This window comes from Bacteroides caecigallinarum (assembly GCF_016902295.1).
GTDB classification, from domain to species: domain Bacteria; phylum Bacteroidota; class Bacteroidia; order Bacteroidales; family Bacteroidaceae; genus Phocaeicola; species Phocaeicola caecigallinarum_A.
In genome coordinates this window covers 1-57671 of record NZ_JACJLQ010000023.1, presented here as the reverse complement: position 1 = coordinate 57671, position 57671 = coordinate 1, and the positions used below count along the sequence as shown (strand labels likewise).

Here is a 57671-nt window from a genome sequence, read left to right as displayed (position 1 = left end):
GCGATGGCAAAGTCATTACATAAACATCGTTCAGTCTTCCGAAATCTGTAAACAAACGCACTCCAAGTGTGAACGACATCTCGTCGTCACTTTCATCTCTTGATGACACGGTTCCCACAGGTATGCCTTCAATAAATACAGTACTATGTCCGCTTGTCACGACAGTATCACCTATTTCATATTCGGCATGTCTCGGAACATCCGTCATATATGCAGTCAGAGGGTCTCCACCCTCCCATTTCAGGAAACCGAAATAATCTGTACGGGCTATTTTACAGCTAATACTGCTACCAGAATTAATAACCGGCAGCACGAGAGAATAATTATCAGAAGTACGGCAAACGATACCAACCACTCCTACACCACTTATAACCCCCATACCGGTTTTCACCCCATCATGCTCGCCTTTGTCAATAGCGATGTAATTATCATGCCGTCTAACACTGATATTCACGACTCTTGCAGGACATACCACAAAAGACTTATCCATTTTTACTGGCGGGTTCTTAAGGACAACCACAGAAGAATCGGTCCTTACAATTTCCTGCATACCCTGAATAAGTATCATACTATCATCATTCTTAGCGGTATCACCAACCAAAGACTTATAATATTCAAGCTCCTGCATCAGTTGTACATTACGTTCCGTCAGGTCACGATTCATCTTTTCAAGGCCGAAATATCGCGTCACTTCCGATGCGACCTTCGTTACTGAAGCCGTCACTTCGGAAGCAGACGTAAACCATACACTTCCCTGAAAACTATTGAACCTGAACAGTAGAATCGCCGCAATCAACTGAAGCAACACAAACAGAGCCCAATGTGAATATTTTAGTATGAATTCAAGTATATTACGCACGAATGCTATTGATAAAAGTTGAGACTATGCAATAGAGTAATACTTTAACGCATCAGGAACGAGAAACGGTCAACGTTTTTCAATGCGATACCAGTACCCTTTGCCACACTCAGCAACGGATCTTCAGCTACGTGGAACTGAATATTAATCTTGTCAGTAAGACGTTTTGACAATCCTCTAAGCAATGCACCACCACCAGCCAAATAAATACCGTTGTTTACGATATCCGCATAAAGTTCAGGAGGAGTATTTTCGAGAGCGCTCAATATAGCTGTTTCAATCTTAGCAATACTCTTTTCCAGACAGTGAGCTATTTCCTGATAGCATACAGGAACCTCCATTGGAAGAGCTGTAATACGGTTAGGGCCACGGACTATATAATCTTCAGGAGCCTCATCTCCAAGATCTGTCAATGCCGCACCTACATGAATCTTAATACGTTCAGCCATACGTTCGCTGACTTTTACGTTATGCTGACGGCTCATGTATTCCTGAATATCAGCAGTAAGGTCATCACCCGCGATACGGATAGAGTTGTTAGAAACGATACCTCCAAGAGAAATGACAGCAATTTCCGTAGAACCACCACCTATATCCACAATCATGTTTCCTTCAGGAGCTTCCACGTCAAGGCCGATACCTATTGCTGCAGCCATAGGTTCAAACAACAGATATACGTCACGACCACCGGCATGTTCGGCACTGTCGCGTACAGCACGAAGTTCAACTTCTGTAGAACCAGAAGGCACACCAATAACCATTCTCAGAGAAGGGGTGAAAAGTCTTTTTCCAGGATTTACCTTCTTTATAAGTCCGCGCATCATTTGTTCGCACGCATTAAAGTCAGCAATCACACCATCACGCAAAGGACGTACAGTACGGATATTTGGATTTTCCTTTTCGTACATCAGCTTGGCGCGTTCACCCACAGCTATCATTTTCTCGGTACGTCTGTCGAGAGCCACCACAGAAGGTTCATCAACAACGATTTTGTTATTACTTATTATGATGGTATTGGCTGTGCCAAGGTCCATCGCAATTTCTTGTGTAAAAGAGAATAAACCCATCTTTTAGGTCTTTGTTTATTAATACGGCATAAGGATTAGCACGTCATAGACACGACATGCTAACCCTCGCACTATAAATTTATATGTAAAATTATTTAGTATTTTCAGCGAAATAAGCGTGTATAGCTGTATCATAATGAGATGAAACGCCGAAAGCTTCACGGGCAAGAGCCTTTCTTTCATCCAAAGTAGTAACAGCACCCTTCTCGTTAAGTATGTTCTGCAGTGTAGGATACTGCTCCTTGCTTGCCACAATCACAACATCGTTAAAGTTTTTGGCAGCTGCACGAATCAGCGAAATACCACCTATATCTATTTTTTCGATAATGTCCTGTTCTGAAGCGCCAGAAGCTACAGTAGCTTCGAATGGATAAAGATCTACGATAACAAGATCTATTTCAGGAATCTCATATTGTTCCACCTGCTTGCGGTCGTCTTCCAATCCTCTACGGCAAAGAATACCTCCAAAGATTTTCGGATGAAGAGTCTTTACTCTACCTCCCAATATTGAAGGATAAGTAGTAATGTCTTCTACTGCCATACATGGATAACCCAATGATTCTATGAAATGACGAGTTCCACCAGTACTCAAGAACTGTACACCTTCTTCATGAAGTTTGGCTATGATTGCGTCCAAACCATCTTTGTGATAAACCGAAATAAGAGCGGTCTTAATTTTCTTTGACTCTGACATTGCTTTTGTAATTTTAGAATTCGGCTACAAATTTACTAATTTAGAGTTATAATCATAGGATAATAAATACTAAATATTGATTTTTTAGCATATAAATTATTATTGCACTTATAATTAGTTCATAATAAATGTTATAAAATATATCTTTTTCATCATCTCCAATTTTGTAACACGTTTGTAACATTCTTGTAATACATATTTATAATCTAAATCCGACCTTTGCAATCGAAAAAATCAAAGCTAAAAATAATTTTATGGAAACTGTTTATTTAGGAATTGTAATATTCCTGTTCATGCTGGCAGTGTTCGACCTTATGGTTGGAGTCAGCAATGATGCCGTGAACTTTATGAACTCCGCCGTAGGAGCCAAAGTAGCAAAATTCAAGACTATAGTTATCGTAGCAGCAATAGGTGTATTTGCAGGAGCTGTATTAAGTAACGGCATGATGGATATAGCCCGTCACGGTATATTCCAGCCTAATAATTTCTCTTTCTACGAGATAATGTGTATCCTGCTGGCGGTAATGGTGACGGACGTAGTATTGCTGGATGTTTTCAATACCCTCGGGCTTCCTACATCAACTACAGTATCAATGGTATTCGAATTATTGGGAGGAACATTCATTCTTGCGATACTTAAACTTATCTCAGACGAAACAGGGCTTACATTAGGAGATTTGCTAAATACTGAAAAAGCTTTATCTGTCATATTGGGTATATTCCTTTCCGTAGCGATAGCTTTCATAGCAGGAACATTGGTACAATATATATCACGTCTTATATTTAGTTTCAACTATAAAAAGAATCTCTCCTGGACCATAGGTATATTCGGAGGTATAGCCGTTACAGCTCTTTCTTACTTTATACTTATAAAAGGACTTAAATCAGCACCGTTCATTACACCTGAGGTGATGGGATGGATAGACGCAAACACCACTATGCTGGTTGCAGGATGTTTTGTATTTTTCACTATACTGATGCAGATACTACACTGGTGCAAGGTTAACGTGCTAAAGATAATAGTGCTTCTTGGTACATTCTCACTGGCCTTGGCATTTGCCGGTAATGACCTTGTAAACTTTATAGGTGTACCTTTGGCAGGTTATTCGGCATATACTGACTTTGTAGCCAACTCAAACGGTGCGGGCGTTGACGGCTTCATGATGGAATCATTGATGTCGTCAGCCAAGACTCCTATCATATTCCTTATCGGATCGGGTATTATCATGGTCTATGCTTTGGCCACATCCAAAAAAGCACAGAACGTAATAAAGACTTCAGTTGACTTGGCACGCCAGGAAGAAGGAGACGAAATGTTCGGTTCGTCAGGCCTTGCCCGCACAATAGTGCGTAGAGCTACCAGCATAAACGAATTCTTGGTAAAGGTTATTCCGGCAAACGTGAGAAACTGGATTAACAGCCGCTTCAACAAGGATGAAGTGATTCTTGAAAACGGTGCCGCTTTCGACCTTATCCGTGCAGCCGTAAACTTAGTCCTTTCCGGTTTGCTTATCATCATAGGTACTACAATGAAACTACCTCTTTCGACTACATACGTTACATTTATTGTAGCCATGGGTACTTCGCTTTCAGACCGTGCATGGGGACGCGAAAGTGCTGTTTACCGTATCACGGGTATGCTTTCAGTCATAGGCGGATGGTTCATCACAGCTTTTGTAGCATTCACTGCTTGCGCCTTGGTAACGGTAATAATGTTCTACACCAACATTGTCGGTATGGTAGCATTCATAGCCTTGGCAATATTCTTGCTTATACGAAGCAATAAGATGTATAGTAAGAAAGAGACAGAGAAACAGGACGACCTGTTCAAGCGTATGATGGCAAGCAAAGACAAAAACGAAACACTATCATTACTTCGTGAACATGTGCAGGAAACTCTCACTCACTACATCGACTTCAGCAAGGATGCATACGTCAAGATGACTGATGGTTTCATAAACGAAGATTTGAGAAAGCTTAAAAAATCACTGAACGAAACAGACGAACAACGTAAACTGTTGAAGAAACGTCGCCGTAAGGAAATTCTCGGTTTGAGACGAGTTCCTATAACGATAGCTATAGAAAAAAATACATGGTTTCACCTTGGAACAAACAGCTGCGAAGAAATGCTGTACTGCTTGAAGCGTATCTGTGAACCATGTAAGGAACATGTTGACAACAACTTCAACCCAGTTCCTAAAGACGATGTAGAAGAATTCATTCCTATAAGAGAAGAATTATGCGGCCTGATGGACCGTACACGTAACGCTATCACAGCGAACGATTATACTGAAGCGGATGATATTCTGAAGAAAGGTGACGAACTCAAGAACAAGATTTCGGCACTGCGTAAGCACCAGATGAACCACATGCAGGAATCAGACAACAGAAGTCTGAAGGCATCAATGGTATATCTGAACATCCTACAGGAAACCCAGGAGTTGGTAAGTGTATGGAGACATCTGCTCCGTGCCAGCCGATTCTTCCAAGGTGACTATGTTCCTCAAGAAATACCTCAAATGGGTATAATGGACAGTAAAGCATAAGCTGATAAACACACACAATTATCGCAAACGGCTGCATCCGGAAGACTCCGGAACAGCCGTTTTTTTTATTTATTTTCCTCTTCTTTACGCTTAAGATAAAGCTGATATGAATTGAACACATTATGCCATACACTGTAGAAACCGGCAGCCACAGCCGTAACGGGAGTAAAGAACGTATATCCCATCCATATGGCAAGCACTGTATTTTTCTGCCCCAATGCCTGTCCGGCACTTATGGTATCGTCATATTTCCGTCCCACTTTCTTTCCTACATAAAACTGAAGGAAACAGGCTACACACGACACCAGGGCCAGTCCTACCTGATACCATACGGATACATCGCTGTGTACAATACTCTTCACGGTTACAGCTATTGCAAGCGTAAGTGCTATAGCCCAGAGATAAAACGACAACCCGTGGTACTTCCCTATAAATGAATGGAGTTTAGGAGATAGATAGCGCAGCAGAACTGCCAAAATGAACGGACACAGCAGAAGCGGAAATACCTTGCCAAGAATCATCAGAAACGAAGAAATAAAACCTACTCCTACTTGCGGATGTATGACAGGGACTACAAGCGGAACCAGAAAAGCAGTTACCAGATTTATAAGAATGGTATACGAAGTGAGGTGCGCAGCACTACCACCCAGCTTCCCTGTCACTACAGCAGCGGCAGTAGCCGTGGGACAGATAAGACACAACATTGCTCCCTCTACCAATATTCTGGAATGCATATCAGGGAATATATACAAAATTCCGGCCAGGAAAATGAACAAAAGGCTTTGTACAAGAAGCAACACTGCATGCCATCTGCAAGGCTTGAGCTCACTCACATCAACCTTACAGAATGTGAGAAAAAGCATCATGAAAATCAGCATTGGCTGGACAACAGCCACGGCATGTTCCACAAATGGTTTTGTAGGTTCCAGAAACGGGATATTCACATAAACAAAATATAGAATCACTCCAAGAGCCATAGCTATCGGAAGTGTCCAATTCTTAATAAATCGAATAAAACTCATGATTTTGTGTAAAAAACACGGATTACACCGGAAAAACATCCGGCATAACCCGTGTTATATTATTTATTGAAAATTTATTTTCTGCGGGCAGTTATCCCATTATTTGCAGTTTCCTGCGCAACGAGGCTTAATCTGCTTGAAGAAATCGTTTCCTTTGTTATCAACGAGGATAAATGCAGGGAAATCTTCAACTTCAATCTTCCAGATAGCTTCCATTCCAAGTTCAGGATATTCTACGCATTCGATGCTCTTGATATTGTTCTGGGCAAGGATAGCTGCAGGACCGCCTATAGAACCGAGATAGAAACCGCCGTGCTTCTTACAAGCGTCTGTAACAGCCTGGCTACGGTTACCTTTGGCAAGCATAATCATACTGCCGCCGTGGCTCTGGAACAAATCAACGTATGGGTCCATACGTCCGGCAGTTGTAGGTCCCATAGAACCACAAGCCATACCAGCCGGAGTCTTGGCTGGACCAGCGTAATAGATAGGATGATCCTTGATATACTGTGGAAGGTCTTCACCGCGGTCAAGACGTTCTTTCAGTTTAGCGTGAGCGATATCACGGCCTACGATGATAGTACCGTTCAAAGAAAGGCGTGTAGCTACAGGATACTTGTCGAGTTCGGCAAGGATTTCCGGCATAGGACGGTTCAAGTCAATCTTAACTGCATTGCCTTCGCCAGCCTGACGCAATTCTTCCGGAATCAGTTCGCCTGGGTTTGAATCAAGTTTTTCAATCCAGATACCATCCTTGTTGATTTTACAGCGGATGTTACGGTCAGCCGAGCAAGATACTCCAAGACCTACAGGGCAAGATGCTCCGTGGCGTGGCAGACGGATGATACGTACGTCGTGTGCATAGTATTTACCTCCGAACTGTGCGCCAAGACCGATACGGTGAGCTTCTTCCAATACCTGTTTTTCAAGTTCCACGTCGCGGAATGCGCGTCCGTATTCGTTACCTGTAGTAGGCAGATTATCGTAGAAACGAGTAGAAGCAAGTTTCACTGTCAGCAAATTCTTTTCAGCAGAAGTACCACCGATTACGAAAGCGATGTGATATGGAGGACAAGCGGCTGTACCCAAAGTCTTCATCTTTTCTACAAGGAAAGGAACAAGAGTAGCAGGGTTAAGGATAGCCTTAGTTTCCTGATAGAGGTAAGTCTTGTTTGCAGAGCCACCACCCTTAGTCACGCAGAGGAATTCATATTCCATACCCTGAGTAGCTTCGATATCGATCTGTGCAGGAAGGTTGCAGCGAGTATTCACTTCTTCGTACATTGTAAGAGGAGCATTCTGAGAGTAACGCAGGTTCTCTTCAGTATATGTCTTGTAAACACCAAGTGAGAGAGCTTCTTCGTCGCAGTATCCTGTCCATACTTGCTGTCCTTTTTCACCGTGGATAATTGCAGTACCTGTATCCTGGCAGAAAGGAAGAACACCCTTAGCAGCAACTTCAGCATTACGCAGGAAAGTCAAAGCTACATACTTGTCGTTGTCGCTGGCTTCAGGGTCAGTAAGAATCTTTGCAACCTGTTCGTTGTGCGAACGGCGAAGCATAAAAGACACATCGCGGAAAGCCGCATTAGCCATAGCAGTCAAACCTTCTTTTTCAATCTTAAGGATAGGTTTGCCTTCAAACTCGCTTACTGATACATAATCTTTAGTAAGCAGATAATACTCTGTATTGTCATGTCCGTGTTCGAACATTGGCTGATACTTAAATTCTGGTGTTGCCATATTCTTTTAAGTTTATGAGTTATTGAGTTTTTTAGTTATTAGTATGCTGTCTTATTCTTCAGCGTCGTACGTCTGATACAGGAAGTCGTTATAAGGATATTTCTGTACATGCAGCTCACGTACTTTCTTGTAGAGCATGTTCTTGAAATCCTCAAGATTCGACTTGTCCTTGGCAGAGATGAAGATGCAGTTGTCGTCCATCTTTGCCATCCATGTATTCATCAGTTCCTCCAGCGTAATGTTTTCCTTCGTCTTCGGAGTCAGGTCATCCTCTGCTTTTTCCACATAGCTGTAGGCATCAATCTTGTTGAATACTATCATACTCTGCTTACCTCCGGCACCTATATCTGATATGGTTTTCTCCACCACCTGTATCTGTTCTTCGAAATCCGGATGCGAGATGTCAACCACGTGTACCAGCAGGTCTGCTTCACGCACCTCGTCCAGTGTTGATTTGAAAGACTCCACAAGGTCGGTAGGCAACTTGCGTATGAAACCTACAGTATCGGAAAGCAGGAACGGAAGGTTCTCTATGATTACTTTTCTTACAGTGGTATCAAGTGTGGCAAACAATTTGTTTTCGGCAAATACCTCACTCTTTGCCAGCAGGTTCATTATGGTGGATTTACCTACATTGGTATATCCCACGAGAGCCACACGAATCATGCGTCCGCGGTTCTTTCTTTGTGTAGATTTCTGAGTATCTATTTCTGCAAGTCGCTGTTTAAGCAGAGCCATACGGTTCAGGATGATACGGCGGTCCATTTCCAGCTGTGTCTCACCCGGACCACGAAGTCCCACCGAACCTTTACCACCTCCGGCTCCGGAACCACCACCCTGACGTTCAAGGTGCGTCCACAGGCGTTGCAGTCTTGGCAACATATATTTATACTGTGCCAGCTCAACCTGGGTTTTCGCATTTGCCGTCTGTGCCCTCATGGCAAAAATGTCTAGAATAAGCGAAGTACGGTCAAGAATCTTCACCTTCAGTTCGTTCTCTATGTTTCTGAGCTGTTTGGCGGAAAGTTCATCATCGAATATCACCATACCAATCTCTGTTTCCTCATCTTCGTTCATCTGGAGAAGATAATCCTTAATTTCCTGAAGTTTACCTTTTCCAACGTATGTGACAGAGTTTGGAGTATCAAGTTTCTGGGTGAAGCGTGTCACCACCTCGGCTCCCGCCGTTTCTGCAAGGAAAGCCAATTCATCAAGATATTCGTTAGTCTTTCTTTCGTTCTGGTTTTGGGTAATCAAACCCACCAATACAGCCTTCTCAGTCTGTGCTTCGGATATTACAAATTCTTTCATCAACGATAAATGTATATTCTGGATGCAAACTTAACTAAAAATCTCCGTTTATTTTCATTATAAAGATAAAATAACGTATCATAATGCTGTTATTTTTTTCATCCTTGCTTTTTATTCTATATCTTTTTTCTTATCTTTATACCACATCAAACGTTTAAGCCTTAAATTATGAACAACATTTCAGACATTACAATCCTTGTGGCCGTTCTTGCTCTTGCATTATGGCCAGCAATAATAGTTTACCTTTCATGGCGAAGGGAAAAGAAAATTATAAGCTGTTTAAAAAACGAAACTCCTGCTACCGAGACACCAAAACTTTCTACAGAAGAACTAATCGTATCGACACTCAAGAAAATGGGATGTAACCCTGAAAAGAACGAAGAGGGCAACATAGGCTTCATGTATCAGGGTGACGATTTCTACCTATCGTTTCAGGAAGATGTTCCATTCGTAATGATATGGTATCCATGGTGGGGAACCATCAATGCCGACAATCCTGTGTTGCCATACCTGAAGGAGGTTATAAACGCTGTAAACATAAGTTCATTTATCACTACCGTATTCATGGCCGAAAATGAGGGCGACAAAGAGATTGGTATACACTCGCACTGCCATACATTCTTTACAGAAAGTGTTCTGGAGCCCGAAGAACATCTGAAACTGATACTCGACAGTTTCTTTGACACGAGAAACGCGATAAAAGAGAACATAGACAAACTAGGTTCAGCCATTTCCGAAGAAGACGAAGGTACGAAGAAGGAAAGGGTAATAGTGAAAGGATTCTCGGCTTACAAGGAAAATTCCAAGCCTATAGAGAATAAGCAAGTGGAAGAAGAGAAAAAGAAATAAAAACAAGTCCGCTTAAATAGCGTTACACGTACGTGTTACACTCGTTGTACGTTCGTGTTACGAGAGTGACACGTTCGTGTTTCATGCGTAACACGTTCGTGTCACGCCAACTTCATCCCGATTTCAAGATTTATTATTCAGAATCCAAAGGTTTACGCATACTGAACTCACATCCGCAATATTGTTGATTATAAAAATTATATTCCTTTATAATCGCTATACGACGTTCGCTCAATCCTCCCTTGCGCCAGTTCTGCTCCCACCATACGACATCAGGGTACGGCTCGACCGCATAATGCCCTGCTTCGTTTATCTGGTCCAAGCTTTTCCAACGCGATGAAGCCAGCGTGGTAGTGATAACAGAAAACCCGTGTTCATGGGCATAACGTGCCGTATCGCGAAGGCGCATCTTGAAACAGCGAAGGCAGCGTCCTCCCCTCTCAGGTTCATTCTCCATTCCTTTAACGCATTCCAGCCACTGTGGATGGTCGTAATCGGCATCAACAATATCAAGTCCTAACGAACGGGCGTAGCGTGTACATTCGTCCTTACGGATATTGTATTCTTCAAGAGGATAAATATTAGGATTACAATAATATATAGTAGGACGTATGCCGTGCTGCATCAGACATTCTATAATTGCCGACGAACATGGTGCGCAACATGTATGAAGCAGAACCTTGTCCGCTCCACCAGGCACTTCTATCTGAAACTTTTTCTTTTTCATAAACTTCTATTTGTTCCTGATATTTCTTTGATAAGCTATTCTCGGTGTCCCGTTTGCCACATAGATTATTCCGCACCTTTCGAATCCGTTCTTTTCCAACAGGTGCTGCATCACCTTATTGTCGTGATGTGTATCGGCACGTAGGCAAGGAGAAATTCTCTGACACCAGTCAATACAAAATCCTGTTATTCCTTTCACACTTCCATCGGACGCCAGACGGTGTATCACGTAATACGGCTCATCATCGGGCCATCCTCCATCTTCTATATAAGAATATGTAGGATCGGGACCTTGAATAAAACAGAATGTGGCTACTATATTCCCACTGTCACTGTTTACACAAACAAAACAATGTCCGGCTGAAATTTCATTTTTTATCAATTCCTCTTGAGGATAGCCGTTAATCCACTGATTAGGATTACCGGAAGATTTCATAAAATCCCTCGCTATGGCAAATATCCGCATCAGTCTGTCAATATCTGCCGGAACGGCCTTTCTTATTATCATACTCATCATATTCTGAACAAATTACAGATGCAAAAGTAGTACTTTAATCAATTAACTATAATAATAGAAATAAAAAAATGAACAGCCTCAACCATTACGCAATGATTAAGACTGTTCATCAGATATATTTCAGTCACCGTTTAAATACCATTTAAACACTGTTTAAACGGTATTTAAATACATTTTTATTTTCCACTCAACTGTTTGTCCATTGCAGCTGCAGCACGACGACCGTCGCCCATAGCAAGGATAACGGTTGCACCACCGCGAACGATGTCACCACCGGCATATATTGTAGGAATAGAAGACTGCATATCATCGTTTACAGCAATTGTTCCCTTACGTCCAAGTTCAAGCCCCGGAATAGAGTTAGGAACAATAGGATTAGGAGACACACCTACACTGACGATAGCCATATCGATGTCTATTGTTTCGATAGCTCCCGGTATGGCAACAGGACTGCGACGGCCAGAAGCGTCCGGTTCGCCAAGTTCCATCTTCTGAAGGACAACCTGTTTCACGCGGCCTTTTTCATCGGCAATGTATTCGATAGGATTATGCAATGTAAGGAATTCAACTCCTTCTTCCTTGGCATGCTTGACTTCTTCAAGACGCGCAGGCATTTCTGCTTCCGAACGGCGATAGATAATCATAGCCTTTTCTGCGCCAAGACGACGTGCTGTACGCACTGAGTCCATAGCAGTGTTACCTCCGCCTATTACAGCTACACGCTTACCGAATGTTACAGGAGTATCAGAATCTTCGCTTGCGGCATCCATCAGATTTACACGAGTAAGATATTCATTAGAAGACATGATATTGATTGAGTTCTCTCCCGGAATATTCATAAAGTTAGGCAGACCGGCACCTGATGCGACAAATACGCCTTTGAATCCTTCTTTTTCAAGGTCTTCCACGCTTACTGTCTTACCGATTATGCAGTCCTTAACGAATTCTACACCCATCTTCGACAAGTTGTCTATTTCCACGTCAACAATCTTGTTAGGCAAACGGAATTCAGGAATACCATATTTCAACACACCGCCAATCTCATGCAAAGCTTCGAACACTGTTACATCGTAACCCATCTTGGCCATATCGCCGGCAAATGAAAGGCCTGCAGGACCTGAACCAACAACAGCCACTTTAATACCTTTCTTTTCAGCTATTTCAGGTACAGAAATCTGTCCGCTTTCGCGTTCATAATCTGCAGCAAAGCGTTCCAGATAACCGATAGCAACAGCTTCGTGTCCCATCTTCAGGTGAATACACTTGGACTCGCACTGCTTTTCCTGTGGACATACACGTCCGCAAACTGCAGGAAGAGCACTTGTCTGTTTCAGTACGCGTGCAGCTTCGAGGAACTCACCACGTTCGATGTTCTTTATAAATGTAGGAATATTGATTCCTACAGGACAGCCTTCCATACATGAAGGATTGGCACAGTCAAGACAACGTTTGGCTTCAGTAAGAGCCTGTTCTTCGTTAAGACCGAGGTTTACTTCTTCCTTACGGCTGTGAGAACGATATTCAGGATCAAGCTCGTTCATGTGTACACGTGGAATGAGGGTACGTTCCTTTGGTTTCATGCTCTTGCGCAATTCTTCGCGCCACTGTGCTGAACGGTCGTCAGCCGGTTTAACAGCTTCACATATATCCGGTTTATGGTCAAGTTTATGGATTTCTTCTACTTCAATTTCCTTGAATGCTCCCATACGTTTCAGCATTTCATCAAAATCAACCTGATGACCGTCAAACTCAGGACCATCTACACAAACGAACTTAGTCTTACCGCCTACAGTGATACGGCACGCTCCGCACATACCTGTACCATCTACCATGATGGTATTCAGTGAAACATCTGTAGGTATTTCGTATTTCTTAGTAAGCAGACAAACGAACTTCATCATTATGGCTGGACCGATAGCAAAACACTTGTCAACTTTTTCGCGTTTGATGACTTCTTCTATACCTTCGGTCACCAGACCTTTCTTTCCGTATGAGCCATCGTCTGTCATAATAATTACTTCATCAGAACTTGCACGCATCTCGTTTTCCAGAATAATAAGTTCTTTTGAGCGTCCTGCAAGTACTGTAATCACCTTGTTTCCGGCAGCTTTCAGAGCCTGAACTATAGGAAGCATAGGAGCAACACCTACTCCACCTCCGGCACAAACCACAGTACCAAAGTTTTCAATATGGGTAGCCTTGCCAAGCGGACCTACCACGTCAGTGATATAATCACCCTCGTTCAACTCACAAAGTCGAGTTGAAGACAATCCAACTTTCTGAACCACCAATGTAATGGTACCCTTAACTGGATCTGCTTCGGCTATGGTAAGAGGCATACGTTCGCCCTTTTCGCCTACACGCACAATTACGAAATGACCTGCTTTACGAGATTTTGCAATCAGAGGAGCTTCAATAACAAGCTTAAAAACCTTCTCTGAAAAATGTTCTTTTGAAATAATTTTGTTCATTTTAAACTCTTAAAGTTAGTTATATTTCTGTTTTTCATTTTTTTTGTTTCAACCCCGCAAAGGTATAACAAATAAAAATACTTACAAAAGAAATATATAAAATAACAACATGACACACTAAAAAAGGACAATTGATGACTATTTATTCTTAAAAAAAAGACTTTGATATTAAATAAAATGTATCTTTGCATGCGTCTTAACATTTTGTATTTTGATGAATAATATACTGGAGAACATAAGAATAATGATTAAAGACGGCCGTATAGCCGAAGCCAAGGAAGCTCTGGACATTATAATAAAGCAGAACACGGAAGACACCGACATGGCTTATTATCTGAAAGGGAATGCATGCAGAAAACTTGGAGACTGGCAAGGCGCGCTAAACAATTATCAGGAAGCTATAAACATCAATCCGGAAAGTCCGGCAAAAGATGCAAGGGCAATGATGATGGACATCCTTAATTTCTATAATAAAGATATGTTTAATCAATAAAACTAAATACGTATATATATGGCTAAAATGAAAGGAGTGGTGGTAGTAAACACCGAGCGATGCAAGGGATGCAACCTTTGTGTGGTAGCTTGCCCGCTTAAAGTATTGGCTCTTACTCCAAAAGTAAATCAAAAAGGATATAATTATGTACAGCAGGTGGTAGAAGACACTTGCAACGGTTGTTCATCATGCGCTATCGTATGTCCTGACGGTTGCCTTACTGTTTACAGGGCTAAATGTGAATAACCCAAGAATTTAAGAACAAACGATTAATAAAGAGAAATATGGCAGAAGAAGTAGTTCTAATGAAAGGTAACGAAGCCATAGCACATGCCGCAATACGCATAGGTGCCGACGGATACTTTGGTTACCCTATCACTCCACAGTCGGAAGTACTTGAGACACTGGCAGAACAGAAACCGTGGGAAACAACAGGAATGGTAGTTCTGCAGGCTGAGAGTGAAGTTGCCGCTATAAACATGGTTTATGGAGGTGCGGGAACAGGAAAAATGGTAATGACATCATCGTCAAGTCCTGGAGTCAGCCTTAAACAGGAAGGTATATCATACATTGCAGGAGCAGAATTGCCTTGCCTCGTAGTAAACGTAATGCGTGGAGGACCAGGATTGGGAACAATCCAGCCAAGCCAGGCAGACTATTTCCAGACCACTAAAGGTGGAGGACACGGTGACTATCACCTCATAGCTCTTGCACCTGCTTCAGTTCAGGAAATGGCAGATTTTGTAAAACTTGGTTTTGACCTTGCTTTCAAATACCGTAATCCGGCAATGATTCTGGCCGATGGTGTAATAGGTCAGATGATGGAAAAAGTTGTATTACCGGAACCAAGACCACGACGTACTGAAGCAGAGATATTGGAACAGTGTCCATGGGCAGCGACAGGATGTAAAGGCCGTAAACCTAATGTCATTACATCACTTGAACTTGATCCTGCCGTAATGGAACAAAGAAACATTCATCTGCAAAATAAATACGCAGAGATTGAGGCAAATGAAAGACGCTACGAGGAAATAGAATGCGAAGACGCAGAATATCTGATTATTGCATTCGGTTCATGTGCTCGTATTGCACAAAAGGCCATGGAACATGCACGCGAAGAAGGCATAAAGGTGGGATTATTCCGCCCTATCACGTTATGGCCGTTCCCTACCCCGGAAATTGCAAACAGAGCAAAACAAGTAAAAGGTATATTGGTAGTTGAGCTCAACAGCGGACAAATGATTGAAGACGTGAAATTAGCTGTAGAATGCAAAGTACCGGTTCACCACTTCGGAAGATTAGGAGGTATCGTTCCTGATCCTGACGAAGTTGTTGATGCCCTTAAAGAAAAACTCATTAAATAACCAAGTAAGAAACAATAATGGACAACGATAAGATAAGAAACATACTGAACATACTGTTTATGATTGGAGCACTCGCTTCAGTCATTATCTATTTTACCTCAGGCGACGACAAGACTGTATTCTTTTATGTATGCGGTGCTTCTCTTTTCCTGAAAATGGTAGAGTTCGTGTTCCGCTTCTTACTATGACAATAACCGGAGGAAAAGAATATGACAAAAGAAGAAATAATGAAGCCGGAAAATCTGGTTTACCAGAAGCCGAAACTTCTCAATGATAACCCTATGCACTACTGCCCTGGATGTAGCCACGGAGTAGTACACAAACTTATAGCCGAAGTGATTGAAGAAATGGGTATGAGCGAAAAGGCTGTGGGCGTAAGCCCTGTCGGTTGTGCTGTCTTCATGTACAACTATCTTGACATTGACTGCCAGGAAGCAGCCCACGGACGTGCGCCTGCCCTTGCGACAGCAATTAAAAGATTATGGCCGGACAGACTGGTATTTACATATCAGGGGGACGGTGACTTGGCATGCATTGGTACAGCAGAAACAATTCATGCGCTGAACAGAGGTGAGAACATCACTATCATCTTTATAAACAATGCCATATACGGTATGACCGGAGGACAGATGGCTCCTACAACACTTGTAGGAATGAAAACTGCGACATGCCCTTACGGACGTGATCCTGAAATACACGGATACCCGCTTAAAATGACAGAAATAGCGGCAACACTTCAAGGTACATGCTACGTTACAAGACAATCCGTACACACAGTAGCCGCTATCCGCAAGGCAAAAAAAGCCATAAGAAAAGCATTTGAGAATTCTATGCAGGGAAAAGGCTCTAACCTGGTGGAGATAGTTTCTACATGTAACTCAGGATGGAAAATGTCACCGGAAAAGGCCAACAAGTGGATGGAAGAGAACATGTTCCCATTCTATCAGCTTGGTGACTTGAAAGACACCACTTTATAATAATTCAATCACCCTATTATTCTTAAGAAAATGAAGCATGAAATAATCATAGCCGGATTTGGAGGACAAGGAGTGTTGTCTATGGGTAAAATTCTTGCTTACTCCGGATTGATGGAAAACAAGGAAGTGACCTGGATGCCGGCATACGGACCTGAACAAAGAGGTGGTACAGCAAACGTAACGGTTATTGTGAGCGATGAAAGAATTTCATCACCCATATTGAGCAAATACGATTGTGCCATAATATTGAACCAACCATCGTTGGCTAAATTCGAAAGCAAGGTAAAACCTGGCGGAATACTCATCTACGACGGATATGGTATCATCAACCCTCCTACAAGAAAAGACATCAAAGTTTATCGTATCGATGCAATGGACGAAGCCAACGAACGAAATATGGCCAAGACATTCAACATGATAGTATTGGGAGGTTTGCTTAAACTTATGCCGGTAGTTTCAATAGAAAGCGTTCTTAAAGCGCTGCGCAAGACTTTGCCTGAGCGCCACCATCATCTTATTCCGATGAACGAAGAAGCAATCCACATTGGTATGGATATAATAAAGGAAGCTTAATTAAGCATCAAATATGCAAAAAGGAGGAGTAATCTATATATGATTATCCTCCTTTTTTCGTTTTTTATTGTATCTTTGCCACGATATGAGAAAGATTATTTTTACAACTATATTAATACTGTTTTGCGTAAATTCATTCGCGCAAAACATGATGCAAAGCCAATACGGTTCTTCTGCTTCAGGATTAAACAGCGACCGTTTTGACAGAAACGGTAACCCGATAGATACTACAGCAGTTAATGACGCAAGTACAATTCCTGTGGGGTTAAGCTCTTGGACTATAGACGAACGTTTCGGAAACAAGACTACCGTACCCGTAGATACACTTCTGTTCGGTTTTCAGAATTCAAACGACAACGGAGGTCCTACAGGCCATTATACATATCTTGGTAACTTAGGTTCGCCACGTATCTCGCATGTATTTTTCGAAAGAGCTGAAACAACTCAGGAGTTTTTCACAGATCCATACGACTTTGCCCTCATAACACCAAGTAAATTAATCTACACAAACACTAAGTCACCCTTTACAAATCTTACATATTACAAGCATGGAGCCGGAAAACGCTCTGAAGAAAGATTTAAGGCATACTTTGCTGTAAATGCCAACAAAAGACTTGGTTTCGGATTCAATATCGACTACATATACGGTAGAGGTAAATACATGAATCAGTCAACCGCACAATTCAACGGTAACCTGTTCGCATATTATCATGGCGACAAGTACGACATGCATTTCAGCTTAATAAACGACAATATCAAAGTAACAGAGAACGGTGGTATTGTAGATGACCGTTATATAACACATCCTTTGGATATGGCAGACGGAGGAAGAGAATATAAATCATACGAAATACAGACAAACCTTCAAGACATCTGGAACAAAAATACCGGATATCACGCATTCCTTACTCACAGATATAACTTAGGCTTCTATAAGGACGAAACGTCAGAGAATGATACCATAGCAAGAGAAGTATTTGTTCCTGTAACAAGCTTCATACACACCGTAAAAGTGGATATGAACAAACGACAATATATCTCTTACGACGATAATCAAAACAGAGAATATTTCGAAAACCATTATCTGGGAACTGATTCAACTGACGTAACAAAATACATGTCTGTAAAAAATACAGTTGGAATATCACTTAGAGAAGGTTTTAACAAATGGGCCAAAGCCGGACTTACAGCATTTTTAAGCTTCGAACACAGAAGATTCTCAATGACAGACAGCATTGAAGGCAGTGCAGGACAATTCATGAGAGACTACAAGGAAAATACTCTGTCCGTAGGAGGACAACTGATTAAGTCGCAAGGAAAGACTTTACACTATGATGTATTAGGAGAAATAGCGATTTTGGGTGAGGACATAGGCCAATTCAATATTGAAGGAAAAGGAGACCTCAATTTCCGTCTGTTCAACGATACTGTGAGACTGGACGTAAACGCTTATGTAAAAAATGTAAATCCAGCATTTTACTACAGACATTTCCACTCCAAACATTACTGGTGGGACAATAATCTGTCAATGATTAACAGAACAAAAATTGAAGGAAAACTCAGTATTGACCACTGGCGTACGCAACTTCAGGCCGGAGTTGAAAATATAACGAACTACACTTATCTGGACAATGTATCAGTAGTATATGCAGACCAGAATAATGAAGATGTAAAGACTTACAAAAACAATGTAGCCGTAAAACAAAACCCTGGAAGCATTCAAGTATTCAGCGCCAAATTAAGACAAGACTTCCAGCTTGGCATTCTGCACCTTGACAATGAAGTGGTATATCAGAAGAGTAGTAACAACAATGTTCTGCCTTTGCCTGAGTTGGTACTTTATCACAATCTGTATTTAAGAGCCAAACTGGCAAAAAAAGTACTTTCTGTAGAATTAGGGGCCGACGTAAGATATTTTACACAGTACTATGCGCCTGACTACGCTCCAGCCATAGGACAATTTTATCTGCAGAATCCTGAGACAAAATATAAACTCGGTGGATATCCACTTGTAAATGCTTATATAAACCTGCATCTCAAACGTACACGTTTCTTCCTGATGATGTATAATTTAGTACAGGGAACCGGTGAAAGAAGTTATTTCTTCGCACCACATTATCCACTAAACCCAAGAGGGCTAAAACTGGGGCTTTCATGGAATTTCTTTGATTAACTATCAATAAAACAGTTTGATTATATGGCAAAAAAACTTCTGAAATATATAATATCCATAATAGTTGTATCGACTGTTATAATACTATTGTTCTCCAGAAAGAATCCGGAAGAAAAGTTCTACCCGAGGGATTATCCCGGGATTATGGAATCAGGAGTTATAAAGGCTGTGACAGAATATAATGCACTGAGTTTTTACATATTTAAAGGAGAGACCTATGGGTTTGATTACGAAATTTTAAGTGCTTTTGCCAAAGAGAAAGGACTGAAACTTGAAATGACGCCAGAAATGAGTTTTGAGAAAAGAATTAAAGGGGTCATTGAAGGAAGATATGACATGATTGCACTTGGAACAGCAACAACCTCGCAACTGAAAGACAGTATTTTATTTACTAATCCTTTTGCCATCGGAAAACAGATTCTTATTCAAAGGAATGATGAAGACAATCGTATTGACAGCCCTCTTGAACTTGCCGGCAAGACCATACATATAATAAAGGATTCACCAGCACTGATGAGAATCAATAATCTGATGGACGAAATAGGCGATTCGATATATATAGAAGAAATAACCGATTATGGTCCTGAACAACTCTTGGCGATGGTGTCGGCCGGAGATATTGATTATGCCGTATGCGATGAAAGAACCGCAAATATGTACATAAGAAGATTCAAGAATCTTAATCTGAATACAAACATAAGCTTTAATCAGTTCTACTCATGGGGAATTAATAGAAATGCCCCAATGCTTCTGGACAGTATAAACTGCTGGCTGGAGAAATATATTAAAACCAAGGAATATAAAGATTTATATAATAAATACTTTAAGCGAAACTATTAGTCTGATATGATGAATTTTGATAAGGTAAATTGGGGTTTCATCGGATGCGGTGAAGTGACAGAAAAGAAAAGTGGTCCAGCATTCAATATGGTGGAAGGTTCAAAAGTGGTAGCCGTCATGAGCCGAGACGAAGAAAAAGTGAAATCATACGCTGAAAGACATAACATTCCAAAATGGTACACAGACGCACAGGAACTTATAGGCGACGAAGAAGTTAACGCAATATATATAGCTACTCCTCCATCTTCACACGCTACATACGCAATAATGGCTATGAAAGCTGGAAAACCTGTATATATTGAAAAACCTATGGCGGCTTCATACGAAGACTGTGCCAGAATAAACAGAATATCGAAAGAAACAGGAATCCCGTGCTTTGTAGCCTACTACAGGCGTTATCTTCCATACTTCCAAAAAGTAAAAGAACTTGTTGCGTCAGGAGAGATTGGAAATGTAATAAACATACAGATAAGATTTGCACAACCGCCGAGAGCACTCGACTATAACAGCAAGAACCTACCTTGGAGGGTACAACCCGTAATAGCAGGAGGCGGATATTTCTACGATTTGGCACCCCACCAACTTGACTTACTTCAAGACATGTTCGGTTGCATACTCGAAGCCGAAGGCTACAAGAATAACCGCGGGGGATTATATCCGGCAGAAGATACAATAAGCGCTTGCTTCAAATTCGATTCCGGACTTCCAGGGTCAGGATCATGGTGCTTCGTGGCACACGAATCTGCCAAAGAAGACAGAATAGAAATAATTGGAGACAAAGGTATGATTTGCTTCTCAGTTTTTACTTACGAACCTATTGCATTACACACAGAAAGAGGAAGAGAAGAAATACTACCCCCTAACCCTCCACACGTACAGTTACCTTTGATTAAAGCTGTAGTGGAACACTTACAGGGAAAAGCGATCTGTACTTGCGACGGGATAAGCGCTACACCTACCAACTGGGTGATGGACCGAATACTGAATAAACTTTAGCATAATGTCGGCACGCATTCTTTTAGTTTCAACAATGATACTTTTACTCCTCATTCCAAACTCACTCAATGCCAGGAATAAGGAAAAAGAATACGTGCGGACTTTTTTTGTAAACGACTCTATAAAGCTGACCGAAAAAACTATTGAAAAGTCAAAATCATTTCTCGGAAAAGCTGTTGATTGGTTTAACGCTACAGACACAAGCTATATACAACCAAACAAGTATAACTTGACTTTCATGCTTGAACAAAGCACATGGTTCGAACATTACCATCTTGGAACAACAAACGAAAACGGTAACCAATTATTGGGCTTTGCGCCCAAAGTAAATACAAAGTTGGGATTCTATTTTGGATGGAGATGGATTTTCTTAGGCTATTCATTCGACCTGGCAAGTTTATTTAAAAAAGAAAGAGAAAAGCCAAAAACAGAAATGGTATTCAATTTGTATAGCGCCAAGTTCGGATTGGATTTATACTACAGAAAGAGTGGAAGCGATTTCAAAATAACCACTTGTAAGAACTTCAATAATGCTGAAAAATATATTGGTACAAGTTTCAATGGCCTTAACAGTTGCATAAAAGGACTAAACGCATACTATATATTCAAAAGTGACAAATATTCGTACCCGGCGGCATACAGTCAATCAACAAATCAGAAAAAAAGCTGCGGTTCACTGATGGTTGGATTCGCATACTCACAACATGATATTTCTTTTGACCAGAGCAAACTTCCTCTGGAAATAAAAAATCAAATACGTCCCTCACTAAATTTCAGAAGACTAACATATACAGACTTTAATCTCAGTTTGGGATATGGATATAACTGGGTATTCGCAAAGAACTGCCTTCTAAACATATCTTTACTTCCCGCAATAGGTTATAAGAAATCAAGAATAAACGATGCACCGACTACACCAAATACCGACTGGACACAATGGGTTAAGGACATAAACTTCGACCTAATAACAAGAGCAGGAATAACATGGAACAACAGCAAATATTATGTTGGAGCAACACTTATACTGCATACTTACGATTACAGGAAAGATAACTTCTCGATGACAAATTCCTTCGGAAGCCTTAAGATTTATGCCGGATTCAATTTCTGGAAAAGGAAACAGTATCGTCGTACGGAATAAGTCATAAAGACTATTGGTCATTATATTGAATTTTCGAACAACTTTTATTACTTTTGCAACCGATTATACATTTCGTAAAAACAAATAATAATTAGATATAAATCATGGAATTAGCAAGTAAGTACAATCCCGCAGATGTGGAAGGGAAATGGTACCAGTATTGGCTGGACAACAAACTTTTCAGTTCTAAACCGGACGGACGCGAACCTTATACCGTCGTAATCCCGCCACCAAACGTGACCGGAGTGCTCCACATGGGACACATGCTTAACAATACTATACAGGACATCCTCGTGCGCCGCGCACGCATGATGGGCAAGAACGCATGCTGGGTACCGGGTACTGACCACGCATCTATCGCAACAGAAGCCAAGGTGGTAAACAAACTGGCCCAGCAGGGTATCAAAAAGACTGACCTCACAAGAGAAGAGTTCCTGAAACATGCATGGGACTGGACTCACGAACACGGAGGCATAATCCTGAAACAGCTGCGCAAACTTGGTGCTTCATGCGACTGGGACCGCACAGCCTTCACTATGGACGAAGAAAGAAGCAAGAGCGTGATAAAGGTATTCGTAGACCTGTATAACAAGGGACTGATTTATCGCGGCGTTCGTATGGTGAACTGGGATCCAAAAGCCCTCACTGCACTTTCTGATGAAGAGGTTATCTATAAGGAAGAACACAGCAAGCTCTTCTACCTGAGATATAAGGTTGAAGGTGATGCTGAAGGACGTTATGCCGTAGTTGCAACTACTCGTCCTGAAACAATCATGGGTGATACAGCAATGTGTATCAATCCTAACGACCCAAAGAACGAATGGCTCAAGGGCAAGAAAGTGATTGTTCCGTTGGTGAACAGAGTAATCCCTGTTATCGAAGATGACTACGTTGATATCGAATTCGGTACAGGATGTCTGAAAGTAACTCCTGCACACGATGTAAACGACTACATGCTGGGTGAAAAATATAACCTCCAGTCAATAGATATTTTCAATGACAACGGTACTATCAGCGAAGCTGCCGGAATGTATGTAGGTATGGACCGTTTCGACGTTCGCGAACAGATAGAAAAAGATCTTGCAGCAGCAGGCCTGCTTGAAAAGGTTGAAGACTACAACAACAAGGTAGGCTTCTCTGAACGTACAAACGTAGCCATCGAACCAAAACTGTCAATGCAGTGGTTCCTGAAGATGAAACACTTTGCAGACATGGCATTGCCACCTGTAATGAACGACGAACTGAAATTCTATCCTGCAAAATACAAGAACACTTACAAATACTGGATGGAGAACATCAAGGACTGGTGTATCAGCCGTCAGTTGTGGTGGGGACACAGAATTCCTGCTTACTTCTTGCCTCAGGGCGGATTTGTAGTGGCAGAAACAGCTGAAGAAGCTTTGAAACTTGCCATCGAGAAAACAGGCAATAAGGACATGAAGATTGAAGACCTGCGTCAGGATGAAGACTGTCTGGATACATGGTTCTCTTCATGGTTGTGGCCTATCTCTCTGTTCGACGGAATAAACAATCCTGGCAACGAGGAAATAAAATACTACTACCCTACTGCCGACCTTGTAACAGGACCGGACATCATTTTCTTCTGGGTGGCACGTATGATTATGGCAGGATATGAATATATGGGCGATATGCCTTTCAAGAATGTATATTTCACAGGTATCGTACGCGATAAAATCGGCCGTAAGATGTCCAAGTCACTCGGTAACTCACCAGACCCGCTTGAACTGATTGATAAATATGGTGCCGACGGTGTACGTATGGGTATGATGCTTGCTGCTCCTGCAGGAAACGATATCTTGTTTGACGACGCTCTATGCGAACAGGGACGTAACTTCAACAACAAGATATGGAACGCATTCCGTCTGGTAAAGGGATGGAACGTAGAAGGCAACGAACAGCCTGAATACGCACGCCTTGCAACTGAATGGTTTGAGGCAATGCTTGCAAAGACTACAGCCGAGGTAAACGACCTGTTCGGCAAATACCGACTGAGCGAGGCTCTTATGGTAGTTTACAAACTGTTCTGGGACGAATTTTCAAGCTGGTATCTTGAAATGGTGAAACCTGCATACGGACAGCCTATCGACAGCGTGACTTACGAAAAGACTTTGAGTTTCTTCGATACACTGCTCAAACTTCTGCATCCGTTCATGCCATTCATCACTGAAGAGTTGTGGCAGCACATCTATGACCGCAAGGATGGTGAAAGCATCATGACTCAGACTCTTAATATGACAGAGACTTATGATGAAACTATCATCAACAAGTTTGAAGCTGTGAAGGAAGTTATCGGTGGTATCCGTACTATCAGACTTCAGAAGAACATTGCTCAGAAAGAGGCTCTGAATCTTGAAGTGGTTGGAGAAAGCCCTGTAGCAGACTTCAATGCTGTGATAGAGAAATTGTGTAACCTGTCTGAAATAGCACAGGTAGATGCAAAGGCAGAAGGTGCAGCTTCGTTCATGGTTGGTACAACTGAATATGCAGTTCCTCTGGGCAACCTTATCAACGTGGAAGAAGAGCTTAAGAAGCTTGAAGCAGACCTGAAATATCAGGAAGGATTCCTCATGAGCGTAATGAAGAAGCTAAGCAACGAGAAGTTTGTAAGCAAGGCTCCGGCTAACGTTATTGAAATGGAACGCAAGAAACAGGCTGACGCAGAAACCAAGATTGCAGCACTGAAAGAAAGCATCGCAGCCTTGAAAAAGTAATCAACCGAATATCTATATAAAACAAAAAATGAACATCCGAAAGGCTGTTCATTTTTTGTTTATATAGATTTCATGTTTTCCAAGAAAACAGATCCTATCTAATATGATGTAATTTAACCACTTCACCCAATTCAGGAATCATAACATCCATATTCCTTTTTCTCGCCTCAACCGCAAATACATGAGGCGGGTCAAACAAAGGCTCATCTGAAAGATCGAAAGTGCCGTAATGCATCGGTATAGTCATTCGTGCACCCATCTCGGCAGAAGCAGTAAGGGCATCATATGGAGATATATGATTAGGTTTCATAAACCATCGTGGCTTATATGCTCCTATTCCAATCATACAATAGTCAATGTGTGGGAAAATATCAGACAACTCCTTAAAATGGTGAGCGTATCCCGTATCACCGCTATTATAAATAGTTATTCCGTCTGCCTGTATCATAAAAGCTCCCCAAAGGCGCTCACCGCCATCACTCACTCCTCTTTTGCTCCAGTGCTGTGCCGGAAGGAAGGTCAGACAAAGTCCGTCATCCTTATGCTGCTGGTACCATCCGGCTTCAATTACCTCCATTTCAGGAAACCATCCTTTTATCAGTTGTCCGGTACCGATACCACAAAACAACTTCATTCCGGGATTTTCGGAAACCAGACGAGCCACACTCGGTTTGTCAAGATGATCGAAATGGTCATGACTGATAAGCAAATAATCTATGTTCCTGAATATTGAAGGATCGGCAGGAAAAGTACTTCTTCTCTTCACAAAAGGTATGTTTCCGAAAACAGGATCAATCATGAAACGTTTTCCGCCTAACTGAAGAAAAAAAGAATTATGTCCAAGCCATATCAGCGAATTGCCTGTTACCGCATCAAGACTATGGAGATATCTCACATTGGGATTCCACTTTATCCTACGTTTTTCTTTCCTTTGCGGATTAGGCGAGAACCTCCATTTCAATATACTTCCCATACCGGGACGCCATCTGTGCTGACGGTTAAAGAACTTGCCTTTAACGGAAGGATTGCCACGCCATCTTGGGTTCACGGTATGCAGCTGTTCATTTCTTCTAAACAAAATCCTTTCTCCCATAACTACACCTATTTAAATAATACAAAAAAGTCGGGGAAAGGCTATACAGACTAAAAGAGACCTTACCCCGACCATCAATTTATCTTAATTATTTTTCCAACAGTTCTTTCAGAAAAGCATCAAGTTCTTCGTCAAGCCCTTTCAATAGTTCATCGTTGAGCAATAATGTATCATCATCATCAACAAGCATCAACTCTGCCACCGTTTCTTTATCCTCATCTACAAGAACAAATGAATATGGTTTAAGCAAAGACAGCTTTTCAAAATACCTCTGATCGTTCAATGCAGCAATCTCTGAGCGAAGAACAGACTCGACTTCTTTCATGAAATCGTCAGTATCACATTCTATCCACTCTTCTATAATGGTACGTGCCAATTCTTCATCATCGTCGTTGAAAATCAAAAGTTCACCACTATCCTGTTTTGGGAGCAAATGAATATCCGTAACTACAGAATTTTCATCGCCTGAGACATATCTGCATAATGCTTCTCTAATAGTTGATGATATAGCTGCACGTGTTTTTTCACTAACATTCATAGGCATAAATTTTTATTACCTCAAAATTACTAAAAATTATAATGTATCAAAACAAACAGGTCAAAAATTGTTATTAAAACGTCCCATTTGAATATTCAACTTGCCAAATTCGACTTTCCTTTTGACAAACTGACTCATATAATACTTAAGTACCATTTCTTCTTCTGAACCTGATTTCACACAATCTGAAGCTTTCTTCAACCATTCTTCAGCATTGTCCATATCTCCTGTCATCTCGTACGACAGTGCAACATTATATGCGGCCCTGAACTTAGCATTACCTTTCTTTTGACGATTATAAACATGAATCCACAATTCGCGGGCAGATCCCCAATCACCTTCATTGACATATACACTCGCATCACGCATCTCAACTCCTCCACCATCGAACATCAGCCTATTCACAGTCTGCCAATTTGGAACAATCTTATTACACATCACAGAAGCGGCGTGCTTTGTAGCTTCCACAATAATTTCATCTTCAGAAACTCCATATCCCAAATCGAAATACAAAGTATCACAAGCTGTAAGTTCTATCAATGGCTTTTGTCGGCCAGGAATATATAATTTAACTACCGGACTTGTCTGAACTTGTAAGATAGGAATTGAAACGTCCCAACCCGGATTAGAATATTCTTTTTTCTCTACATCCAGAAGTAATCTTTCGAAAGAAACAATCATGTCAACTCCAAGCATTGAAGACAACCTATCAACTTCAATACCAGAAAGAGTAGCAGTATTATTATCAGCCCTAAGAGCAGAATCACATATTATAACCTGATTAAAATATTTGCTGTCTGCAAGAATACCAGCCAAAGTCTCTGCAGCATTTTTGCCAACTGCTTCCAATTGTCCCAAAGTCAAAATATTTTTTTTCGGTTCAGATCGATATGGCATATTGTTTACAACCCCAACTACAGACACTTGATATGGGAAATTTATTTCTGCCGGAGATAGCTGGTCAAAGGTAAGTGTACGTATAGAACTACATGACGCAAATACAATACTCAACAACGAAACGATATATAAAGCACATTTTCTCATAATATGTTAAATTTTAATCTGTACAAAATTAATATTTTTCTGAATATTATGAAGTTAAAAGGTAATAAAGGAACAATAATAAAGGCCATCCCTTTGTTAAGAGACGACCTTTAAATATTAGTTTTATTAAAAATCTTATACTTTACCGTGACAGTTCTTATACTTTAACCCACTTCCACAAGGACATGGATCATTTCTACCTACGGTTTTTTCTGCTTTATAAGGCTCAGTTTTCACCTCTCTTGTGTCCTTACCTGAAGCTTTCTTCTGTGCCTCATCATTGAGATCTACTTTTTCTTCCTTATATTGCTGTTTTTTAGGTGCAGGTTCTGGAGCAGCTTCACGCACTTGTTCCGGTTCCTGTACAGGTATCTGGGCACGCATCAATACAGATATTGTATTATTATTGATTTTTGCCACCATATTGTCAAACAGTTTGACTGATTCAAGTTTAAAAATCAACAACGGGTCCTTCTGTTCGTAACTTGCATTCTGCACAGAATGCTTAAGTTCGTCAAGCTCACGAAGATTTTCTTTCCAAGCCTCATCAATAGTATGAAGAAGTATAGCTTTCTCGAAAGCCTTAACAATCTCCTTAGATTCAGACTCGTATGCTGCCTTCAAGTTTACAGGAATATTATACATACGCTTACCGTCTGTAATAGGAATCATGATGTTTTCATACATTTTTCCCTGATTTTCATATACCTGCTTAATTACAGGATGTGCTATCTGTGCCATACGGTCAGTCTTGCGCTTGAATATTTCCATCGCAGCATCAAATGTATTTTCAGTAAGAATATTCTTATCTTTTGATTCAAATTCTTCTTCCGTGAAAGGAGTATCCATTGCAAGTGTCTGAAGAATTTCCATCTTGGCTTCATGATATGTAGCCATATCCAAAGCATTTGCGCAACGTTCCCATATCATATTAACGATATCCATACCTATACGTTCACCCATCAACGCATGGCGGCGCTTTGTATAAACTACATTACGCTGTTTGTTCATAACGTCATCATATTCAAGCAAACGCTTACGGATACCGAAGTTATTTTCTTCAACCTTCTTCTGCGCGCGCTCAATAGAATTTGAAATCATCTTATGTTCAATCATTTCGCCTTCCTTGAAACCAAGCTTATCCATTACAGACGCTATACGGTCGGAAGAGAACAAACGCATCAAATCGTCTTCAAGAGAAACAAAGAACACTGAAGAACCCGGGTCTCCCTGACGTCCGGCACGACCACGCAACTGACGGTCAACACGACGAGATTCGTGACGTTCGGTACCAATAATCGCCAAACCTCCTGCAGCCTTGACTTCGTCGCTCAACTTGATATCGGTACCACGACCTGCCATGTTGGTAGCAATAGTAACTGTACGTCCCAAACCGGCTTTTGCAACGATGTCAGCTTCTTTCTGATGTAATTTAGCATTAAGAACGTTATGTTCAATCTTACGGAGAGTAAGCATTTTACTCAGCATTTCAGAGATTTCAACAGATGTTGTACCGACCAGTACCGGACGTCCCATTTCAACCATCTTTTCAATCTCTTCAATAACAGCTTTATATTTCTCGCGCTTAGTTTTATAAACGCGGTCGTTCATGTCTATACGTGCTATAGGGCGGTTAGTAGGAATAGTCACTACATCAAGTTTATATATATCCCAAAATTCACCAGCTTCAGTTTCTGCAGTACCTGTCATACCTGACAGTTTGTGATACATACGGAAATAGTTCTGAAGCGTAATTGTAGCGAATGTCTGGGTTGCAGCTTCAACCTTAACACCCTCCTTAGCCTCGACAGCCTGATGCAAACCGTCACTCCAACGACGACCATCCATAATACGTCCAGTCTGTTCGTCAACGATTTTAACCTGCCCGTCCATAACTACATAGTCTGTGTCTTTCTCAAACATTGTATATGCCTTAAGCAACTGATTGATAGTATGAACACGTTCTGACTTGATAGCATAGTTTGTCATTAATTCGTCTTTCTTAGCCAATTTCTCTTCATCGCTGAGTGAAGTTTCATTTTCAAGTTCAGACAACTGAGCGGCAATATCAGGAAGGACGAACAATGTTGGGTCCTGAGAGGAGCCTGTAATAAGTTCAATACCTTTATCAGTAAGGTCTGCGCTCTTCAATTTCTCATCTATTACGAAATAAAGAGGTTCCACTGCTTCAGGCATACGCTTGTTGTTTGCTTCCATATAGATAGCCTCTGTTTTCAACATTCCAGCCTTAATACCCGGTTCACTAAGGAACTTGATAAGCGGCTTATTCTTTGGAAGTGCCTTATGGCTACGGAACAATGAAAGGAAACCTTCTTCCACATCCTCTTTCTTGTCAGAAGCTATAAGTCGTTTTGCATCTGCCAAATACTGTGTAGCGAGCTTACGTTGCGCCTCAACCAAACGTTCCACCAATGGACGCAACACTTCAAACAACTGCTGGTCACCTTTTGGCACAGGACCAGAAATAATAAGAGGAGTACGGGCATCGTCAATCAAGACTGAGTCCACCTCATCGACAATTGCAAAGTTATGTTTACGCTGTACAAGGTCCTTAGGACTGTTGGCCATATTGTCACGCAAATAGTCGAAACCAAACTCATTATTAGTACCGAATGTAATATCAGCCATATATGCCCTACGACGTGCTGCTGAGTTAGGCTGATGTTTGTCAATACAGTCAACGCTCAATCCATGGAACATATAGAGAGGCCCCATCCATTCAGAGTCACGTTTAGCAAGATAATCATTGACAGTTACTACATGAACACCGTTTCCAGTCAAAGCGTTAAGGAATACAGGCAATGTAGCCACAAGAGTCTTACCTTCACCAGTACACATTTCAGCAATTTTTCCTTGGTTAAGAACGACACCACCGAACAACTGTACATCATAGTGTATCATTCCCCATTTCATATCATTACCCCCGGCAATCCAATGATTTTTCCATATAGCTTTATCACCTTCTATACGAATGAAATCTTTTCCCATTGCAGCCAATTCACGATCGAAATCTGTGGCTGTCACTTCAAGTTCATCATTTTGGGCGAAACGTCTTGCAGTATCCTTTACGATAGCAAAAGCTACCGGAAGGACATCACTTAATGCCTTTTCGTATTTATCGAGAACTTCTTTTTCCAATTTATCTATTTGCGCGAAAATCGGTTCACGCTTTTCGATATCTGTATTCTCAATTGTAGCTTTTAGTTCATCAATCTTTTTATTCTCGGCTACAGCGGAATTCTTGATATACAGTTTCAATTCTTCCGTTTTAGCACGCAATTCATCATTACTCAGCTTCTCTATCTCTGGGTAAGCAGCTTTGATTTTCTCTACCCATGGCTGAATTTCCTTCATGTCACGAGAAGCCTTGTTCCCGAACAATTTACTTATAAATTCATTAAATCCCATTATATATTACTTATTTTATTTACTGATTAATGCCGTTAAATATGCTCAACAGCGCACAAAGATAATTAAAAACCCTCAAAATGCGGCAATTACATAAATTTATTTACATATTCCAGTCAAAGGAGCCGCAACACTGGCATTAGGAGCCCTGATACGCATGAAATGTGCCAAAGTTGGCGCTACAGCCGAGACCTTGACAGGCGAATATACAATTTCTGGTTTTATATTATATCCAAAAAAGAATACAGGAACCGAAGAATATGACTCACGTTCTACTCTAACATTATTGGAAAACTCATCCACAATCTTCCATCCAGGTAATATCTCTATATATAAATCACCTGAACATTCTCTTGTAAAAGAATTCCTTATTTTCTCAATCTTAGGATCCCAAGCACCAAGCAAAAGACGCTGAGAAGAATAAGCCGAACGTATTCCGCTCATTTGAACAATAAATTCGGATGAACGGTTCATAACATCAGTAATACTTAAATTTTTATCCTCAATCAGTTTATGATTAAGATATATCTGATTACCATAATAAGTCTCAACATATTGTCCCTGGCCATATATAGCCATAAGATACATATTAAGTAAAGCAGAACAACGTTTCAAATAAAATTCTCCTGTAGGTATTTTATATTCAGGCGAATCTTCAGGCTCAGGAGAACGGTAACCGGTTGAAGTAATGAATATCAATGTATTCTTCAATCCAACCTTACGGTCTATCATATCAAGCAAATCACCTATACTGTTGTCAAGACGTACATACATATCCTGAATCTGCATAGCATATTCACTATCAGACTTTCCATCGTAGTTTCCTGCATAATACCCTAAAGTTAATAAGTCAGGTGTTTCATCAACTCCTGCATTTGTATTATTCAGGAAAACATCAACAAGCCTATTAACTTCATCATTGACGTACGGACTTGTTTTAAATTTTTTGTATTTATACAGACGTTCATCAGTGAAGTTATGTTTGAAAGTAATTTGTTTAGATACAGTAGTGAGATTTTTATATGCAGTAACTGGTAAATATGGTCCCCATGTTATCTGGTCTATTCTGAAATCCAATCCGTTACGGTCGTTAAAATCAGTAATCCATTCAGGGAAGATACCATAGAAAGTAGTTCCACTCCACTTACCTGTATCGTCATTTATCCAGAATGCACCTTTTGCCGCATGACCGGCCCCCATAATAGCGACCTCCTTTGTAGGAGCTATAGAATACACAAGCGCCTGTCCATGAGTGGAAACCATAAGTTCATCAGCCAGATTAGATACAGAGAGGTGCTTTGGAGATACATTTTCAGATGTATAAATCCCCATATATGATTTATCATCAACACTCTTTACCACGCATAATGAATTCCTGTCCATCCAATCATTGCCAACAATTCCATTGTAATAAGGTGTAGTTCCTGTATAAATAGAAGCGACAGAAGATGATTGGTCAGGTTTGATAAATTCATACTCACCATTCATATACACACGTCCATCCTTAAAAAGGCGTTTGAAACCTCTTTCACCATACATGGAAGAAAATGCTTCTATATAATCAGTTCGTAGCTGATCAATTGTCAGACCTATCACCAACTTAGGAACAGCCGGAACGTTTTGGGCATTGATACCGGTAATAACTATAGCTGTAATTAAAGATGTTATAAGTTTCTCTCTCATTTTAATTTCTATAAACAATCTGATGGCTCACTGCATTAAAAAACAAACCGAGCGCCAAAAGTAATACTGATAAATTAATTTCTTGCGGTATTAGCGGGAATAACACTATAAAAAATGTTAAATACGCGGAATTTACTATATGCCATTTGTCTTTTCTTCGTTTTATATCATTATATATCATAAACGGCAAATATAATAACGGTATTGGATTAAACAATAGAATCAACCAATTGGAATCAACTGTAGGGTGTATTGAAAAGAAAAACAAAAAAGCGATTATACATCCTGCAAGTCCTTGGGACAAATACAGAAATAAATCCCAAATCCAATATATCTTTTTCTTTATAATCTGAATAAATGCTATCACTAAATTTAAACAAAGGAAAAAAGTGGCACAAGCCACAGGACTAAAAGGAAAAGCGCTATCTTCATTATCAATTGTATCAGCATCTACTATCACTTCTTCCTTTAACACTAAAGGTCTTATACCGCCATTTTCATCTTTTATATGAGCCTTTTCAGCGAAAGAGCGCATATAAAAAGGAGAAAACATCTGCTGACGAATATCTATTGATTTATCAGCATCAGCTCCTAAACATAGATCTATGCCAAACTCTTCCCACTCGAATCCTTTAGTGAATTCATGCACTATAACCCTGAAAGTCTTTTCTGGGGCGGAAGCAGGATATTCAATTTTTCCGTTTATACATTTCTCTATCTGATCACGAGCTCTTGTGGTACAATTATCATAAAAATAATTATACCTATAAACCCTGTTTTGTGGAAGATAATTTGTAAAAAGAAGCTCCTGCAATTTTATTTTTTCACTATACGTAAGATTCAGGACCTGCTGATATACAGCTGACCCCCTAAACATATACTCAGCCTTGAAAGATCTGATATCGTTTACTCCCAACTGATAATCCGTCTCACCCTTAACAAAACGATATATAAAATTAGGCGATGAAAAACTGAACATTCCGTAATTAAATACCAAATCCTTGCTTTTAGTAAAATTCTGATATCGTATTGCTGTATGTCCGAATAAAGAATATATTTCAGTTCCGGGAGAACAAGTAAGCAAACTAAACTGGATACTGTCGCGTTTTTGTGCATAAGACAGTGTAATTCCCCAAATCATTAACAGAGAGACAAATATTCTTATTTTATTGATATACATAATTTGTTATAAATGTATTTTTGTAATTTTCGACACAAAAATAAGACTAATTATCTATAAATATGAAACAAAACATCTATTTTATTGCAATTCTTATCCTTTTTTTCTTTTACTTTGCAAGCAATACAAAATTATAGAGTGTGAATTTAATAATAGACATAGGAAATACAGTTGCAAAATTAGCTGTTTTCGACGGTGACGAACAGGTTGAGATACTTAGAGGATCAAACCATTCCTTGGACTGTATGAAAATACTTTGTCACAAATATAATATTGACAGATGTATAATTGCTTCTGTAATAACATTAAGCAATACAATAAAAAGGCAATTGGCAAGTGTTGATTTCCCTATATTGGAATTGACACATGAAACCCCTATACCAATTACCAACAATTATAAAACTCCTAAAACCTTAGGCATGGATCGTTTGGCTGCAGTAGTAGGGGCAAATTATTTGATGCCGAACAGAAACCTGTTAGTCATAGATGCCGGTACAGCTCTTACTTACGAATTTATTGACGCCAATGCTACATATTGGGGAGGAAACATTTCACCAGGGATTTACACAAGGTTCAAATCATTAAGTGCTTGTTGTGACAAACTTCCTTTAATAGAAAAAGGTGGAGATTTACCGGAATTAGGATATAACACAGACACCGCAATAAGAGCTGGAGTCATCAAAGGTATTGAATTTGAAATTAAGGGTTATATAACTCAATTACAAAAAAAATATCCCGACCTTTTAGTTTTTTTAACTGGCGGAGACAGATTTTCTTTTGATACAAAATTAAAAAGTATCATCTTTGCAGATAGATTTTTAGTTTTAAAAGGTTTAAACAGAATATTAAATTATAATGTCGAATAAAAAGGTACTTATTAGCGCTATATTAGCAACAGCATCAGTATGTGCTTTTGCTCAATCCAGCACTAACTCTCCATATACAAGATTTGGGGTTGGAGACTTGTCGGATCAAGTCTTCACGAGTAATGCAGCTATGGGCGGAGTCGGACATGCGCTTCGTTCAAGCCGTCATATCAACCCAATGAATCCTGCATCATATACTTCAGTAGATTCACTTTCATTCATGTTTGATATTGGTTTCAGCATGAAGAGTTGTAATTACGAAGAGAACAATATTAAATCCAATGCAAGAAATTCCAGCTTTGATTATTTGGCTATACAATTCCGCCTTCATCCAAGAATCGGAATGGCTATCGGATTTACACCTTTTTCTACTGTAGGATATAATTTCAATACAACCAATAACGTATCAAACAGCAATGACGTTACTGTTACAAATACATACACTGGAGACGGCGGTACCAATTTAGTTTTCGGAGGTTTAGGTTTTAAAATAATTGATAACCTGTCAATCGGTGCCAATATCGGTTACCTATATGGTAAACAGGAATACAGCACAACAGCTACCCTTAGCAACGGAGGTGACTATACTATCAATTACAGAAATCTTAATGTAAAAAGCTATAAACTTGATTTAGGATTACAGTACACTCAACCATTTAATAAAGATAATAGCCTTACATTAGGATTATCATACAGTTTGGGACATAACTTAAACTCAACAGAAGTTATAGGTACTCAGGTAACAGACGGTAGCAGTTATTCTTCTACATCAGAAAACTCATATTATAAAGGATACGACATACCTTCAACATACGGAATTGGACTTGCATACCAATACAAGGATAAGTTAACTGTCGCTGCAGATTACACTTTGCAAGAGTGGTCTAAAGCTAAATTATCGAGCGTTGCCGGTATGTATAATGACCGCAACAAGATAGCCGTTGGATTTGAATATACACCAAACCGATTAGAAAAGAATTTTTTCAAAAAAATTTCATATAGAGCCGGAGCTTATTACACTTTGCCATATATAAAAATACCGGACAACGTTGAAGGCAATTCTTATTCTGATGGTGCAAGAGAAATAGGAGTAAGTGCCGGATTTGGTTTTCCTTTATCATTATTCCAGCGCAAGACTGTCCTAAGCATAACAGGGCAATACATAAACCTCTCTCCAAGTTCAAGTAATTTAATGTCAGAAAACAGATTCGTTATAAAAATAGGTTTAACACTAAACGAACCATGGTTCATGAAATGGAAAGTAAATTAATCACATCAAATACATGATAATAACACAATAAACAATTAAATTAATAATACGATGAGAATGAAGATGTTTACAATGCTGTGCGCCCTAACATTAGGTACTACAGCTACTTTTGCTCAAAAGGGAGTAGAAGACGGTTCTAGATTTGGACACGGAGAAGACAGTATCCGTTGTCTTCAGAACATCAGTATTTATACTGAATATGTTAAGACTGACAATTTCAAGGACGCATATAATCCTTGGAAAGCAGTATTCACAGAAGCACCTTTTGCACAGGTTGGTACTTACACTAATGGTGCCAAGATTCTTCGTGGATTAATACAAAGCACAAAGGATCCTGCTCAGCAGAAAGCTTACCTTGACGAATTGATGGCTGTTCATGACCAGCGTATCAAATACCTTACACAGCTTAACAAACTTGTTAAGACTAAAACTACTGAAGGCTCTATCATAGGTATGAAAGTCCATGATTACATTGTATTTTCAGGCAACAACCTTGATGTTAACCAAGCATACGAATGGGCAAAACAAGGTGTTGACATGGAGAAAGACAAATCAGACTACTTTATGTTCCTTGACATGATGGATATATCATCACGCAAACTTAAAGCAGACGACAACCACAAAGAACAGTTCATTCAGGATTATCTGACAGTTTCAGGATATGCTGATGCCGCATTCCAAGCAGAGAAGAAAGCAAAGACAAAAGAACTGCTTAAAACTACAAAAGATAATGTAGATGCCTATTTCATCAATAGTGGTGCAGCTTCATGCGAAAATCTACAGAGCATTTACGGACCAAAGGTTGCTCAGAACAAGACAAATCTTGAATACCTGAAACAGGTAATAACAGTTATGCAATTATTGAAATGTACTGAAGAAGAAGCATACTTCGAAGCTTCCGAAGCAGCACATTCTATCGAACCAACTGCTGCTACTGCTGCAGGATGTGGCTACATGTATTACAAAAAAGGAGACCTTGACAAAAGTATAAGTTATTTCGACCAGGCTATCGAATTGGAACAGGATCCTGCTAAGAAAGCAGAATATTGCTACAATGCCGGTGTTATACTTTTCAGCAAAAAACAGTTAAGCCGCGCTAAACAGTACTGTAACAAGGCAATCTCGTTCAATAACAATTATGGCGACGCTTATATTTTGATAGCACAAATGTATGCTTCAAGCCCTAACTGGAGCGATGAAGGCGCTTTGAACAAATGTACATTCTTTGCTGTTATCGATAAATTGCAGCGCGCTAAGAGTGTTGATCCAAGCGTAACTGACAAAGCTAACGAACTTATCAGAACTTATTCTGCCTACACTCCGAAAGATGAAGATTTGTTCTTCCTTGGTTTAAGCAAAGGACACACAGTAACAATCGGCGGATGGATTGGCGAAACAACTACAATCAGATAAAATGTATGTCATATAGACACAACCTTTTGAAATCACAAAACATTATAAGCATAACAGTTGCCATTTGGGCAACTGTTATGTTTCTTTTTTTCCCGTCATGCGGAAACAAAGATAAAAAACTTGCCGCTGCCATTGACGAAAACGACTCACTGCCTGACATGCATAGTACAGGCATAGTATCTTATGTATCCGACTCAGGTATGATAAGATACAAGATAGTAACAGACGAATGGTTAGTCTTCAGCAAAAAAAATCCTCCATATTGGGCATTTGAGAAAGGTCTGTACCTTGAGAAATTCGACACTCTTTTCAGAGTTGATGCCAGTATAAAAGCCGACACTGCATATTACCATGAAAAAAAGGAAATATGGGAGTTAAGAGGTAATGTGCATATACAAAACCAGTTAGGAGACAAATTCGACACTGAGCTTTTATTCTGGGATCAGTCAAAAGAACGAATATATTCCGACAAGTTTATAAAGATTGAACAGACTGACAAAGTCCTGACAGGATATGGTTTCGATTCTAATCAGGAAATGACTGAATACGAAATATTCACTCCAACCGGTGTCTTTACCGTAGAGGACACTGCTCCTGCCGACACAACTAAATCAACATCGAACGTAAACTAAAAAAATAACAGAACACATATAAGCCAAATAAATAATGCAAATTAGTATTATCATAGAACTGCTTGTCACAATGGCTTTTTCTGCATTCTTTTCAGGAATGGAGATAGCTTTTGTATCTTCAAACAAGCTAAGATTCGAAATGGAAAAGTCAAACAACTTCTCCACTAAAATACTCACTGTATTCTACAAAAATCCAAACAATTTCATATCAACGATGTTGGTTGGCAATAATATAGCCTTGGTAATATATGGTATTCTTATGGCTGAAATTATTGAAAAGCAGCTACTTGCAGGAATTATTACAAACGAGGCTTTACTGGTTGTAATACAAACAATAATTTCAACCCTTATAATATTAATTACAGGCGAATTTCTTCCGAAGACTATATTCAAGATTAATCCTAATCTAACATTAAAATACCTTTGCATACCAACGTATATCTGTTATTTAGTCTTATATCCGATAAGCAAATTCTCTGCTATGCTATCTACAGCAATACTTATATTAGGAGGAAAGAAAATAAAGAAAGAGGATAGAGAAAAAGCGTTTACCAAAGTTGATCTTGACTATCTTATTGAAAGCAGCTACGATGAGACAGTAAAAGAAAAGGAAATAGATACAGAGATACAGATATTCCGAAACGCGCTTGATTTTTCAAGTATAAAGGTGAAGGACTGTATGATTCCAAGAACCGAAATAATCGCTGTTGAAACAGGTACGCCAAAGAAAGAAATAATGAGGGTTTTCGTTGACAGCGGATTAAGTAAAATCATAGTATATCGCGATAATATAGATAATATCATAGGCTACATCCACTCGTCAGAGATGTTCAATACACAGGATGATTGGGAGAAAAACATAAAATCAATTCCGGTCGCTCCAGAAAGCATGTCTGCAAACAAACTTATGAAATTACTTATGCAACAGAAAAAAACTCTTGCAGTAATTGTAGATGAATTTGGAGGTACGTCAGGAATAATAGCACTCGAAGACCTTGTAGAAGAACTACTTGGTGACATTGAAGACGAACACGATAATAAAAACACTGTAGCGAAAGCTTTAAGCGAAAACGAATACATATTGTCCGGCAGACTGGAAATAGAAGATATTAACGAAAAATTCGGTTTGCAGCTGCCTGAGAGTGACGAATATCAGACATTAGGCGGACTGATTATAAATGAATTTCAGCGAATACCAAAACCTCATGAAAACATTGTAATTGACAATTTCCAATTCAATATTGTCAAAGCGACTAATACAAAAATAGAATTAGTAAAACTGAAAATACAGAAATAAGCATTTTTTTCTATAGAAAATAGCAACTCATAAACATTTTTCGTATCTTCGTGCGCTAATTACAGAAAAACAATAAACAAAAAATAATAAATTTAAATGGCAACTTTACAAACTATTAGAAGCAAAGGACCATTATTGGTCATTGTTATCGGTATTGCCCTCTTCGCATTTATTGCAGGCGACGCTTGGAAAGTACTCCAGCCACATCAAGGAAGGCAAGACATCGGAGAAATCAATGGAGAGAAAATCTCTGCTCAGGATTATCAAAAGTTAGTTGATGAATACACTGAAGTGATCAAACTTACAAACGGTTTGTCATCGCTGAACGAAACTCAGCTTGCAAGTGTAAAAGACCAGGTATGGCAATCATACGTTAACAACAAGCTTATTGCTGAGCAGGCAGAAAAACTTGGACTAACAGTTACTGACGCTGAAATCCAGGCTATCATAGACGAAGGTACACACCCTCTATTGATGAATACACCATTCCGTAACCCTCAGACAGGTGCTTTCGATAAGGATATGTTGAAAAAGTTTCTTGTTGACTATTCCAACCTCAGCACAAGCCAAATGCCTGCACAGTATGTAGAATACTATCAGACAATGGGTAATTTCTGGAATTTCGTAGAAAAAACACTTAAACAGTCTGCTTTGGCAGAAAAATACCAGAATCTTATCTCTAAATCATTGATTGCGAATCCAGCTTCTGCTGAAGATGCATTCAAAGCCCGTACAGAACAGAGCGACCTGCTTATGGCCGCTGTTCCTTACTCGGCAATAAACGATTCATTGGTTAAGATTTCAGACGATGAAATCAAGAAACTATACAGCGAAAAGAAAGAACAGTTCAAACAATTGGTTGAAACCCGTGACATCCGTTATGTTGATGTTCAGGTATTACCTTCAGATGCTGACAGAAAAGCTGTTTTGGACGAAGTGACTGAATACAGTGAACAACTTAACAACACAACTTCTGACTTTGCTGCTTTTATCCGTACTACAGGCTCTGCAGTTTCCTACTCTGACATTCCTGTCAACAAGTCAGTATTGCCTTCAGACGTTGTAGCAAGACTCGATTCAATCGGTATGAACGAAGTGTTCGGACCATATTATAACCAAACAGACGATTCATACAATGCTTTCAAGATTTTGGCTAAGGTAAACGCACCGGACTCAATACAGTTCCGTCAGATTCAGGTTTATGCTGATACTGAAGAAAAGACAAAAACTCTTACAGACAGTATTTATGATGCCATAAAAGGTGGAGCAAACTTTGAAGAAATCGCTAAGGTTTATGGTCAGACAGGTGAATCAACATGGGTTAACGCAAATACATGGGAAGGCGCCCAGCTTAACAATGAAAACGAAACATTCATCAAGACTCTTATCAGTCAGCCGGTTAAGGAACTTGCCAAACTGAACATTGGTCAGGCCAACATAATCCTTCAGGTTATGGACAAGAAGAGCATGAAAGACAAATATAAAGTTGCGGTAGTAAAGCGTAATGTTGAATTCAGTAATGACACATACAATGACGCTTACAACAAATTCAGCCAGTTTGTAGCCCAGAGCACCTCAATAGAACAGCTTGAAAAGAATGCTGAAGAATACGGATATACTGTCGTTCCACGCTCTGACTTCTCTTCTGCAGAACACTATGTTGGCGGAATACCATCTACAAAAGAAGTTATCCGCTGGATATTCAGTGCAAAGGAAGGTGATGTTTCTCCTCTTTACGAATGTGGAAACAACGACCATATAATGGTTGCCGCTCTTGACAGAATCAATCCTGAAGGCTATCGCAACATAAATTCTGTAGCCGACATGCTACGCGCAGAATTACGTCGCGACAAAAAAGCTGAATTAATCATGGCCGACATGAAGGCTTGTACTTCTATTGATCAGGCTAAAGCCATAAAAAATGCAGTCAGTGATACTATCAAGCATGTAACTTTCTCTGCTCCTGCTTATGTTTCAATGACAAGAGGTAGCGAACCTGTTATCGGTGCTATTGCCGCAAAAACAGCTGTAAATGCAACAAGCACTCCCGTAAAAGGTAATGCGGGTGTTTACATGGTACAGGTATTAAGTAAAGAAAACGGAACTGAAAAATTTGATGCTAAATCAGAAGAGACAAGTCTTACAAACATGTACTCAAGATTTGCCACTCAGTTTATCAACGATCTTTATCAGAAATCCAAAGTTGTTGACAATCGTTATTTGTACTTCTAATAACACGAATAAAAATATTCATAGATACTTTGAGGACATGCCTGACGCATGTCCTCATTTTTTATGCATTAAATCCTCCGGGGTTATAGGAACGACAAACTGAATAATGCTACTTATAAATATAAAAAATGCAGTAAAACAGATAATTATCAAAAAAATATCCGCAAAAGATTGATTATATAAAGTATTTAAAGTAACTTTGCAGCCGATTTTAGTCCGCCAAGGTAAAAAAGTGATTGCACGAATCAATCCACCTTACGGAAGAAACCCGTTTAATATTTATTTAAAATGTACGTAATTGTAGAAATTAACGGTCAGCAGTTCAAAGCTGAAGAAGGCAAGAAACTGTTTGTACACCACATTCAGAACGCTGAAAACGGCGCAACTGTTGAATTTGACAAAGTATTGTTGGTTGACAACAATGGTAATGTAACTGTAGGCGCTCCTACTGTAGAAGGTGCTAAAGTGGTTTGCGAAGTAAAATCTAACCTTGTTAAAGGTGATAAAGTACTTGTATTCCACAAGAAGAGAAGAAAAGGTTACAGAAAACTGAACGGTCACCGTCAGCAGTTTACAGAATTGACAATCAAACAAGTTATTGCTTAATCATTAAAAAGTAGAAGAAAATGGCACATAAAAAAGGTGTAGGTAGTTCTAAGAACGGTCGTGAATCAGAAAGCAAGAGATTAGGCGTAAAGATATTCGGTGGTTCAGCATGTAAAGCTGGTAACATCATTGTTCGTCAAAGAGGAACAGTTCACAATCCAGGTAAAAACGTAGGTATGGGTAGTGACCACACTCTTTACGCATTGGTAGATGGTACAGTATGTTTCAAGAAAGGACGTGAAAACAGAAGCTTTGTTTCTGTTGTTCCTGCTGAAGCATAATATACTTCCTATTTAAACTTATTCAATGAGGATATATCAATAAAACCGATATATCCTCATTTTTTTTATCATCAAGCAAGTACCTAAAACATACAAAAAAAAGACGACCAAGCCATTCGTACTTAGTCGTCTCAAAATATATTAATTATAGGATTATTCCACAATCATAACCCATCCATAAGAATCGGCCTCATCGCCATACTGTATCGCACGAAGTTTGTTGTACAATTTCTGACTTATCAGACCTGGTTTCCCGTCCTTTGAGATAACATACGATTTATTGTTTTCAAGGTCATCAATACGCTCTATAGGGCTGATAACGGCTGCTGTACCACATGCTCCGGCTTCCTCAAATGTTTCAAGTTCTTCTTCAGCTATAGGACGTCGCTCAACCTTCAATCCCATATCCTCTGCCAACTGCATAAGGCTTCTGTTTGTTATAGAAGGAAGGATTGATGTAGAAAGCGGAGTTACGTATGTATTGTTTTTAATACCGAAGAAATTGGCAGCACCACATTCATCGATATATTTCTTTTCTTTTGCGTCAAGATAGAATTCGCTTGCATAACCAGCATCGTGTGCTATCTTATTAGCACGAAGACTGGCGGCATAGTTACCTCCAACCTTGAAAGTACCTGTACCAAGAGGCGCAGCACGGTCGAACTGACGGATAATAACGTATGGATTAGTAGCAAAGCCACCTTTAAAGTAAGGACCTACAGGAGTAACAAACACTACGAAAAGATACTCATTTGCCGGATGAACACCAACTTGGGCACCTGTACCGATAAGCAACGGACGGATGTATAAAGAAGCTCCGCTCTCGTATGGAGGTATGAAACGTTCATTAGCCTTTACCACCTTTTTAACAGCTTCGCAGAACATTTCAGTAGAGAATTCAGGCATAAGGATACCGTTACAAGTACTCTGCAGACGTTCGGCATTTGCCTGTGGACGAAACACACGGATTTTTCCATCTTTTCCACGATAGGCCTTTAACCCTTCGAACGCTTCCTGACCATAGTGCAGACATGTGGCTGCCATGTGTATATTTAATGTTTCTTCAGAACAGAGTTCCAATTCACCCCACTTGCCGTCACGATAATAGCAACGTACATTATAATCTGTCTTCATATAACCGAAAGACAAATTAGACCAGTCAATTTCTTTCATAACTATATTATTAAATATTTTCTGTTTCTATATTATTACTTTGACGGCAAATGTAAGGTTTTAATTTACATATTCCAATTTTTACAATAAATATTTAAACCAAAACCATTAAACTGTAATATAATGCTTACATTAATTATTCTTCGTCAGTACGTCCGTCGTCAAGCATTTTCTTTATTTCCTCATCTGCCTTATACAGTTTATCCTTGCAGAATTTTATGAGTTTCTGTGCTTCCTGAAGATTCTCGCCCAACTGGTCTATATCAAGTTCACCACCTTCAATTTTAGCCACAATAGCCTCAAGCTTCTTCATGGCTTCAGTATATGTTTCTTTTTTTGCTGCCATAGTTTTATACTTATTTTACTATACTTCTGAATTTACCTGTCGCCAATACTGTTTCCACCTCGTCACCTGATTTTAATTTTGAAACATCCTTTATTGCCTTTCCATTACTAAAAGTAATACTATAACCGCGTTTCAGGAGCTGTTCAGGAGAAGCAGACTTCAATATTCTTTCCATCAAATCTATCTTATGCGTCTCTTTATCCATAATAGAACGGATACGCAACATAAGTCGTGGATAGACATCCAAACGATGTTGTTCTAGAAGAAAACGTTTTTGCCACGACATAACAAGACGGGAATACATACGTTCGCACTTCATATACTCATGCTGGAGTCTTGATTGTACAACCAATGGGATACGAGCTACAATCCTGTTCAAGCGTTCAAACTCAGCATTCAGGCGTACAGGAATCTCGCTACGGATACGTTCTTCCAGTTCCTCCAGACGACTTGCTGTCTGAAGCATCATACCTATTATATATTCAGCCGCAGCAGTTGGAGTTTTCACTCTTGTATGAGATATCATGTCGATAACAGTATCGTCACGTTCATGGCCTATACCAGTTATTATTGGCAACGGGAACTGGGCGCAATGAGCAGCCAAATCGTATGTATCAAAACCTGACAAATCAGAAGTAGCTCCTCCACCACGTATTATCACCACAACATCCCAATTTTCACACTCTTCATATATCCTTTCGAGTGAAGAGATTATAGTCTCCTCTACCCTGTCACCCTGCATTATTGCCGGAAAAAGCTTAGTATAGAACACAAAGCCGAACTTATTGGAATGCAACTGATTACAGAAGTCGCCATATCCGGCTGCCGTTGCCGATGAAATGACGGCTATTCTTTGCAGAGGTTCGGGCATTTCAAGTTCCTTGTTCATCGTCAGAATACCTTCATCATCAAGTCGCTTCAGAATTTCCTTTCTTCTGCGCGCCATATCGCCTATAGTATATGCAGGATCAATATCAACAACAGTTAGAGAAAATCCGTACAGCTCATGGAAATCTACGGTAACCTTTACCATTACCTTTATTCCTGAGACGAAAGCCTGTCCCGTTTCACGCTCGAAATATGGGCGCAATCGCATAAAGACATTGCTCCATATCACTCCTCTTGCCTTTGCTACCAAAGCGTTACTTTTCGGATCTTTCTGTATAAACTCAAGATAACAATGACCTGAATAATTGGAACGGACGTCGCTAAGCTCCGCCTGTATCCAATACTCGTCAGGCAGACAAGAACGAAGTCCTCGCCTGACCAATGAATTCAGTTCATATAAAGACATTACTTCATTTTCCATAATATCATTCGGATATATATCAGAAAGTAGTCAAAAGGTGATTTATTACTGTTTTTTCATTTCTTGTCCTAACCTGTATGCCTTCCAGATATCAGTTATTCCATACCCAAATATATTGTCCGGATAACCATATCTGTCCGAAGCTTGGTGAACCACATCAATTACTTCTTTTACTGTAAGCCACGGGCATGCCTGCCATAGACATGTGACAAGCCCGCAGAATATAGGAGAAGCAAAAGATGTCCCGTTACCATACGCCGTACCACCATTAGGTCCGGCAACACTTGAATGGAACCCGACAGCCATAACGTCAGGCTTAATACGTCCGTCAGCCGTATTGCCGACAGAAGAAAAATCCGCGTTTACACCGTCAGTATTTACGGCACCTACCGTAAGCACACCTTCAGCATCCCCGGGAGGAGTTATTTTCTTCCAACTTGAAGCACCGGAATTTCCTGCACTGCAAACTATCAGCATTCCTCTTGTAGAAGCCATATTAGCAGAGCGCGACATAAGAGAAGTACGTCCGTCAAGGTCACGGTACCTGTAATTGTCAGAAGCATTATCAAATTCATAATATCCTAATGATGTATTTACCACATCTACACCTACACTGTCAGCAAATTCAACTGCAGCAGCCCAGTAGTCTTCCTCGGCAAGCTGTTCAGTATCATTATCCTCACTTCTTAGAAGCCAATACGATGCCTCAGGAGCTGAACCAACCATCACATTGGGAATATTGACAGCCATACACGAAAGGACCTTCAATCCATGATTATGTTCAGCATAGATATCCGACTCTGGGTTGACAAAATCTTTAGTCCCAAGTATATGCAATTTACGGAAAAACTTCATTTTGTCAACATTATAATATCCGGCATCAATCACTGCCACATGCATGCCTTCGCCACGGAAACCTGCATTATGAAGGCTGTCACCGTGATGAATCTTTATTTGATTAGCCGCAACACCATAATATTCGTCTGTTTTAGTCCATTTATTTGTCACTTCTTTTTTTCTATCATTATTTCGCGGGAAAATTGTATCAGGAGACACCCATACCTTTCGGACATCTAATACAAAAGGATTCTGTCTGAATCTGTTTGCTGTTTCCTCATCGTGTGTAAGCATAAGCACAGTATTGTTCCACTTACTCTGCATCAGATATTCCCCTCCCTGCTCTACCAGACGGTCAATATAAGTTCTACATACAGGCAAATCTATAGAGTCAATACCTATTCCTTGCCTGCTTCTACGCTCCAAAGCACGTTTTGACAGAAATTCCTGCGGACGGTCAATGCTATAGGCAGTTGCAGACTTATCTCTTAACACGACACGATATTTGTATGTTTCGGAGAATGAATGGAAATAACCGAAAAACAGCGAGCAAAACAGTATTACAATCCTTATATTCATAGAGTTAATGTGTTATGACTTGCAAAGATAGGACAAATAAATAAGAAACAAGAATTATGAGACGCTGAAAACGCCTTGTCATTTAAGTTTAAATGACAGCTAATTCTATTTTAAACGACAGTCCGTTCTCTCCCAAACTTATCAATACACTATTTTCTCATTTTTTATGCTTGTTACAAGGAATATTCACTGATTTTGCGTAAGTTTGAAGAAATAAAAAATACCATACAATTAAGAGCCATGAACAACAGAATAACAGAACTTTTCGGAATAGAATACCCCATTATATCAGGTGGTATGGTATGGTGCAGCGGATGGAAACTTGCATCTGCAGTAAGCAATGCAGGAGGACTGGGACTTATAGGCGCAGGCTCAATGTATCCTGAAGTTTTGAGAGAGCACATACAGAAATGCAAGGCTGGAACCGACAAACCTTTTGGAGTGAACATTCCATTAATTTCAAAATACTCGGAAGAGCTGATAAAGGTTGTGATAGAAGAAAATGTACCAATAGTATTTACTTCTGCCGGAAACCCCAAAACATGGACCGCAATGCTACACGAAAACAAAATAAAAGTCGCTCACGTAGTGGCAAGCACAAAGTTTGCGCTTAAATGTCAGGAAGCAGGAGTAGATGCTGTAGTGGCAGAAGGTTTCGAGGCCGGAGGACATAACGGCAAGGAAGAAACCACAACAATGGTCCTTATTCCTCAAATCAGAAAACACCTTGACATTCCTTTAATAGCAGCAGGAGGCATAGCAACGGGAGAAGGGATGCTTGCCGCATTCGCTTTAGGTGCTGAAGGAGTACAGATAGGAACTCGTTTTGCCATCACAAAGGAGAGTTCGGCTAATGAGAACTTCAAAAAGTTATGTACCGAACTTAACGAAGGAGATACTATGCTGGCTTTAAAGAAACTTGTACCAACGCGATTGATAAAAAACGATTTCTACCGTGATGTAGAAGCTGCAGAAAACCGTGGAGCCTCAGCCGAAGAGCTGTCAGAGCTTTTAGGTAAAGGAAGGGCAATGAAAGGAATATTTGAAGGTGATTTATCTGCTGGCGAACTTGAAATAGGTCAGGTATCGTGTCTGATAAACGACATTCCTTCCGCCTCGGAAGTTATACACAGCATGATAAATGAATACAATGAAAGCATAAATCATCTTTCATCCATATAAAAAATGACTTCCCGTCAGCAAGTAAGTAGGGCATATATAAGCAGAACCACTTACTTGCAGACTGAAAGTCACACAACAGAACACTTTATTCGACTACTATTTCATCGGTAAACAGCACACCGCCAAACTTGTCGCTAGCCAATGCCTGATAACGTACATATCTGCCCTTGGCCGTTCCTGTCCAGCCGAAGTTCTTGAAAGAGACTTCATCATCTCTCACTACCTCATGTGGAATTTCAGACAATACGGTAAAGTTTTCACCGTCTGAAGATACAGAAATTATAACCTTGGCAGGCATGAATACTTCCGGACCGCAAATCTGCATAAAGTCTGCAGCTACCGAATGAATCTCTGTTTCTTTCTCCAAATCAATCACAACATCAACCCTATTCTTTGTTACAAACCCCTGCCATAGCTGGTCATTATAATTCCACCCTCCACGAAGGCCGTCAGTTAGAGTTGCCTCTCCATTAGCAGGATAGCTATCCCAATAAGGGGCATTATATTTCACTTTCTTTCCTAAAGCAAGATGTTCTACAGGAGCCTGAGCTTCTTTACGGTTACCTATCTCATTTTTCAAATCGAATGGATTATAACCTTTCTCTTTGAGCTCGTCAACTATCTTCAATGCCCGCGCATGGAAATCCTCCCATGAACGATTTTCCTGTTCGGACCATGCTACCTCCGCCAAAGCTATCATACGTGGATAAAGCATATATTCTGCATGTTCTTCTGTAGGCACATACTCTGTCCACAGATTGGCCTGAACACCATATATAAGTTCTTTCTCCGAAGCTGAAAGCGAATCAGGCACAGGGTTATAGCTATAAACCTTGCTTAATGGAAGATAGCCTCCAATAGCTTCAGGTTGTGAATATGGCGCATCCTGGTAACCGTCAAGATAACAATACTGACCCGGCGACATAATTGTCTTCTGACCGGCTTTAACAGCCTTTATGCCACCTTCAGTTCCTCTCCATGACATAACCGTAGCATTCGGAGCAAGTCCTCCTTCAAGAATTTCATCCCATCCCAAAAGATTACGGCCATGGCTGTTCAAGAATCTCTCCATACGATGTATCATATAGCTCTGAAGTTCATTAACATCCTTAAGTCCCTCCTTTTTCATACGGGCCTGACACAGCTTACATGTCTTCCATGATGCTTTTCCCGCCTCATCACCACCTATATGGATATACTCGGAAGGGAATATTTCCATCACTTCAAGGAGTACATTTTCAAGAAACTCGAAAACCTTCTCATTACCTACACAGAAATCAGCCTGCTTATATGGAACATGTGTACACGACAATTCAGGATATGCGGTAAGGACCTCTTCCGAATGTGCCGGCATCTCTATTTCAGGAATAATCGTAATGTACTTCTGAGCCGCATATTCCACAAGTTCGCGCATTTCATCTTGAGTATAATATCCTCCCTGTGCTCTTGGGTCCGACTGCTCACAATATTTCCTATCACCAGTCCACCAGTCTTTCCATACAGCCTGCGGACGCCATGCAGCAAACTCGGTAAGGCGAGGGTACTTCTTGATTTCAAGTCTCCATCCGGCAGCATCAGTAAGATGCAGATGAAGACGGTTTATCTTGTAGTATGCAAGAAGGTCAATCTGTTTCTTCACAAAATCCTTATCAAAGAAATGACGTGACACATCGAGCATCATACCTCTATACTGGAAACGTGGTTCATCCTTTATCTCTATAAAAGGTATTTCTGAAGATTCAGCTGCCATTTGCAATAATGTCTGAACACCGTAAAACAATCCGGCTCCGGACAAGGCTTCAATTTTCACTCCCTTCCCATCAACGGAAAGTCTATAGCCTTCGGTAGATGTTATACCTTCCAGCGACGGAACCACCTTCAGTACAATCCGGTTATCTCCGTTCTCTGCTTCAGATGATTTTATTTTCAAAGGAGAAGCCAGCAGATAAGACGTCAGGTTATTCTTGTCAGCCTCAGTGGCATCAACTGTAAATGTAGTGGAAGGGTTAAGCTTAAACACTCCATTCTGCCATTTTACTTCCGAAGGAACCGGAGTTACCGACAGCTTTCCTTCAACAACTTTATCCGCACACGACGTCATGTTTATCATCATGGCTCCTGCCATAGCAGAAAAACAAATCAATGAGATTTTTTTCTTAATATTCATATAATCAGATTTTGGTATTTTATTCTATAGTAAGTTCATCCACAAACAAGAAACCAGGACTACCCTTTCCGCCATGCCATGATGGTATACTGCGTTCCGACAACGCTTTAACTTTTACGTAACGTGTCTTGACAGGAGAGAAGTCAAAATGATGAACATAAATCTTATTCGCATCTGTTTCCTTCATTGCAGGATAAGATTCTGAAACAATTTCCTTGAAAGTCTTGTTGTCATCCGAAACTGAAATTGTAATACCTCTTGTATCGAAAATCCAGTCTCCTTTCTCTACGAGTGTACGCATAGTCAATGAAGATATTTCCGTTACATTCTTCAAATCTATCACAGCTTCCAAATCGTTCTTATAGAATCCCAGCCAACGGCCTGTCTTATAATTCATATTTCCGGTCATACCATCAACCAATACTGATTCACCTGTAAACTTATACTGGTTATTTATAGGCTGAAGCATTGTTATAGGCTTCATTGATGATTTACTGAAAGTAATAGTATCAGTAGTAATATGTGACTTTCCGTTAGGACGTATGGCAACAGTTCTCAACACGCAAGGTTTGTCTATTTTCACCACACCAGTATAAAGCTGAGACTGTTCAGTAGGTTCAGTTCCATCTAATGTATAGTAAACTGAAGCATTATCTACAGTACGTACCGATGCATCAAGCGTACCACTTTCCGTATCAGGAGTAAGAGTCAGCATTACATCGAATATATGTTTAGCATAGTTCCAACCATTAAGTTCGTATATATCAACAAGTCTCACAAGTCTCTTAAGGAACTCATCATAATTTTTCTTTTCAGGGGCACACCACTGAGATTCACAGAGTGCAGCCATACGAGGAAGAACCATATATTCAGCCTGACTGAAGACAGGGATATACTCTGTCCAAAGATTAGCCTGCACACCAATGATGTACTTCTGTTCTTCAGGAGTAAGAGACGAAGGCATAGGCTCATAGCTGTAAACACGTTCCATCGGAAGATATCCGCCTATAGCCAAAGGCTCACTGTCTGTATCTTTAGACTGATAATAGTCAAAATACAAATATGTATTTGGAGTCATGATAACATTATGTTTCTGTTTGGCTGCTTCAATACCACCGCTTTCGCCACGCCATGACATAACTGTAGCATTAGGAGCCAGACCACCTTCAAGTGTTTCGTCCCAACCAATCATCTGACGACCTTTTGAATTCAGGAACGCTTCAGCCTCGTGTATGACATAACTCTGCAAACGCTCTTCCTTTGTATGCTTTTTATCAGTCTTCAGTCCTAAAGCCTTGATTCTTGCCTGACATTTAGGACATTTAGCCCACTGATCCTTAGGACATTCATCACCGCCCACATGTATATATTCAGAAGGGAATATCTCAATGATTTCTGCCAATACATCTTTTATAAACTGAATGGTCTTGTCATTTCCGGCACAAAGGACATTGTCCGAAACTCCCCACTGTGTCCACACTTCGTACGGTCCGCCTGTACATCCCAATTCAGGATATGCGGCCAATGCTCCAAGCATGTGGCCTGGAAGATCAATTTCCGGAATTACCGTGATATATCTCTTTGCGGCATAGTCCACAATTTCCTTTGCCTGCTCCTGAGTATAGAAACCTCCATACGGTTTTCCATCATATTTACCGGAATTACGTCCTATGACGGTTTCTTTACGGTAAGCGCCTATCTCCGTAAGTTTAGGATATTTCTTTATTTCTATACGCCATCCCTGATCCTCGGACAAATGCCAGTGAAAACGGTTGATGTTATGAAGGGCAAGAATATCAATATAAGTTTTCAGTTCATCCATTGTGAAGAAATGACGACCAACATCCAGCATCATACCACGATAGCTGAATCTTGGCTTATCTACAATGTCAACTGCAGGAAGTTCAATGGCTGATGCTTTATTTACAGCTACTGACTTACGCAAAGTCTGGATGCCGTAGAAAACACCGGCTTCTGTCGGCGCACTGATTACTACATTATCTCCTGTTACTTTCAACTGATAAGCTTCTGGATTAGCATTATCCAATCCAAGTTGAAGAGATATTCCTCCACTCTTTCCTTCACCTTCCTGAGTTTTAAGTTCTATGCCAGTCTGTTCCTTGATATAAGATGCCAGAAACTCCGCATTTCGTTTCATCATCTCATTTCCGGCGGTATAGTAAATACTTACACCGTTCTTAAGCAAAAAAGAAGACTGCTGAACAGCAGAAATTTCCAAAGGCATTGGCACCACTTGATAGTCAGCTTTTGCTGTTTCTCCGGACGAGCAAGATGCCAGAATTACACCAGCAAACGTCAATCCAAGCAAACTTGTTTTAATGATTGTTTTCATTTTGATTATATTTAAGTTGGTTAGAAATTTCTTTCTGAATAAAGGTACATCACATTATCGTTGTAAATTTAATAAAAACTTTTTGAAAGTCAATTATTTAAGAACGTATTTTATAAAATAAAATATTAACAAAAGGATATTTTAAGCAATATTTTAATATATAAGTATGTAAATGCATTGATATTTCTTTGAAACTTTCATGTAACAACCCATGCATAATTTTGCACCGTAAAATTAAAATAAACACAAAATTTAACAACAGAAGAATTATGCAAAAGGTACAATTATCTAAAAACGTCAGAAGAAAAATGCTGTCAAGTATTTTTCTCCTTTAGATTGGTACGTATGCATTTGCTCAACGAGTAGTAACAGGTATTGTAACAGACCAAACCGGATTTCCACTCATCGGAGTAAATGTAGTAGAAAAAGGAACTGCGAACGGTTGTGTAACTGATATTGACGGAAAATATTCGTTAACCATAGTAGATGGCAAGATAATGGTATTTTCCTATATCGGTTTTCTCACACAGGAAATCAAGGCAGACAGAGACGTCATCGACATCAAAATGAAAGAAGACAATGAGGCACTGGAAGAAGTTGTTGTTATTGGTTACGGCAGTATGCAGCGTAAAGATATAACAAGTTCTATCACTACTGTAAAGGCCGAAGATTTAAATGTAGGTGTTTACACATCTCCGGCACAGCTACTTCAAGGAAAAGTTCCCGGACTTACAATAGCAAACACAAGCGACCCTAACGGTGCAGCTTCCATTTCATTGCGAGGTGCATCTTCATTACGTACCGGTGAGGCTATGGAGCCTTATTATGTAATTGATGGTGTGCCGGGAGTCAGTCTTTCTCTGATTGCTCCGGAAGACATTGAAAGTATCGATGTGTTGCGTGATGCATCTGCGACAGCCATTTATGGCTCAAAAGCCGCAAACGGTGTAATCCTTGTAACTACAAAAAAAGGCAAAAAAGACGGCAGGACAAGTGTAAATTACAGCGGCTATGTAGCTTGGGACAAAACGATAAAGACTCTTGACATGATGTCAGCCGACCAAGTTCTTGATTATGCCGCAGCCAATGACATTGATTTGTCAGGCTATTACGATGTCAACAATCCTGCAGATGTCGATTGGCAGAAAGAAGTGCTACGCACAGGATTCAGCCACAATCACAACATATCCATAAACGGAGGAAATGAAAAGACTTCCTACAATGCGTCGCTTAATTATATTGAACGTGAGGGTACGGTTCGCGGCACAGGCATGGACCGTCTGACAGCCCGCTCGTTTTTACAAAGCAAGGCATTCAATAATAAGCTTGATTTCTCATTAAGTCTGAATGCAAGTGTCTCAAATAGCGAAAACGGTCCTACAAACAATGAAGGAAGAAGCGCATTGGATGCCATGAACTACTATTTGCCATTAAATCCAATAAAGAACGATGACGGCACATGGTACCACAGAACTACATCACAATATTATAATCCGGCATCACTTATAAATGAAGACCGCTACAAGACAACTCAAAAGTTATTGCAAGGTGTCGCAAAAGCCACCGCACATATTATTGACGGACTTGACTGGAATCTTAACTTGTCTTATCAGAACGAACAATACATTTACAACAACTACCATTCATCAAAATCGCAGATTGTAGATTATACTTCACGTAAAGGACAGGCCGAACGCAGCACTTCCGAAAATATCAAAAAACAGCTTGAAACTTATATTAACTGGAATCATACGTTTAATGATATTCACAAATTGGATGTCATGCTTGGTTATTCATGGGAACAATCCGATAATAACGATGGTTTTGGGCTCGTAGCATACAATTTCTATAACGACGCCCTATCATATTACAATATGTCTTTGGCAAATAACATTGATATAGACGGAACCGGAAATCTAAACGGCTCACATTTACTATCTACTTTACGTATGATATCGTATTACGGACGTATAAACTACAGTTACGAAAGCAAGTATCTTTTACAGGCTACAATACGACGCGACGGATCCTCCGCATTCGGAGTAAACAACCGTTGGGGTACTTTCCCTTCAGTCTCAGCATCATGGAGAATCATTGAGGAAGATTTCATGAAAAACCAGAATATCCTTGACGATTTGAAATTTCGTGTAGGATATGGCGTAAGTGGTAACTCTTTGGGATTCGACGCATTCACATCACGCCTGGTTTACGGCTCAACAGGATGGTTTACAGCAGCAGACGGGAATAATTATAAAGTATTGGGCGCGACACGTAATTCTAATCCGGATTTGAAATGGGAAAGAACAGGAATGCTGAATATTGGTATAGATTTCGGTTTCTTCAAGAACCGTTTAACAGGTACAATAGAATATTACGACAAACGTACCAGTGACCTAATTTATCCTTACAGAGTTTCTACACTTCTATATCCATACAGTGAAATGGTGGCTAACGTAGGAGATATAAGCAACAAAGGTATTGAAATAACTGTCAACGCAGTCCCTGTACAGACAAAGAACTTTACATGGAATACGACTATCAACCTGTCACACAACAGAAATATGGTAGAATCAATGTCAAACTCGGAATATACTGTCAATTTTATTGAAATGGCCGATCCTAACATCAACAGTTATTCCAACCAGCATGTGCAGCGATTGATGGAAGGAGCTCCAATCGGTCAATTCTATCTTTGGGAATGAGCCGGATACGATGAAAACGGAATGTCATTGTTCAATGATTACGATGAAAACGGCAACCTTGTAGGTACGACCGACGCTCCCGACAACAGCGACCGACGCAAAGCCGGTTCGGCACAGCCAAAACTTACTTACGGATGGAGCAATGACCTGACATGGAAAAACTGGTCATTGAGCGCCTTCTTCCAGGGAGTGGCAGGAAACAAGATATTCAATGCTATCCGCGCTTCGTACAGCGATCCTACTTTACTTAAAAGCTTCGGTAAAAACATACTTGCAGATGTTGCAACAGAACAACACGCCAATGACTCACGCGCACAGGCACCTTCAACCAGGTACCTGGAAAACGGTTCTTACCTGCGTCTGTCAACATTAAGCCTTTCATATAATTTCGGCAAAATAGGCAACTATGTAAACAATCTGCGTGTATATGCCACATGCAACAATGTGTTCACCATCACCGGATACAAGGGTATTGACCCTGAAGTAAATTTAGGAGGACTGACTCCAGGTATGGATATGCGAAACAGCAACTACCCAAGAACACGAAGCTTTATGGTAGGCGTAAATATGAACTTCTAAATCAGAAATCAAACGAATTATATGAAAACAAAAAATATATTTACTTGCGCCATGTTGGCGATTGCAACAATCGGTTGCACCAATCTTGATGTTGATATAAAATCACAGTTTACCGAGTATCCCATCGATTCGGAAATTGCGATGGAAGCCAGAGTAAACAATGCATATTATGCATTCCGTTCACCGTTAAACCGCCGATATGACGAATTGCTTTCATTAAGTTCCGATGAATATTCGGCTGTATGCTTCGATGGAGGATGGCTCGACGGACGACAGTATTCAAACTGCTCCACTCATTCATGGGACGCATCCGCCAACAACAATCAGTTGAATGTTTGCAGTGACATTCTGGCCGGTATAACAATTTGCAATGATTTGTTACGCGATTTGGGTGAAAACAATCCGGAAATATCGAACCCTGTACGTGCGGCACGTGCTTTCTATACATTTCTCCTTATGGATAACTTTGGAGACGCCCCTATAGTTGACTATACAATTACTGACGGACAGAAAACTATAGACCGTTCTCCACGGGCTGATGTGGCAAAATGGATAGAATCGGAATTGATTGAAGTGCGCGACGGTTGCCCAAGTAAAGTAGATGCATCAACCTACGGTACCCCTACTTGCTGGATGGTAGATGCTCTTTTGGCTAAACTGTATATCAACTGGAATGTTTATACCCAAGATGTTACAAGTGAAAACTGGAGTCCTAATGCGGCAAACGAAAAATTGAATGATTGTATAAAAGCTTGCGACCGTATCATCGAATCAGGTTTGTTCGATTTGAGCGATGATTATAAAACAAAATTCATGTATAATAACAGACCTCACATCAAAGATTTCATCTATGCAGTTCCATACGACGCGACTCTTAACCAAGGAATGTGCTATGCCCGTTACCGTACATGGAGATACGGAGGCGCTAATGGTTTTTATACCACAATTCTCACACCAAGTTGTGGAGGAAATTTTGCCATGAATCCGGAGTATGCAGAATTATTCTGTTTACTAGGTGACAGACGTAATGACGTAATAGTAGGTGATCCGTCACAGGAAACAACATTAATCAATGAGTACGACCCTGTAACAGGTGAAGTTACTGACAGACCTCATATTTATGAAGGGAATCAGGTAGAGTTTACGAAACATATCACATTAATCAGAGAAGACGGTGACCTTGATGTCGGTGCGAATGGAACCAGACAAGGCTATCGCTCTATAAAATTCTATCCGGACCCTAATGACTATAACACATACAGTCGTAATCAGGACAATGATATCCCAATCTTCCGCTATGCTGATATCATTCTTACAAAATGTGAAGCCATTACCCGTGGAGGAGACCCGACATTAGGCGACACTCCGATGAAGCTGTTTAACGAAATACGTGGTTATGTAAATGCCCCTGATATTACCGGAAATCCGTCATTAAAAGATATTTTAGACGAGCGCGGACGTGAGTTTCTGGATGAACATTGGCGCAGGAATGACCTGATACGCTTCGGTGAATACGAACGTGCATGGGGATTCAAATACATAAATCCAGACAACGCACAGCTCACAAGAAGAATCTTCCCATTAAGCCAGGACATACTAAACGCCAATACCAACTGGAAACAGAATAAGGGATATTAATATTTCGGAGAGTCAAAGAAAATCATCTGAAAAAACAGGTGACTTAATACAGATTTACTTTACACCGTTTTAACAAATTAGAGATTAAAATGGGAAAGAAGAAATCAACACATCGAAAATTTGATTTGGAATTTAAGTTATCAGTATT

General features: G+C 40.1%; 43 protein-coding genes and 2 pseudogenes (1 of these 45 running past the window's edge). 24 read left to right on the top strand and 21 right to left on the bottom strand.

What is annotated here, in order from left to right; all coding sequences use genetic code 11:
- The 3 genes and pseudogenes from mreC to H6A27_RS09290 form a co-directional block, all read right to left on the bottom strand.
- Positions 1-859, bottom strand: the 5' portion of a protein-coding gene (gene mreC, locus H6A27_RS09300; RefSeq protein WP_204403580.1) for a rod shape-determining protein MreC. The gene continues 41 nt to the left of window position 1, outside the view; only the first 859 of its 900 coding nucleotides appear in the window; it begins with the start codon at positions 857-859; its stop codon lies beyond the left edge, outside the window.
- 44 nt (positions 860-903) lie between these two features.
- Positions 904-1926 carry a rod shape-determining protein gene (locus H6A27_RS09295; RefSeq protein ID WP_154044964.1) on the bottom strand — a complete coding sequence of 341 codons (1023 nt, stop codon included), beginning with the start codon at positions 1924-1926 and terminating at the stop codon, positions 904-906.
- Between the two features lie 109 nt (positions 1927-2035).
- A pseudogene (locus H6A27_RS09290) lies at positions 2036-2620 on the bottom strand (IMP cyclohydrolase); the annotation flags it as partial.
- Positions 2621-2874: 254 nt separating this feature from the next.
- Between H6A27_RS09290 and H6A27_RS09285 the strand changes: the two are divergent.
- Positions 2875-5166, top strand: a complete 2292-nt coding sequence (locus H6A27_RS09285; RefSeq protein ID WP_204508486.1) for an inorganic phosphate transporter — start codon at positions 2875-2877, stop codon at positions 5164-5166.
- Between the two features lie 65 nt (positions 5167-5231).
- On the opposite strand, the gene H6A27_RS09280 is transcribed toward H6A27_RS09285, so the two are convergent.
- The 3 genes from H6A27_RS09280 to hflX form a co-directional block, all read right to left on the bottom strand.
- Positions 5232-6188, bottom strand: a complete 957-nt coding sequence (locus H6A27_RS09280) for a bile acid:sodium symporter family protein (RefSeq protein ID WP_204508485.1) — start codon at positions 6186-6188, stop codon at positions 5232-5234.
- 99 nt (positions 6189-6287) lie between these two features.
- Positions 6288-7931: a fumarate hydratase gene (locus H6A27_RS09275; protein ID WP_154044968.1), complete on the bottom strand. Its 1644-nt coding sequence runs from the start codon at positions 7929-7931 to the stop codon at positions 6288-6290.
- A gap of 51 nt (positions 7932-7982) precedes the next feature.
- Complete coding sequence (hflX, locus tag H6A27_RS09270) at positions 7983-9242, bottom strand: GTPase HflX (RefSeq protein WP_204508484.1); 1260 nt, start codon at positions 9240-9242, stop codon at positions 7983-7985.
- 168 nt (positions 9243-9410) lie between these two features.
- Here hflX and H6A27_RS09265 point away from each other — a divergent pair, with 168 nt between their 5' ends.
- Entirely contained in the window at positions 9411-10091 is a 681-nt protein-coding gene (locus tag H6A27_RS09265; RefSeq protein WP_239469650.1) for a hypothetical protein, read from the top strand.
- Positions 10092-10224: 133 nt separating this feature from the next.
- Here H6A27_RS09265 and H6A27_RS09260 read toward each other — a convergent pair whose 3' ends face one another.
- The 3 genes from H6A27_RS09260 to H6A27_RS09250 form a co-directional block, all read right to left on the bottom strand.
- Complete coding sequence (locus H6A27_RS09260) at positions 10225-10818, bottom strand: epoxyqueuosine reductase QueH (protein ID WP_204508483.1); 594 nt, start codon at positions 10816-10818, stop codon at positions 10225-10227.
- Between the two features lie 6 nt (positions 10819-10824).
- Positions 10825-11331 carry a GNAT family N-acetyltransferase gene (locus H6A27_RS09255; RefSeq protein WP_204508489.1) on the bottom strand — a complete coding sequence of 169 codons (507 nt, stop codon included), beginning with the start codon at positions 11329-11331 and terminating at the stop codon, positions 10825-10827.
- A gap of 179 nt (positions 11332-11510) precedes the next feature.
- Complete coding sequence (locus tag H6A27_RS09250; protein WP_204508482.1) at positions 11511-13805, bottom strand: bifunctional dihydroorotate dehydrogenase B NAD binding subunit/NADPH-dependent glutamate synthase; 2295 nt, start codon at positions 13803-13805, stop codon at positions 11511-11513.
- Between the two features lie 214 nt (positions 13806-14019).
- On the opposite strand from H6A27_RS09250, the gene H6A27_RS09245 reads away from it, so the two are divergent.
- The 11 genes from H6A27_RS09245 to H6A27_RS09195 all read left to right on the top strand — a co-directional run bounded on the left by H6A27_RS09245 (position 14020) and on the right by H6A27_RS09195 (position 25094).
- A complete protein-coding gene (locus tag H6A27_RS09245) occupies positions 14020-14298 on the top strand; it encodes a tetratricopeptide repeat protein (protein WP_204508488.1) in 279 nt (92 codons plus the stop codon).
- An 18-nt stretch (positions 14299-14316) separates the two neighbouring features.
- Complete coding sequence (locus H6A27_RS09240; RefSeq protein ID WP_154044972.1) at positions 14317-14544, top strand: 4Fe-4S binding protein; 228 nt, start codon at positions 14317-14319, stop codon at positions 14542-14544.
- A gap of 38 nt (positions 14545-14582) precedes the next feature.
- Entirely contained in the window at positions 14583-15662 is a 1080-nt protein-coding gene (locus H6A27_RS09235) for a 3-methyl-2-oxobutanoate dehydrogenase subunit VorB (protein WP_204403565.1), read from the top strand.
- Between the two features lie 17 nt (positions 15663-15679).
- The gene (locus H6A27_RS09230) at positions 15680-15850 is read left to right on the top strand and encodes a hypothetical protein (protein WP_204403563.1); all 171 of its coding nucleotides are present in this window, start codon (positions 15680-15682) and stop codon (positions 15848-15850) included.
- A 21-nt stretch (positions 15851-15871) separates the two neighbouring features.
- Entirely contained in the window at positions 15872-16639 is a 768-nt protein-coding gene (locus H6A27_RS09225) for a thiamine pyrophosphate-dependent enzyme (protein ID WP_204403562.1), read from the top strand.
- Positions 16640-16669: 30 nt separating this feature from the next.
- Positions 16670-17212, top strand: coding sequence for a 2-oxoacid:acceptor oxidoreductase family protein (locus tag H6A27_RS09220; RefSeq protein WP_204403560.1), 543 nt, complete (start codon positions 16670-16672; stop codon positions 17210-17212).
- Between the two features lie 85 nt (positions 17213-17297).
- Positions 17298-19385 (top strand): putative porin, encoded by a 2088-nt coding sequence (locus H6A27_RS09215; protein WP_204508481.1) that lies wholly within the window; start codon positions 17298-17300, stop codon positions 19383-19385.
- A gap of 24 nt (positions 19386-19409) precedes the next feature.
- Positions 19410-20225, top strand: a complete 816-nt coding sequence (locus H6A27_RS09210) for a transporter substrate-binding domain-containing protein (protein ID WP_204508480.1) — start codon at positions 19410-19412, stop codon at positions 20223-20225.
- Between the two features lie 6 nt (positions 20226-20231).
- Entirely contained in the window at positions 20232-21221 is a 990-nt protein-coding gene (locus H6A27_RS09205) for a Gfo/Idh/MocA family protein (RefSeq protein ID WP_394800009.1), read from the top strand.
- A 34-nt stretch (positions 21222-21255) separates the two neighbouring features.
- Positions 21256-22362, top strand: a complete 1107-nt coding sequence (locus H6A27_RS09200) for a DUF4421 domain-containing protein (RefSeq protein WP_239469649.1) — start codon at positions 21256-21258, stop codon at positions 22360-22362.
- A gap of 104 nt (positions 22363-22466) precedes the next feature.
- Positions 22467-25094 carry a valine--tRNA ligase gene (locus H6A27_RS09195; protein WP_204508478.1) on the top strand — a complete coding sequence of 876 codons (2628 nt, stop codon included), beginning with the start codon at positions 22467-22469 and terminating at the stop codon, positions 25092-25094.
- 94 nt (positions 25095-25188) lie between these two features.
- Here H6A27_RS09195 and H6A27_RS09190 read toward each other — a convergent pair whose 3' ends face one another.
- The 6 genes from H6A27_RS09190 to lnb all read right to left on the bottom strand — a co-directional run bounded on the left by H6A27_RS09190 (position 25189) and on the right by lnb (position 34055).
- Complete coding sequence (locus H6A27_RS09190) at positions 25189-26187, bottom strand: MBL fold metallo-hydrolase (protein ID WP_204508477.1); 999 nt, start codon at positions 26185-26187, stop codon at positions 25189-25191.
- Positions 26188-26275: 88 nt separating this feature from the next.
- Positions 26276-26725 carry a hypothetical protein gene (locus H6A27_RS09185; RefSeq protein WP_204508476.1) on the bottom strand — a complete coding sequence of 150 codons (450 nt, stop codon included), beginning with the start codon at positions 26723-26725 and terminating at the stop codon, positions 26276-26278.
- A gap of 60 nt (positions 26726-26785) precedes the next feature.
- Complete coding sequence (locus H6A27_RS09180; protein WP_204403543.1) at positions 26786-27769, bottom strand: DUF6340 family protein; 984 nt, start codon at positions 27767-27769, stop codon at positions 26786-26788.
- Between the two features lie 135 nt (positions 27770-27904).
- Positions 27905-31198: a preprotein translocase subunit SecA gene (secA, locus tag H6A27_RS09175; RefSeq protein ID WP_204403541.1), complete on the bottom strand. Its 3294-nt coding sequence runs from the start codon at positions 31196-31198 to the stop codon at positions 27905-27907.
- Between the two features lie 99 nt (positions 31199-31297).
- On the bottom strand, positions 31298-32881 hold the full coding sequence (locus H6A27_RS09170) for an alkaline phosphatase family protein (RefSeq protein ID WP_204403539.1): 1584 nt from the start codon (positions 32879-32881) through the stop codon (positions 31298-31300).
- A gap of 1 nt (position 32882) precedes the next feature.
- Positions 32883-34055, bottom strand: coding sequence for a lipoprotein N-acyltransferase Lnb (lnb, locus tag H6A27_RS09165; RefSeq protein WP_338083600.1), 1173 nt, complete (start codon positions 34053-34055; stop codon positions 32883-32885).
- A gap of 146 nt (positions 34056-34201) precedes the next feature.
- On the opposite strand from lnb, the gene H6A27_RS09160 reads away from it, so the two are divergent.
- The 8 genes from H6A27_RS09160 to rpmA all read left to right on the top strand — a co-directional run bounded on the left by H6A27_RS09160 (position 34202) and on the right by rpmA (position 42658).
- A complete protein-coding gene (locus H6A27_RS09160; RefSeq protein WP_204403535.1) occupies positions 34202-34927 on the top strand; it encodes a type III pantothenate kinase in 726 nt (241 codons plus the stop codon).
- Positions 34917-36197 carry a BamG family beta-barrel-assembly machinery protein gene (bamG, locus tag H6A27_RS09155; RefSeq protein WP_204508473.1) on the top strand — a complete coding sequence of 427 codons (1281 nt, stop codon included), beginning with the start codon at positions 34917-34919 and terminating at the stop codon, positions 36195-36197. Before H6A27_RS09160 ends, bamG begins: the two co-directional genes overlap by 11 nt.
- 51 nt (positions 36198-36248) lie before the next feature.
- Positions 36249-37610, top strand: coding sequence for a tetratricopeptide repeat protein (locus H6A27_RS09150; protein ID WP_204403531.1), 1362 nt, complete (start codon positions 36249-36251; stop codon positions 37608-37610).
- A gap of 5 nt (positions 37611-37615) precedes the next feature.
- Positions 37616-38242: an LPS export ABC transporter periplasmic protein LptC gene (gene lptC, locus H6A27_RS09145; protein ID WP_204403529.1), complete on the top strand. Its 627-nt coding sequence runs from the start codon at positions 37616-37618 to the stop codon at positions 38240-38242.
- A 40-nt stretch (positions 38243-38282) separates the two neighbouring features.
- A complete protein-coding gene (locus H6A27_RS09140; RefSeq protein ID WP_204403585.1) occupies positions 38283-39539 on the top strand; it encodes a hemolysin family protein in 1257 nt (418 codons plus the stop codon).
- Between the two features lie 96 nt (positions 39540-39635).
- A complete protein-coding gene (locus H6A27_RS09135) occupies positions 39636-41771 on the top strand; it encodes a peptidylprolyl isomerase (RefSeq protein ID WP_204403527.1) in 2136 nt (711 codons plus the stop codon).
- A 288-nt stretch (positions 41772-42059) separates the two neighbouring features.
- The gene (gene rplU / locus H6A27_RS09130) at positions 42060-42377 is read left to right on the top strand and encodes a 50S ribosomal protein L21 (RefSeq protein ID WP_204403525.1); all 318 of its coding nucleotides are present in this window, start codon (positions 42060-42062) and stop codon (positions 42375-42377) included.
- 20 nt (positions 42378-42397) lie between these two features.
- Complete coding sequence (gene rpmA / locus H6A27_RS09125) at positions 42398-42658, top strand: 50S ribosomal protein L27 (RefSeq protein ID WP_204403523.1); 261 nt, start codon at positions 42398-42400, stop codon at positions 42656-42658.
- A gap of 153 nt (positions 42659-42811) precedes the next feature.
- Here the strand turns inward: rpmA and H6A27_RS09120 are convergent, their stop codons facing one another.
- From H6A27_RS09120 to H6A27_RS09105, 4 genes are all read right to left on the bottom strand, one after another.
- On the bottom strand, positions 42812-43831 hold the full coding sequence (locus tag H6A27_RS09120) for a branched-chain amino acid aminotransferase (RefSeq protein WP_204508472.1): 1020 nt from the start codon (positions 43829-43831) through the stop codon (positions 42812-42814).
- A gap of 136 nt (positions 43832-43967) precedes the next feature.
- On the bottom strand, positions 43968-44177 hold the full coding sequence (xseB, locus tag H6A27_RS09115; RefSeq protein WP_204403520.1) for an exodeoxyribonuclease VII small subunit: 210 nt from the start codon (positions 44175-44177) through the stop codon (positions 43968-43970).
- Between the two features lie 10 nt (positions 44178-44187).
- Positions 44188-45486 (bottom strand): exodeoxyribonuclease VII large subunit, encoded by a 1299-nt coding sequence (xseA, locus tag H6A27_RS09110; protein ID WP_204508471.1) that lies wholly within the window; start codon positions 45484-45486, stop codon positions 44188-44190.
- A gap of 45 nt (positions 45487-45531) precedes the next feature.
- On the bottom strand, positions 45532-46902 hold the full coding sequence (locus H6A27_RS09105; RefSeq protein WP_204403516.1) for a S8 family peptidase: 1371 nt from the start codon (positions 46900-46902) through the stop codon (positions 45532-45534).
- Positions 46903-47142: 240 nt separating this feature from the next.
- Here H6A27_RS09105 and H6A27_RS09100 point away from each other — a divergent pair, with 240 nt between their 5' ends.
- Positions 47143-48084 carry an NAD(P)H-dependent flavin oxidoreductase gene (locus H6A27_RS09100; RefSeq protein ID WP_204508470.1) on the top strand — a complete coding sequence of 314 codons (942 nt, stop codon included), beginning with the start codon at positions 47143-47145 and terminating at the stop codon, positions 48082-48084.
- A gap of 85 nt (positions 48085-48169) precedes the next feature.
- On the opposite strand, the gene H6A27_RS09095 is transcribed toward H6A27_RS09100, so the two are convergent.
- Complete coding sequence (locus H6A27_RS09095; RefSeq protein ID WP_204508469.1) at positions 48170-50251, bottom strand: glycoside hydrolase family 20 protein; 2082 nt, start codon at positions 50249-50251, stop codon at positions 48170-48172.
- A 19-nt stretch (positions 50252-50270) separates the two neighbouring features.
- The gene (locus H6A27_RS09090; protein WP_204508468.1) at positions 50271-52604 is read right to left on the bottom strand and encodes a glycoside hydrolase family 20 protein; all 2334 of its coding nucleotides are present in this window, start codon (positions 52602-52604) and stop codon (positions 50271-50273) included.
- A 335-nt stretch (positions 52605-52939) separates the two neighbouring features.
- Between H6A27_RS09090 and H6A27_RS09085 the strand changes: the two are divergent.
- Positions 52940-55885: pseudogene (locus H6A27_RS09085) on the top strand (SusC/RagA family TonB-linked outer membrane protein).
- A gap of 21 nt (positions 55886-55906) precedes the next feature.
- A complete protein-coding gene (locus tag H6A27_RS09080; protein WP_204508467.1) occupies positions 55907-57523 on the top strand; it encodes a RagB/SusD family nutrient uptake outer membrane protein in 1617 nt (538 codons plus the stop codon).
- Positions 57524-57671 lie beyond the last annotated feature (148 nt).

What these genes read in the sequence shown, in the direction of transcription:
- H6A27_RS09295 (WP_154044964.1), bottom strand. Translation starts at nt 1,926, where the DNA reads ATGGGTTTATTCTCTTTTACACAAGAAATTGCGATGGACCTTGGCACA.
- H6A27_RS09285 (WP_204508486.1), top strand. Translation starts at nt 2,875, where the DNA reads ATGGAAACTGTTTATTTAGGAATTGTAATATTCCTGTTCATGCTGGCA.
- H6A27_RS09280 (WP_204508485.1), bottom strand. Translation starts at nt 6,188, where the DNA reads ATGAGTTTTATTCGATTTATTAAGAATTGGACACTTCCGATAGCTATG.
- H6A27_RS09275 (WP_154044968.1), bottom strand. Translation starts at nt 7,931, where the DNA reads ATGGCAACACCAGAATTTAAGTATCAGCCAATGTTCGAACACGGACAT.
- hflX (WP_204508484.1), bottom strand. Translation starts at nt 9,242, where the DNA reads ATGAAAGAATTTGTAATATCCGAAGCACAGACTGAGAAGGCTGTATTG.
- H6A27_RS09265 (WP_239469650.1), top strand. Translation starts at nt 9,411, where the DNA reads ATGAACAACATTTCAGACATTACAATCCTTGTGGCCGTTCTTGCTCTT.
- H6A27_RS09260 (WP_204508483.1), bottom strand. Translation starts at nt 10,818, where the DNA reads ATGAAAAAGAAAAAGTTTCAGATAGAAGTGCCTGGTGGAGCGGACAAG.
- H6A27_RS09255 (WP_204508489.1), bottom strand. Translation starts at nt 11,331, where the DNA reads ATGAGTATGATAATAAGAAAGGCCGTTCCGGCAGATATTGACAGACTG.
- H6A27_RS09250 (WP_204508482.1), bottom strand. Translation starts at nt 13,805, where the DNA reads ATGAACAAAATTATTTCAAAAGAACATTTTTCAGAGAAGGTTTTTAAG.
- H6A27_RS09245 (WP_204508488.1), top strand. Translation starts at nt 14,020, where the DNA reads ATGAATAATATACTGGAGAACATAAGAATAATGATTAAAGACGGCCGT.
- H6A27_RS09240 (WP_154044972.1), top strand. Translation starts at nt 14,317, where the DNA reads ATGGCTAAAATGAAAGGAGTGGTGGTAGTAAACACCGAGCGATGCAAG.
- H6A27_RS09235 (WP_204403565.1), top strand. Translation starts at nt 14,583, where the DNA reads ATGGCAGAAGAAGTAGTTCTAATGAAAGGTAACGAAGCCATAGCACAT.
- H6A27_RS09230 (WP_204403563.1), top strand. Translation starts at nt 15,680, where the DNA reads ATGGACAACGATAAGATAAGAAACATACTGAACATACTGTTTATGATT.
- H6A27_RS09225 (WP_204403562.1), top strand. Translation starts at nt 15,872, where the DNA reads ATGACAAAAGAAGAAATAATGAAGCCGGAAAATCTGGTTTACCAGAAG.
- H6A27_RS09220 (WP_204403560.1), top strand. Translation starts at nt 16,670, where the DNA reads ATGAAGCATGAAATAATCATAGCCGGATTTGGAGGACAAGGAGTGTTG.
- H6A27_RS09215 (WP_204508481.1), top strand. Translation starts at nt 17,298, where the DNA reads ATGAGAAAGATTATTTTTACAACTATATTAATACTGTTTTGCGTAAAT.
- H6A27_RS09210 (WP_204508480.1), top strand. Translation starts at nt 19,410, where the DNA reads ATGGCAAAAAAACTTCTGAAATATATAATATCCATAATAGTTGTATCG.
- H6A27_RS09205 (WP_394800009.1), top strand. Translation starts at nt 20,232, where the DNA reads ATGATGAATTTTGATAAGGTAAATTGGGGTTTCATCGGATGCGGTGAA.
- H6A27_RS09200 (WP_239469649.1), top strand. Translation starts at nt 21,256, where the DNA reads ATGATACTTTTACTCCTCATTCCAAACTCACTCAATGCCAGGAATAAG.
- H6A27_RS09195 (WP_204508478.1), top strand. Translation starts at nt 22,467, where the DNA reads ATGGAATTAGCAAGTAAGTACAATCCCGCAGATGTGGAAGGGAAATGG.
- H6A27_RS09190 (WP_204508477.1), bottom strand. Translation starts at nt 26,187, where the DNA reads ATGGGAGAAAGGATTTTGTTTAGAAGAAATGAACAGCTGCATACCGTG.
- H6A27_RS09185 (WP_204508476.1), bottom strand. Translation starts at nt 26,725, where the DNA reads ATGAATGTTAGTGAAAAAACACGTGCAGCTATATCATCAACTATTAGA.
- H6A27_RS09180 (WP_204403543.1), bottom strand. Translation starts at nt 27,769, where the DNA reads ATGAGAAAATGTGCTTTATATATCGTTTCGTTGTTGAGTATTGTATTT.
- secA (WP_204403541.1), bottom strand. Translation starts at nt 31,198, where the DNA reads ATGGGATTTAATGAATTTATAAGTAAATTGTTCGGGAACAAGGCTTCT.
- H6A27_RS09170 (WP_204403539.1), bottom strand. Translation starts at nt 32,881, where the DNA reads ATGAGAGAGAAACTTATAACATCTTTAATTACAGCTATAGTTATTACC.
- bamG (WP_204508473.1), top strand. Translation starts at nt 34,917, where the DNA reads ATGTCGAATAAAAAGGTACTTATTAGCGCTATATTAGCAACAGCATCA.
- H6A27_RS09150 (WP_204403531.1), top strand. Translation starts at nt 36,249, where the DNA reads ATGAGAATGAAGATGTTTACAATGCTGTGCGCCCTAACATTAGGTACT.
- lptC (WP_204403529.1), top strand. Translation starts at nt 37,616, where the DNA reads ATGTCATATAGACACAACCTTTTGAAATCACAAAACATTATAAGCATA.
- H6A27_RS09135 (WP_204403527.1), top strand. Translation starts at nt 39,636, where the DNA reads ATGGCAACTTTACAAACTATTAGAAGCAAAGGACCATTATTGGTCATT.
- rplU (WP_204403525.1), top strand. Translation starts at nt 42,060, where the DNA reads ATGTACGTAATTGTAGAAATTAACGGTCAGCAGTTCAAAGCTGAAGAA.
- rpmA (WP_204403523.1), top strand. Translation starts at nt 42,398, where the DNA reads ATGGCACATAAAAAAGGTGTAGGTAGTTCTAAGAACGGTCGTGAATCA.
- H6A27_RS09120 (WP_204508472.1), bottom strand. Translation starts at nt 43,831, where the DNA reads ATGAAAGAAATTGACTGGTCTAATTTGTCTTTCGGTTATATGAAGACA.
- xseB (WP_204403520.1), bottom strand. Translation starts at nt 44,177, where the DNA reads ATGGCAGCAAAAAAAGAAACATATACTGAAGCCATGAAGAAGCTTGAG.
- xseA (WP_204508471.1), bottom strand. Translation starts at nt 45,486, where the DNA reads ATGGAAAATGAAGTAATGTCTTTATATGAACTGAATTCATTGGTCAGG.
- H6A27_RS09105 (WP_204403516.1), bottom strand. Translation starts at nt 46,902, where the DNA reads ATGAATATAAGGATTGTAATACTGTTTTGCTCGCTGTTTTTCGGTTAT.
- H6A27_RS09100 (WP_204508470.1), top strand. Translation starts at nt 47,143, where the DNA reads ATGAACAACAGAATAACAGAACTTTTCGGAATAGAATACCCCATTATA.
- H6A27_RS09095 (WP_204508469.1), bottom strand. Translation starts at nt 50,251, where the DNA reads ATGAATATTAAGAAAAAAATCTCATTGATTTGTTTTTCTGCTATGGCA.
- H6A27_RS09090 (WP_204508468.1), bottom strand. Translation starts at nt 52,604, where the DNA reads ATGAAAACAATCATTAAAACAAGTTTGCTTGGATTGACGTTTGCTGGT.
- H6A27_RS09080 (WP_204508467.1), top strand. Translation starts at nt 55,907, where the DNA reads ATGAAAACAAAAAATATATTTACTTGCGCCATGTTGGCGATTGCAACA.